Here is a 57,092-nt window from a genome sequence, read left to right on the forward strand (position 1 = left end):
TCGACGACCGTCACGACGTCCGTGCCCCCTGCGACGGCCTCGCCGCCGGCCGGTCCGAGGGGCCACGCGCGCATGCCGAGGTCACCGACTCCGCGGAACTCACCGTCGTGGGTGAAGACGAAGCCCGGTGCCCCGGCGGCGAGCAGCTCGGTCACGGTCGGCGAGGGCATGCGGTGCTCCTGGGGCTCGGGGCGTCAGTGGTGCCGGCGTCAGCGGTAGTTGACGAACTGCACCGCGAAGTCGAGATCGGCACCCTTGACCAGCGCGATGACCTCCTGCAGGTCGTCGCGCTTCTTGCTCGTGACCCGCAGCTCGTCGCCCTGCACCTGCACCTTGATGCCCTTGGGGCCCTCGTCGCGGATGAGCTTGGAGACCTTCTTGGCCTGGTCCTGGCTGATGCCCTCGCCGAAGTCGCAGTTGATCTTGACGTCCTTGCCCGACTGGCGGGGCTCGCCCTCCTCGAGCGACTTCAACGAGATGCCGCGCTTGATGAGCTTGTCCTTGAAGACGTCGAGGACGGCGAGGGCGCGCTCATCGGCGTTGGCCGTGATCTCGATGCCCCACTCGCCGCTCCACTTGATCTCGGCACCCGTGTTCTTGAAGTCGTAGCGGGTCTGGATCTCCTTGATGGCCTGGTTGAGGGCGTTGTCAGCCTCCTGGCGATCGATCTTGCTCACGATGTCGAAGGACGAATCGGCCATGGGTGCTCCTCGGTGCGGCGTACGGCGGGTCTGATTTCACTCAGCCTAATCGGCTGCGATAGGCTTGCTCGTCGTTGCCCCGGCAACGCCCGGCAGGTTGCCCGAGTGGCCAAAGGGATCTGACTGTAAATCAGACGGCTCAGCCTACGCAGGTTCGAACCCTGCACCTGCCACAGCACGACAGCACCGATAACTCAGGCCCTGACCGGCGCGGATGCGCCGGTCAGGGCCTGAGTCGTCCATCGGCCTGCCTAGACTGCGCCCATGACAGCTCCGGTGGTGCTCGTGGTCGCGGCAGGTCCGGGCGTCAGCGGTTCGGTGGCACGGCTGCTGGCCGCCGACGGCTACCGCGTCGGGCTGCTCGGATCGGACGCCGAGGCGGTCGACGAGCTGGCGGCCAGCATCTCGGACGACCCCGATGTCGTCCGCCGGGCCGTCGTCGACGCCACGGACGTCGCGGGGTTGACGGGGGAGCTCACCCAGATGGCCCGGGCGTTCGGACGCGTCGACGTCCTGCACTTCAACCCCAGCGCCTATCGCGGCAAGAACCCGCTCGAGGTGACGGTCGACGAGCTGCTGGCCGACGTCGCGGTGGGCGTCGGGGCGCTGCTGACCTCGGTGCAGGCCGTCCGCCCCTTCATGTCCGCGGGCGGTCGCATCACCGTGACGGGCAGCGTGGCCGCCGACCGGCCGTCCCCCGACGCGGCCACTCTCGGGGTGCAGAAGGCTGGCGTGCGCAATCTCGTCACGAGTCTCGACGCGCACCTGCGGGGCGACGGCATCCGGGCGGTGTCGGTGACCGTCCGCGGTGCCCTTGCGCGCGAGGGCGCGTTCACGCCCGACCGGGTCGCGGCGGCGATCGTCGCCGCGGCGCGGCAGGACGAGGCCGGCTGGCGCACCGAGGTTCCGTACGACGGCTGATGCCGCTGTGTCAGGCTCGCGGAGCGAGGACGTGCCGGCGGACGAAGTCGAGCTGGTCGGCCACGACGATGTCGAACCACGGGTCGAGGTAGATCGCGAAGTGGCCCGTGTCGTAGAGCTTGACCTCGGCGCTCCGCACCCGCGCGAGCTGCCGCCGGGCCGTGCGGGCCGGGGCGACCGAGTCGCGCAGGCAGATCGCGGCGAAGATCGGCATCGTGGCCCGGCGCACGGCCCGTCCGGGCCGGTAGCGCGCGATCAGCAGGCCGATGCGGGCCGCGACGGCGTTGACGAAGCGTCCTTCGGCCTCGGGCGGCACGAGCGCCAGGAAGCCGGGCAGGGCGTCGTCGGCCGTCATGAGGGCACCGGATCGCGAGGGGCCGGCGGTCGGCACCATGACGGGTGCCCGTCCCAGCCGCGAGCCGATGAGGTCGGCGGCCGCCCGCCACCCCACCCGCAGCGCGCTGAGCGGGTGCATCGTGACGGAGGAGGCGATGCCGTCGGTGAAGGGGCACTGGGCGATCGCTGCCACGACGCCGTCGGGTGGCACCGCCGCGAGGCTGAGCGCGTGGCCGCCGCCGAAGGACGTGCCCCAGACGACGACCCGTGCGGGGTCGACGCCCGGCTGCTGGCGGGCGAACCGGATCGCCGCGTGCCAGTCGTCCAGCTGTGCCGCGACGTCGATGACCTGCCGGGGCGTGCCGCCGCTGGCCCCGAACGACCGGTAGTCGAAGGCCAGGGCCGCGAAGCCCTGCGACTGGAACACGCGGGCGTAGCGGTCGAGGCCCATCTCCTTGACCGATCCGAGGCCGATGCCCAGCACGACGACCGGTGCGAGGGCGTCGCCGGTGCCCTCGGCGGGGTAGAACCAGCCCGCGCAGGGCGTGTCCGCCGAGGTGAAGGTGACGTCGACTCTGGTCATGGGAGGGTCCGATCGGGAGTGGGGACGCCGGCGGGCGGTGGGACGGGGCGCGCCGGCTGACGCAAGGGTAGTGCCGGTCCCGGTGCGGCGTCCCGCCCGACTGCCTACCGTGAGGGGATGACCCACGGCCGACGTGCGACCGCCCTCGCGTCGGCCCTCGCCCGCACCAGCCATCCCGGCCCCGCCGTGGCCGTGACGCTGGCCGCGACGCTGCTGGCCGTCACGTGGGGTGCCACCGCCGGCACGGCGCTGCTGGTCGCCGCGGCGGCGCTCGCGGGCCAGCTCACGGTCGGCTGGTCGAACGATCTCGTCGACCGCGATCGTGACCGCCGGGTCGGGCGGCGCGACAAGCCACTGGCGACGGGCGAGGTGTCGGCGTCCACGGTGTGGGTCGCGACGGCCGTGGCGGTCGTCGTCGCGGTGACGGCCTCGCTCGCGCTCGGAGCGCACGCCGGGGTGCTGCACCTGGCACTGGTCGCGACGGGATGGGCGTACAACCTGGGTCTCAAGCGCACCGTGCTGTCGTGGCTGCCCTACGCGGTCTGCTTCGGCGGCCTGCCCGTCGTGGTCTCGCTGGCGGCGCGTGACGAGACGGGTCCGGGCTGGACGATCCTGGCCGGTGCCCTGCTCGGGACGGGCGCCCACCTGGTCAACGCGGTGCCCGACCTCGAGGACGACCGGCTCACCGGCGTCGTCGGCCTGCCGCACCGGCTGGGCGCGCCCCGGTCGGTCGACGTCGCCACTGGCCTGCTGGTCGCCGGCTCCGTCGTGACGGCCGTGGTGCCGGTCGGCGGCGTCGACGTGCTCGCGGTCGTCGTGCTGGCGACCTGCGGGGTGCTGCTGGTGGCGGGTCGGATGTCCCGAGACGCCAGGTCTCCGTTCCGCGCCGCGATGGCCATCGCCCTGGTCGACGTCGTCGCCCTTCTCCTACGCACCTGACCAGCACGATGTCGGCACTTTTCGACCGGATCCGACCGGTTTCGGGTCGAAAGGTGCCGACATCTCGGGGCGCTTCGCTGTTCTGCGGCGGTGGGGCGGGTTGCGCAGCTACCGTTGTCGGCGACATGGCGTCACCGGCCGGGGCACACCTGCTCCATGGACCGAGAGTCGCCGACGAGGGGCACGCATGACCCGCGGCGCAGGACACGCGTTGGGTGAGTCGCTGCCGGACGGCTACGGGGCGTGGCCTGCCACGGGCTATCCGGCCCGGATGGTGTGGGAGTCGAGTGCCGATCTGCTGATCGTCACGGATCGCGACGGCGTGCTCCGTGCGGCCAATCCGGCCTGGCGTCGGGTCATGGGCTGGACCGACGTCCCTTCGCCCCCCGTCCGGTTGGCCGACCTGGTGCACGACGACGACCGATCAGCCGTCCAGGCGCTGTTCGGCAGGGACGGCGACCGCTTCGAGGACCACGGGACGCGGCTGCGCACCGTCGCCGGCGACTACCGCGAGATCGATTGGAGCGGGTCGGGCGACGAGCAGCTCTGGTACGCGTCGGGACGGGACGTCACCGACCTCCGCCGCAGCGAGCAGAACGTGCGGGAGGCCTCCGCGTTCTGGCAGGCCACGATCGACTCGATGCCCGGCACGGTCACGGTGCTCGACGAGCAGGGTGTCGTCCTGGCCGTCAACGCCGCCTGGCGCGACCTCGCAGACCATCACGGCCGTGCCCGGGTGTCCGACATCGGCCGCAGCTACATCGATGCCTGCGACAGCGCCGGCGACGAGCCCGGTGCCCGCCGAGCCGTCGAGGCGATCCGAGACCTGCTGGCCGGCCGCAGCGACCCCGTCACGTTCGACTACGCGCTGGACGACCGCTGGTTCACGTTCACGGCGAGCGCCTTCGCCGGCGACGGCCCGGCCCGCGTCGTCGTCTCGCACGCCGACATCACGGCACGTCGGCGGCGCGAGGACGAGGATCGAGCCCAGTCCGCCGCCCTGGCCGACCTCGGGATCGCGGTCGTGACGGCCGACAGGGACCACCACGTCACGCACTGGAGCGCAGGAGCCGTCGAGCTGCTGGGCTGGTCGAGGGCGGAGGCTCTCGACCGTCCCGTGGCCGACCTGATCCACCCGCAGCACCTCGCGCTCGCGCTGGGGGGTGATCCCGCCATCGTCGAGGGTCGCTACGAGCTCGCTCGCAAGGACGGCAGCACGTTCGCAGGCCATCTGCGCTGGACCGAGGTGCTCGACGGTCACGGCGTGCCGGCCGGCTCGGTCGGCGTCGCGATGGACGTCTCGGCGCAGGACCGAGCCGAGTCCGAGGCCGTCACGGCGCGCAACCACCTCCAGGCGGTCACCGACAGCATGACCGAGGGGCTGTTCGCGCTGGACGGCGACGGCCGGGTCACCCTCATGAACCAGGCGGCCGAGGACATGCTCGGGTGGTCCCTCGACGAGGTACGCGGCCAGCGGCTGCACGACATCACCCGTCATCACCGATCCGACGGGCGCTTCGACGGCGTCGACGACTGCACGATCGGGGGCGCCGGCACCGGTGTCATCCGGATCGCGGACGACGTCTTCAGGCGGCGCGACGGGATGGGCCTTCCGGTTTCGTACACCACGACCCCGCTCGAGACGTCTGGTGCCACGCACGGCTCCGTCGTGGTGTTCATGGATGCCAGCCACGTCCTTCTCGAGCAGGAACGCCTGCAGAAGGAGCGTGCGTCGGCCGCCTGGATCGACCGGGTGCAGGAGACGCTGGACGAGTCGCGCCTGCTCCTGTACGCCCAGCCCATCGTCGAACTGTCGACGATGGACGTCGTGCAGCAGGAGCTGCTGCTCCGCATCGCCGAGAAGGACGGCACCATCTCGGCACCCGCCCGGTATCTCGAGACGGCCGAGAAGCACGGTCTGATCGGCGACATCGACCGCTGGGTCGTGCGCCAGGCCATCGACCTGGCCGCGCAGGGTCAGGCGGTCGAGGTCAACGTCTCGGCGGCCTCCATCGGCGACGAGGCCCTGTTGCGAGACATCGAGCGATGGCTCGCCGGCTCGGGTGCCGACCCGTCCCTGGTGGTCTTCGAGATCACCGAGACGACGGTGATCGCCGACCAGCAGGCGGGACGTTATTTCGTCGACCTCGTGCACCGCCTGGGGTGCAAGGTCGCCCTGGACGACTTCGGCACCGGGTACAGCGGATTCGCCTACCTCAAGCAGCTGCCGGTCGACTACCTGAAGATCGACATGGAGTTCGTGCGCGACATGTCGACGAGCCAGGCCAGCTGGCACGTCGTCGAGGCGGTCGTCAACCTGGCGCGCGGATTCGGGCTCGCGACGATCGCCGAAGGCGTCGAGGACACCGAGACGCTCGAGCTCCTCGCCGGCCTCGGCGTCGATCACGCCCAGGGCTTCCACCTGGGCCGTCCCTCCCCACTCCCATCCCTATCCGACCCGACGGACGCGAAGGCCCGACCATGACCCAGACACCCGAACCCGACCCGACCCAGCGCCTCCAGCAGGACTTCGACCGAGAACAGGCGCTCGTCGACCTCGACGAGACCATCGGCGCACGACAGCAGTCGATCGCGGACCTCGAGCAGGACCGGCTCGACCGTGAGCAGGCCGGCCTCGACGACTTCCGGGCGGCGTCGGACTCGTTCGAGGCACGCGTCGACGGCGAGCACCGGCAGGCCGGCATCGACCGGAGCCAGGCCATGCGCGACACCCGGCAGCGGCAGCTCGACGACGAGCAGACCGGCCGCGACGACGTGCAGGACTTCCTCGACGTGCAGCAGGGCGACATCGACGCCGGCACCATGCCGGGCATCGTCGACCAGCACCTCGCAGCCCGCACGCGCCAGCAGTCCGCCCTCGCCCGGGCCGAGGCCGCTCTGCTTCGTGCTCGCACCGCCGAGCGCCGCGCCGACGCCGCTCGTCTGCGTGCCGAGGCCTCCCTGCGCCGACTGGACTCCGACCCGTCACCAGGACCGGGCGACAGCCAGGGGTGACGGCGTCCACGCCGAGTTGCCCCGGGTGGGGATGCCGGCGATGGTCGACCTGATCTGGGCATCGGCACCACCACGACTGCCGGCGTCGTGCTGCGGGCGGCGAGGTGAGTGGGCATAATCGTGGGGCGAGCGTGAAGAAGTCGCGCGGGCCGGCCGGCCACCACGCGACGTGCAGGCGACGAACGGCGGACGATGCGCAGCACCTGGACCTCCAGCGAGGTGGGCGGCGACCTCGCCGCCGTCGACTGGGCCGAGACCCCGTTGGGCGACCCTGACGCGTGGCCGCTGAGCCTCAAGACCGCGGTCCGCATCCTGCTCACCTCGAAGTTCTCGATGTGGATGGCGTGGGGCCCCGAGCTGACGTTCTTCTGCAACGACTCGTACCGCCGCGACACGCTGGGCAAGAAGTACCCGTGGGCGCTCGGTCGCCCGGCATCCGAGGTCTGGTCGGAGATCTGGGCCGACATCAGCCCCCGGGTCGCGACCGTCATGGAGACTGGCGAGGCCACCTGGGACGACTCCCTGCAGCTGTTGCTCGAGCGCAGCGGCTTCGTCGAGGAGACGTACCACACGTTCTCCTACAGCCCGCTGTCCGGCGACGACGGACGCATCGAGGGGATGCTCTGCGTCGTCAGTGAGGTGACCGAGCAGGTCCTCTCGTCGCGGCGCCTGACGACGCTGCGCGACCTGGGGGCCCGCACGACCGGCCGCCACACCGAGGACGAGGCGGTGGCAGCCGCGGTCGAGCAGATCGAGGCCGACCCGCTCTCGCTGCCGTTCGGACTGGTCTACGTGCTCGACCCCTCGGGTGACCGGCTCGTCCGCGCGGGGTGCGGGGGCATCGACGTCGACGACCCGCTGGCACCCGAGACCATCGTTCTCGCCGACCCGTCGCCGATCTGGCCCTTCGCCACGCCGCTGGCCGGTGAGCAGCTGCTGGTCGACCTCACCCGGCTGCCGCACGCGGCTCCGGTCGGCCCGTGGCAGCATCCGCCGGTCCACGCGCTGCTGGTCCCGCTCGTGGGCGCCGCCTCGACCGACGCCTACGGGTTCCTGGTCGCGGGGCTGAGTGCCGTCCGTCCCCTCGACGAGGCCTACCTGGGCTTCGTTGACCTGTTCGCGGGACAGCTGTCGGCCGCCATCACGGCCGCGCGGACGTTCGCCGGCGAGAAGCGCCGAGCCGAGACCCTGGCGCGGCTCGACCAGGCCAAGACCGACTTCTTCACCAACGTCAGCCACGAGTTCCGGACGCCGCTGACGCTGCTGCTGGGGCCGACGTCCGACGCCCTGAACGACCCGAACCTGCCGGTGGGCGACCCGCAGCGCAACCGGTTCGAGATCGTGCACCGCAACGGTCAGCGGCTCCTGCAGCTCGTCAACAGCCTGCTCGACTTCTCGCGGCTCGAGGCCGGGGGCATCACGTCGTCCTTCGAGGTCGTCGACCTGCCGCGCGTCACCGAGCAGCTCGTCATGATGTTCGAGTCGGCCGCCCAGCAGGCCGGCATCGACCTCGTCCTCGACTGCGACGCGATGTCGACCGACTGCTACGTCGACGTCGAGCACTGGGCCAAGATCGTCCTCAACCTCGTGTCCAACGCCTTCAAGTTCACGTTCGAAGGTGGCATCACGGTCACCCTGCGGGAGCGCGACGGACACGCCGTGCTGACCGTGAGCGACACCGGCGCGGGCATCGCGGCCGACGAGCTTCCGCATCTGTTCGAGCGCTTCCACCGCGGCCGCAACGCCGTCTCCCGCACGCACGAGGGCTCCGGCATCGGCCTCGCCCTCGTCTCCGAGCTGGCCCGCCTGCACGGCGGCGACGTCAGTGCCTCCAGCACCGAGGGTGTCGGCACCGACGTCGTCGTCACGATCCCGCTCGGCCGCGCGCACCTGCCGGCCGCCGAGGTCGCCGACTCGTCCAGCCCTCGCGGCACCGGGGCGTCGGAACCACCGACGGCTCTGGTGTCCGAGGCGTGGCAGTGGCTCGATCCCGCGACGGACGAGGCGAGCGTCCCAGCGAGCCCGGCGTCGGAGGTCGTCGCACGCATCCTGGTCGTCGACGACAACGCCGACATGCGCGCCTACGTGGCCGACCTGCTGCGCGACCGCTACGAGGTCACGACGGCGGCCGACGGTCTCGAGGCGCTCGAGCTCATCGAGCGCGATCGGCCCGATCTCGTCGTCAGCGACGTCATGATGCCGCGGCTCGACGGCTTCGGACTGCTCGAGCGACTGCAGGCCGATCCGCGGATGACCGGCATCCCCGTCATCATGGTCAGCGCCCGCGCGGGGGAGGAGGGCACCGTCGAGGGCCTCGAGGCCGGGGCCGCCGACTACCTCGTCAAGCCGTTCGCGGCGCGCGAGCTGCTGGCCCGCGTGCGCGTCAACCTCGAGCTCGATCGCGTCCGCCGCATCCGGGCGACGCTCGAGCGCAGCGAGGCGCTGCTCGACCAGGCCCAGCGACTGGCCCGCGTCGGCAGCTGGGAGGTCGACCTGGGCAAGGGGACCGTGACGGGATCCGACGAGCTCCTGCGCATCCTGGGCCTCACGCGTCGCGACTTCGAGCAGCTCGGCTACCCCGGGGTGATCGCCGGGGTCACCCACCCGGGCGACGCCGAGCGGGTCACGGCCGAGCTCAGTGCGCTCGACGTCGGCGGCGTCGCCGCGTACGACATGCGGGTCGTCAGCCCCCGTGGCGTCGAGCGCCTCGTGACGGTGCGGGCGGCGATGCTCGGCGACGACGACGGTGCGCCCCGCATGCTGCAGGGGTCGATGCAGGACATCACCGAGCAGCACGCCGCGGAGCAGGCGCTCGCGGAGGTGCGTGCCCGTGAGGAGGCCGTGCAGCGCGAGCACCTGATCGCCGAGCAGCTGCAGCGGAGCATGCTGCCGGCCGAGTCGTTCGACCTCGACCACCTCGACGTCGCGACGTACTACCGTGCCGGTGTCGAGGGAACCTACGTCGGCGGCGACTGGTACGACATCATCGAGCTCGACGGCGGTCGCATCGCGTTCGTGATGGGTGACGTCATGGGCCGGGGGGTGCGCGCGGCCTCGGTCATGGGCCAGATGCGGTCGTCGGTGCGCGCCTTCGCGACCCTCGACCTGCCGCCCGACGAGGTCATGCGCCACCTCGACGTGCTGGTGCAGGATCTCGCGGGCGACCAGATCGTCACGTGCGTCTACGCGGTCCACGACCCCGTCGAGGAGACCGTCCGCTACGCCAACGCGGGTCATCTGCCGCCGCTGTGTGCCGGCCGCGACGGTGTCGTGCACCGCCTGACGGCAGGCGGCCCGCCGCTGGGTGCTGGCTACGGCGATGTGCCGACCGAGCAGGTGTCGCTTCCGCCGGGGGCCACGATCGTGTTCTACACCGACGGGCTGGTCGAGCACCGCGGGCAGGACATCGACGAGGGCATCGACGCCCTCGAGCGGCACATCGACTGGCACGGCACCGAGACGCTCGCCGGCGTGCCCGAGTCGGTCGTCGGCGCACTGCTGCCCGACGGTCCCGACGACGACGTCGCGATCCTGATCGCCCGGGCCCGTGGCTCGGTCCACGAGGCCACGATGTCGATGCAGCGCGACACCGGCCGGGCCACGGTGGCCGAGGCGCGCCAGTTCGTCGTCGGCAGCCTCGAGCACTGGGACGTGCCGCCGGCGGTCGTCGACGACCTCGCGCTGATCACGAGCGAGCTCGTCACCAATGCGCTGGTGCACGGCGGTGCCCCGGTCGACCTGCGGCTGCAGCACAGTGGGGCGAGGGTCGTGCTCGAGGTGCAGGACGATGCCGAGCGGCAGCTGCCGCGCGCCCGCAACCCCGACGACGACGAGGAGCACGGTCGCGGCATCCACATCGTCGAGGCGCTGTCGGACGAGTGGGGCACGCGGGCGACCGATCGAGGCAAGTGCGTGTGGAGTGCCCGGACCTGGCGGTCCGGCGCAGGAGGAGGTTCGCCATGACCGCGTTGACGTTCACCGAGGACGGAGCCGGCGACGGCACGGTGCTGTCGGTCTCCGGGGAGATCGACATGCAGACGGTGCCCGAGCTGCGGTCGAAGGTCGATGACCTCGACGTGGCCCACCGCACGCTCGTCCTCGACCTGCACGGTGTCGAGTTCGTCGACTCGAGCGGGCTGGGTGCCCTGCTCGGCATCAAGAAGCAGCAGGACCGCGGGGGCGGACGGCTCGTGCTGGCCCGCATGTCGGCACCGGTGGCGCGCATCCTGCAGATCACCCGCATGGACGGGGTGTTCACGGTCGCCGACGGCTGACGAGGACCTACGACTCGTCGCTGCCGGCGACCTCGTCGGGACCGAGGTCTGGGCGCACGCGCACGAGCTGGAGGCCGCCCGGCTGTGAAGCCACCTCGACGACGAGCGTGGGGTGCACCGCATGCACATCGGTCGCGTCCGCGGTCGCGAGCGCCACGACGGCCGGATCCACGGGCCCCGGGCGGACGGTCACGAGCTCGCCGACGTCGCGCTGCTGCTTGACGCTGATGGGCGACGTCGTGCCGATCAGGTCGAAGCCATGGGCGGTCGGCACGCCCAGGACGAGGCAGCCGGGTGCGGTCGGGTCGCCGACGACGGCACACACGACAGCCTCCCACGAGTCGTCGAACCGCAGCTTGAGCCAGCCACGCCGCCCCGGCATGTAGACGGAGTCGAGGCCCTTGACGACGAGGCCCTCGATGCCGATGTCGTTGCGGCGGTACTCGACCATCCAGTCGGCGGCCTCCGCCCGGTCGGTCGTCTGGGGCACGACCTGGAACGGCATGAGGTGGTCGACCAGCACCATCTCGAGCATGCGGCGGCGCGCCGACAAGGGCTCGCCGCGCAGGTCGTCGTCGTCCCACATCAACAGGTCGAACGCGACGAACGAGGCCGGGCTGAGGCCGAACGGGCGCTGCGGGCCGGTGATGCGCCGCTGCACCTGGATGAAGTCGTACGCGTTCTCGCCCCACACGACGAGCTCGCCGTCGACGACCACGCCGTCGGGCAGCTCGATCTCGGCCGCCGCGACGATGTCGGGGAACGCCGAGGTGATGTCGTGCCCGTGCCGCGACTGGATGCGGCAGCGGCCGCCCTCCATGTAGAGCATCGCGCGGTACCCGTCGAACTTGGGCTCGTACACGCAGCCGCCCGGCAGGTCGGCCTCGAGCGGGAGCGACGTCACGGGTCGCGCGAGCATGGGCACCAGCCCGAACTCCATCAGCGACACGTCACGCCTCCTTGGTCGGCGGTCTGCTCCACCGACGTAGTCGTACCCCTCCGGCTCGTCGTGACGCGGAACAGTCAGCACGCATCGTTACACACTGTCCGGTGACTGCCGCCGGGTGCGTGCCGCCACGGGCGGGCACCGCGATCAGAAGACCGGTTTGCCGCCGGTCACGCCCATCACCGTGCCCGACACGTAGCTGGCGTCGGCGGTGACCAGGCTCGAGTCGTCCCGCACGAGGGCATTGACGAGACCGCTGCGGCGCTGGGTCGGCGCAGGGCCTTCACCCGCGCGGCCACGTCGACGTCGCCGGCGGCCCTGAGCGAGCGCACCTCGGCATCACGGGCACCCACGAACTCCGACGTCGGCAGGGCGTTCAGCCGCAGGGCCACGGCCTCGAAGGGGTAGTCCGAGGTCATGCGGGCGGCGTCCCGTGAGGGATCACTCGGTGGGGTGCTCGATCGCGAAGGCCTTGCCGGTGCTCACGGAGTCGGCGTAGTCGGCCAGCTGCTCGCCGGTGAGCCGGACGCCGATCGTCGCGAAGGCCCGTTCGGCCTGCTCGGCGATCGTCGCGACGTCCTGACCGGTCAGCTTGGCACGCACCTCGTCATCGACCTCGCGCACGCTGGGGGAGATGGGCGAGGGGCCTGGCGTCGTGTCGTCCATGCCGCGGCGGTACCCCTGGCACCGGGCAGCCAAACCGGCGACGTGTGGACGTCCCGCTCCCGGGTAGGCGCCGTGCCACGAGGTTCGTGCGCGTGCGCGCCGACCTCTGACCCCGTGAGGTGTCCGAGACAGCATGACGCTCGGCTCGGTGGCGATCCCGCACCGTGTCAGAATTGATGAACGCACCGATGTGGAGAGGCAGGACCGGACCCGTGACGCTGGACACGACGACCCTGCGGGTCGCGTTCGGGTTCGTCGCCCTGACCCTGCTCGTCCTGTTCTACTTCGTCTCGTTCCGGACGAGCCGCTCGGCCTACTGCGGCTGGTGGTGCGCGGCGCTGGCGCTGTTCCTGGCCGGATCGGCGGCCTATCTCCTCGACGGAACGTCGCAGCAGGTGTGGGCCAATCCGCTCGGCAGCACCCTCCTGGTCACGGGCGCGTGCAGCGTGTGGGCCGGCACGCGGGTGCTGCGCGGTCTGCGGTTCAGCAGGACGCTGTTCGCCGGGGCGCCCGCGGTCACGGCCCTGGCCGCCGTGCTCGACGACCCGGCCGACAACGCCTGGGCCGGCGGCGGCCCGTTTTTGGCGCTCATGGCGCTGATGGTGGGGCTGGCGTCCCGCGAGCTCTGGCTGGTCCGACCCACGTCCACCGAGCTGTTGCGCCGCGAGCTGACGTTCTCACCGTCCGTGCGGGCGCTGGCGCTGATGTCGGGCGGGTTCTCGGTGTTCTACACCCTGCGCACGGTCGTGTTCTTGTGGGTCGGCCCCGACGGCGAGCTGTTCGACCGCTACTTCGGTTCACAGGTCGCGACGCTCGTCACGACGGTGCTGCTGGCCGCCGTGTCGTTCGGCATGACGTCGCTGAGCTACGAGCGCGAGACCGAGGAGCTCCGCACCCGCGCTACCCGCGACGGGCTGACGGGCCTGCTCAACCGCGCGGAGTTCATGCGCCAGGCAGGGGCGGAGTGGCGCAGCAGGCACCACGGCGGCGCGCACGGGTCGCTGATCCTGGCCGACCTTGACCACTTCAAGGCCGTCAACGACACGTACGGGCACCCGGCCGGCGACAACGCGCTGCAGACCTTCGCGTCGGTGTGCCGCGGCATCGTGCGGTCGTCCGACCTGGTCGGCCGTTACGGCGGCGAGGAGTTCATCATCTTCCTGCCCGACCTCCCCGTCGAGCGGGCCGAGCTGATCGTGGGACGGATCAGCGCCCGGCTGCGCGAGACCGCGACGCCCAACGGGATGCCGTTCCCGACGGTCAGCTACGGCATCGCCCCGGCGTCCGCGGCCAGCGATCTCGACGACGCGATCGAGCGTGCCGATCGTGCCCTGTACGAGGCCAAGGCCAGCGGACGCGATCGGGTGATCCTCAGCGACGGCGAAGGGCCCGTCACGGGCTGAAGGCGGTCACCGGGCCGGCTGGTTCTCCATCGGGTTGGGCGGGGTCACGGGGTTGCCCTCGGTGTCGGGGTCGGTCGGCGGCGCCTCGGGGTCACCGGGTCGCGGATCGTTCGGTCCTGGAGTCGTCTGGGTCATGGCCCGGTCGTTCCCACCCGCACGAGGCGCAAACCCGCGGACGCGTGAGGTCGGTGCGGCTGGGTACGTCCGGCCGAGCATCAACCCGTTCGACGCCGCGCGAGGCAGAAGCCGCGCTAGGCAGAAGGAGAGCCACGATGCCCCAGGACAAGAACCCCAGCCTGAAGAAGCCCGACATGTACGACGACCTCCGCGAGGAGGGCGCATCGAAGGAGAAGGCTGCCCGCATCTCCAACGCCGCGGCCCAGAAGGGACGCTCGAAGTCGTCCGTCGCGGCGAAGGGCGGCCGGTCGGGGTCGTACGACGACTGGACCGTCGCCGATCTGCGTCACCGGGCCAAGGAGCTCGGGCTCACGGGATACTCCGACCAGACCAAGGACGAGCTGATCGAGGCGCTGCGCGATCACTGAGCAGTCCGAGCACCGAGTAGTCCAACCACCGAGCAGTCCCAGCGTCACCCATCCCACCCCTCAGGAGATCCATGACCGACGTCGACTTCGGCGGACTGACGATCGCCTTCGACGACCGCGTGCTGCGTCCCCGGGAGTGGACCCTCGCTCAGTCGACGTGGGCCGCCGAGCTGCTGGTCACGGCCCCCGCGGGGCCGGTGCTCGAGCTGTTCGCGGGCGTCGGCCACATCGGGCTCGCGGCCGTGGCGTCCACCGACCGCGAGCTCGTGATGGTCGACCTCAACCCGGCTGCGGTCGAGCTGGCCCGCCGCAACATCGACGCCGCGGGCCTCGCGTCGCGGGTCACCGTGAGGCACGGTCGCATCGACGAGGTGCTCCGGCCCGACGAGCGGTTCGCGGTGGTCGTGGCCGATCCGCCGTGGGTGCCCTCGGCAGGCATCACCGAGTTCCCGGACGACCCACCGATCGCGATCGACGGTGGCGACGACGGTCTCGCCCTGGCGCGCACGTGCTGCGACGTCATCGACCGGCACCTCGCTCCCGGCGGCTCGGCGATCGTCCAGATCGGCACCAGCGAGCAGGCCGAGGCCCTCGACCAACACCTGCGTGAGTCCGAGTCGGGTCTACGGCTGGTCGAGACGCGCGTGCACGAGCGCGGGGTGCTGGTCGCCCTGGTCAGGGCCGGTGCTGCTTCGGGATGAGCTTGTGGGTGCCGTCGCACCATGGCTGCGATCCCGACTTGCCGCACCGGCACACCGCGCTGATCGGTCGGGTGGTGCGGTGCGGGACGCCGTCGGCGTCCTCGATCACGTGGTCGCCGCGCAGCAGCATCGGGCCGCCGGCGCACAGGATGACATCGGGGTGCGCGACCTCGCTCACGCCGCCCACGTCCCGAGCATGCGCCGTGCGAACCGGTCCTCGAGGTCGACGCATGTGAACGCCCCGAAGAACATGTCGTCGCGCAGCTGCGGCTCCTCGTCGAGCAGGCTCCCGCAGATCGTCCGGACCGCGAGCTGCTCGTGGACCGCATCGGCCTCGACGTGCTCGGTGTAGTAGTCGATCATCGCCTCCGGCAGCCCCAGGCGGGAGAAGCCCTGGGCGATGCGGCGCGACGGGATGCTGCTCGTGACCTCGAAGGCCGCCAGGTGGCCGAGCGCGGCACCGCGCAACCGGCGGTTGAGGCCGAACAGCGACATCGCGTTGTTCTCCTCGAGCACCTCCAGCGGCACGTCGTCGATGTAGGCCCCGTACTCGTGCCGCAGCCCGCACGCATCCATCCCGCGGGCGAACAGCTCCGCGTGCAGACGGTTGGGGTCGCCGCAGCCGTACTCGTCGAACTGCAGCTCCATCAGGGCGGCCTTGGTGCGCGGGGGCAGGCGCGGCACGACCCACGCGGTCGGGTCGGACTCCTTGAGGTGGTAGATCGACCGCATGCGCAACAGCTCGAGCGCCTGCTCGTGGTCGGCGTCCTTGTGCACGAATCCGGCCAGCGACGGACCGTCGTGGTCGGCGACGAACGAGAAGAAGGTCTCGGCGAAGTCGTCGCCGTCGGGGGAGCGCTCGGGCGCGCGCTCGCGCAGGGTCTGCTCGAAGCTCTGCTCGAGCGAGCGCCGCAGCTCGATGAGCTCGGGCTGCCACTCGCGGTCGTCGTCGACGTCCTCGAACCCGCGGTAGTGCAGCTCGTGCAGGGCCCACAGCGTGATGTGCAGGTCCTCGTCGTCGTCGGCCAGCGTGCGCAGCACCGGGGCCCACGACGGGGAGGCCGACCGCATCGTCTCGAAGACGACCTCGCTCAGCGATCCGCGGCCCTTGGGGGTCAGCACGGGGCGTCCTGGGCGGCAGGACGGACCGGGTGGAACAGGCAAGGGATGGGGGAGTGCGACAGCTCGGACATGAGGGCTCTTCTCGTGACTCACGGGAACCCGCCGGGTGCTCGACTGGGTGCTGTACGTGTACCCGGAACCCACCCCGCCAACCCGGCGTGTGTCTCAGGACCCATCGAGTGGGTACGGGCTGTCATGTGGTCGTCGTTGAGACAACAGCGCCGGCCTGGTGGAAAGCGGGCAGGGGCCGCGACAGCTGGCGCAGCGCCCCTGCCCGTGATCATCCGCACGATGTCGCAGACTGGAACACGAAACGGACCACCGAACCAGGAGGGTGATGGCATGAACGGCCCTCGGATGCTCGCCGAGATGGCGCTGGAGCTCGAGCAGGACCCCGACCCGATCTCGGTGCTCGACCGCGTCAGCCACTACGCACGACTGATCCTGGGCGCTGACGACGCCGGGGTCATGCGCACCTTCAGCCGCTCGCAGATCGAGACCCCCGCCGCGACCACGACACGGGTCCACGAGGCGCACCAGCTGCAGGTGAGGTTCGACGAGGGGCCGTGCCTCGACGCGATCACGGGTCGAGCGACCTACGTCACCAACGACGTCGTCGCCGATCCCCGCTGGAAGCAGTGGGGAGCTGCCGTGGACGATCTCGGCATCCGCAGCGCCCTCGGCGTGCGCCTCGCGACACGGCAGCGCGGCTACGGCTCCCTCAACATCTACGCCGATCGTCCGGGTGCCTTCGACCAGGACGACGTCGAGCTGGCCGAGATGCTCGCGGCGCACGCGACGACGGCGTTCGCCTCGGCCGAGAAGGCCGTCGGCCTCCAGACCGCGGTCGAGTCGCGCGGCACGATCGGCCAGGCCCAGGGCATCCTGATGCAGAAGTTCGACATCGACGCCGATGCGGCCTTCGACTTCCTGCGCCGCATCTCGCAGCACGAGAACCAGCGGCTGTTCACGGTCGCCGAGGCGATCGTCGTGCAGCGCAACGCCAACGCGCGCCCCGAGTAGCCGATCCCACGGCGGTGCGGGAATCATGATCCTCGGGGCGGGCAGCGCGCCTCCCGTCCGAGACGGGACGGGTGGGACGGGACGACTAGGAGTTGTCGGTGTCGGTCGCGGGACCCTCGGTCGCCGCACCGCCCTCGGACGACCAGTCGGTCGAGTCGCCGTTGTCGAGCGCCGGGTCGCTCTGGGTGTCGGGCCTGACGTCGGGTGCCGAGTCGTCGGTGCTCTCGGGGACGGTCGTGGTCTCGGGATCGTTCGTCGGTTCGCTCATGGCGCGACCGTACCCCGCGCCCGGTGAACGGAAACGAGCGCCCGATCAGCCGCCGACGTAGGCCGACAGGTGCTGGCCCGTGAGCGTCGACCGGTCGGCGACGAGCTGCTGCGGCGTCCCCTCGAACACGATCCGTCCGCCGTCGTGGCCGGCGCCGGGCCCCACGTCGACGATCCAGTCGGCGTGCGCCATGACGGCCTGGTGGTGCTCGATGACGACGACCGAGGTGCCTGAGTCGACGAGGCCGTCGAGCAGGCCGAGCAGCTGCTGGACGTCCGCGAGGTGCAGTCCGGTCGTGGGCTCGTCGAGCACGTAGACCCCGCCGTCCTCGGCCATGCGCACCGCGAGCTTGAGGCGCTGGCGCTCGCCGCCCGACAGCGTCGTCAGGGGCTGTCCGATCGTCAGGTACCCGAGCCCGACCCGCGCGAGGCGGGCGAGGATCGCGTGGGCCGCCGCGACCTTGCCGTCGCCCTCGGCGAAGAACCGCTCGGCCTCGTCGACCGACATCGTGAGCACGTCGTCGATGTTCTTGCCGCCGAAGGTGTACTCGAGCACCGAGGCCTGGAACCGGCGGCCCTCGCAGGCCTCGCACGGCGTCGCGGTCGCGGCGATGATGCCGAGATCGGCGTAGACGACGCCCGCACCGTTGCACACGGGGCATGCACCCTCGGAGTTGGCGCTGAACAGCGCCGGCTTGACGCCGTTGGCCTTGGCGAAGGCCTTGCGGATGGGCTCGAGCATCCCGGTGTATGTCGCCGGGTTGCTGCGCCGCGACCCCTTGATGGGTGCCTGGTCGATCGTGACGACGCCCTCCCGTCCCGACAGCGAGCCGTGGACCAGCGAGCTCTTGCCCGATCCGGCGACGCCCGTGACGACCGTCAGCACGCCCAGCGGGATGTCGACGTCGACGGACTGCAGGTTGTTGGTGCTCGCCCCGCGCACCTCGATCGCGCCGGTGGGGGTGCGCACCTCGTCCTTGAGGGCGGCGCGGTCGTCGAGGTGGCGGCCCGTGAGGGTGTCGCTCGCGCGCAGGCCCTCGACGGTGCCCTCGAACATGACCTCGCCGCCGGCGCTGCCCGCGCGGGGCCCCAGGTCGACGACGTGGTCGGCGATCGCGATGGCCTCGGGCTTGTGCTCGACGACCAGCACCGTGTTGCCCTTGTCGCGCAGCTGGAGCAGCAGCCGGTTCATGCGCTCGATGTCGTGCGGGTGCAGGCCGATCGTCGGCTCGTCGAAGACGTAGGTGACGTCGGTGAGGGCCGAGCCCAGGTGGCGGATCATCTTGGTGCGCTGCGCCTCGCCGCCCGAGAGGCTGCCCGACGGCCGGTCGAGCGAGAGGTAGCCGAGGCCGATGTCGACGAACGAGTCGAGCGTGTGGCGCAGCGCGTCCAGCAGCGGGGCGGCACCGGGAGCGTCGAGGTCGCCGATCCACGCGGCGAGGTCGCTGATCTGCAGTGCGCACAGGTCGGCGATGCTGCGTCCGGCGATCGTGGACGAGCGCGCCAGCTCGCTGAGCCGGGTGCCGTCGCAGTCGGGGCACGTCGTGAACGTGACGGCCCGCTCGACGAACGCGCGGATGTGCGGCTGCATCGCCTCGACGTCCTTGGACAGGAACGACTTCTTGATCTGCGGGATGACGCCCAGGTAGGTCAGGTTGATGCCCTCGACCTTGATCTTCATGGCCTCGTGGTACAGCAGCCCGTCGAGCTCCTTGGCCGTGAACTGGCCGATGGGCTTGTCGCAGTCGAACAGCCCGACGCCGCGCAGGATGCGTCCCTGCCAGCCGTCCATGCTCCATCCGGGGATCGTCAGCGCGCCCTCGTTGATGCTCTTGGAGTCGTCGTACAGGGCCGTCAGGTCGATGTCGTTGACCGATCCGCGCCCCTCGCAGCGCAGGCACATGCCGCCCGTGACGCTGAACTCGGCGCGTTCCTTGACCTCGCGGCCGCCCTTGGCGCTCGTGACGGCACCCGCGCCGCTGACCGAGGCGACGTTGAAGCTGAACGCCTGCGGTCCGCCGACGTGCGGCTCGCCGAGGCGGCTGTAGAGGATGCGCAGCATCGCGTTGACGTCGGTCGCGGTGCCGACGGTCGACCGCGGGTCGGACCCCATCCGCTCCTGGTCGACGATGATCGCGGTCGTGAGCCCTGTCAGCACGTCGACGTCGGGACGCGCCATCGACGGCATGAACCCCTGCACGAACGCGCTGTAGGTCTCGTTGATCATGCGCTGCGACTCCGCGGCGATCGTCGCGAAGACCAGCGAGCTCTTGCCCGAGCCGGAGACGCCGGTGAACACCGTCAGTCGCCGCTTGGGCAGCTCGACGCTGACGTCCTTGAGATTGTTCTGGCGGGCACCCACGACCCGGATCAGGTCGTGGCCGTCGGCAGGGTGCTGATCGGTGCCGTGGGACGGCGTGGTGCTGGTCTGGCTCACGGCACGATCGTCCCATGCCGATACGCTGCGCTCGTGGTCTATCGCGCCTTCTTCGACACCGTCTTCGCCTCGATGGATCCCGAGAAGGCGCATGAACGCGGCTTCGCGGCCATCCGCGCCGGACGCCCCCTCACCGGTCTCGTCTTCCCGCAGACACGTGCCCCCCGCACCGTCATGGGCATCGAGTTCCCGAACGCCTTCGGGCTGGCGGCGGGCTTCGACAAGAACGCCCGCGGCGTGCCTGCTCTCCTCGCGCTGGGCTTCGGCCACGTCGAGATCGGCACCGTCACGGCCAGGGCGCAGCCCGGCAACCCACGGCCCCGCCTGTTCCGGCTCGTCGACGACCGCGCGGTGATCAACCGCATGGGCTTCAACAACGACGGGGCCGCCGAGGTCGCGTCGCGCCTGCACCGGCTGCGTCGCACCGCGGCCGGACGCGATGCGGTCATCGGCGTCAACATCGGCAAGACCAAGTCCACACCGGCCCACGAGGCCGTCGCCGACTACGTCGAGAGCGCCCGGCTGCTGACGCCGTTCGCGAGCTACCTCGTCGTCAACGTCTCGTCGCCCAACACCCCGGGCCTGCGCGACCTGCAGGCCGTCGACGAGCTGCGTCCGCTGCTGGCGGCGGTCAAGGACGTCGCCGACCGCACGCCGGGCGGACGCGTGCCGCTGCTGGTCAAGATCGCCCCCGACCTGGCCGACGCCGACGTCGACGCGGTCGCCGACCTGGCGCTCGAGCTGGGCCTCGACGGCATCAGCGCGACCAACACCACGATCGCGCGTCCGTCGTCGCTGCTCACAGACCGTGCGGTCGTCGAGGCCGCCGGTGCCGGCGGGCTCTCGGGGCCGGTGCTCGCCGATCGGGCCGCCGAGGTGCTGGTGCGCCTGCGCGACCGGGTCGGCGACCGGCTCGCGATCATCGCGGTGGGCGGCGTCACGACACCCGATGACGTCCGTGCCCGGTTGGCCGCCGGAGCCGACCTCGTGCAGGGCTACACGGGGTTCATCTACGAGGGTCCCGGATGGCCCTCGCGGCTCGCGGCGGCCTCGGTCTGATGGCCGAATCTCCTGCGGTGCCGAGGAGTTCTCGGCCCTGCCCGACGACCACGGACCCCGATTTCGTGTACCGGCCCCGCACCCTGTATGTTTGAGCGTCGGCACGCCCCTTTAGCTCAGTCGGCAGAGCGTTTCCATGGTAAGGAAAAGGTCTACGGTTCGATTCCGTAAAGGGGCTCTGGATTCACCTCACTGCTTCGCGCAGCGTCGGGAGTCCGTGGGTTCGAGGCAGCTCGTTCCCGTGGCTGGGTAGCTCAGTCGGTTAGAGCACACGACTCATAATCGTGGGGTCGCGGGTTCGAGTCCCGCCCCAGCTACCGCAGGACCGCCGGCACTCGACACCGGCAGCTCGACACACCTGAAGACACCGCGACATCGATCAAGAAGAGGCACCCCGTGGCCAGCAAGAGCTCAGACGTTCGTCCCAAGATCACCTTGGCCTGCACCGAGTGCAAGGAACGCAACTACATCACCAAGAAGAACCGTCGCAACGATCCCGATCGCATGGATCTGATGAAGTTCTGCCCGCGCGACAAGCGGCACACGCTGCACCGCGAGACCCGCTGACCCCTCGCTGTCCGCGAAAGCCCCCACTGCTCCGGCAGGCGGGGGCTTTCGTCGTATCCCGGGCCTGTCCTGGGTCGCCGGCGGCGCGGCGCTCGGCATGACGGTCGCTGCTAGCGTCGCCTGCATGGACCTCGCCGACCTGACGACGCTGCGCCTCGGCGGCCCGGCCCGCGCCGTCATCGACGCCACGACCGAGCAGCACCTCGTCGAGGCCGTCCGGGTCGCCGACGAGGCCGGTGACCCCCTGCTCCTGGTCGGTGGCGGCAGCAACCTCGTCGTGGCCGACCGCGGCGTCGACGGCACCGTCGTGCGGGTCCTGACCCGCGGCATCGCGGTCGATGCCGACGCGTGCAGCGGTGCGACCGTCACGGTCGCCGCCGGCGAGCCGTGGGACGGCTTCGTCGCCCACGCCGTCGAGCACGGCTTCGTCGGTGTCGAGGCGCTGTCGGGCATCCCCGGATCGACGGGTGCGACGCCCATCCAGAACGTCGGGGCATACGGGCAGGACGTCGCGCAGACGATCGCCTCGGTCAGGACGTACGACCGCTACGACCGCCGCCTCCGCACGTTCGCGGCAGCCGACTGCGGCTTCGGCTACCGCCACAGCCGGTTCAAGGCCGAGCCGCAGCGGTACGTCGTCCTGTCGGTGACGTTCCTGCTGGCGCTCGGCGACCTGGGTGCCCCGGTCGCCTACGGCGAGCTCGCGCGGACCCTCGGCATCGACGTCGGCGAGCGGGCCCCGGCCGCCTCGGTGCGCGACGCCGTGCTGGCCCTGCGCCGTGGCAAGGGCATGGTGCTCGACCCCGACGACCGCGACACGTGGAGCGCGGGCTCGTTCTTCACCAACCCGCTGCTGACGCCCGAGCAGGCCGAGGCCCTGCCGGCCGACGCGCCCCGGTTCGCCCAGCCCGACGGCTCGGTCAAGACCAGCGCCGCGTGGCTCATCGACCACGCGGGCTTCGCCAAGGGCCACGGTGGCGACGGCGTGTCGCTGTCGACCAAGCACGTGCTGGCGCTGACCAACCGGGGGAGCGGCACGACCGCGGGCCTGCTCGACCTGGCCCGCGAGGTGCGCGCCGGCGTGCAGCAGGCCTACGGCATCACGCTGGTCAACGAGCCCGTGCTGATCGGCTGCACGATCTAGCCGCGTGCGCCGAGCCGTCGGTCAGACGAGTCCGGCGACGGGTGACGGCGCTGACGCCGAGACGACCAGCGGAGCGAGCGTCGACTCGTAGTAGCCCGAGTCGTCGTCCCAGAAGCCGTCGACCGTGAACGACAGCACCACGAGCAGCACGACCACGGCAAGGGCGAGCACCAGGAGCACGGTGCCGATGATGCCGAGCACCTTGCCGGCCATGGCCTCTCCGCGACCGCTCTGCGTGCCGTTGCTGGCATCGATGTCGCGGATCGCCCGCGACCCCGTGATCCACGCGAACGGCGCGACGAACAGCGGCAGCCCACACATCATGCCGCCACCGATCGCCACGATGCCGAGCACCATCGCCGTGGTGGCGCTGTGGTGCTTCGGCGGCAGGCCGCCGTAGGGGTAGTAGCCCGGCTGCTGGTAGCCCTGCGTCGGGTAGCCCGGCGGTGGCGGGTAGCCGCCGGCGGCCGGGGGCGGGTACGCCGAGCCCCAGTTGGGCTGGTGCGCGGTGTCGGACGGGTCGCCCTGCGGCGGAGGAGTGGCATCGCTCATGGGGGTCAGCCTTCCACAGGTGAGGCCGCTCGGGCCCCGTGCAGCCAGGTGTCGACGCCGGCCAGCCCGGCAGCGGCGACGTCGGACGGAGCGTACGAGCGGCGGATCGACATCCGGGCCAGCTCCGCCAGCTCGGCGTCCGAGAAGTCCTGGGCCGCGCGCAGGACGGCGTATTGTCCGGCCAGTCGCGACCCGAACAGCAGCGGGTCGTCGGCCCCCAGGGCGACGTCGATGCCGGCGGCGGTGAGCGTGCGCACCGGGACCTCCTCGAGCGTCGCGTAGACGCCCAGCGAGACGTTCGACGTGGGGCACACCTCGAGGGCGACCCCGCTCTCGGCCAGCCGCCCGAGGACGGCCTCGCTCTCGGCCGCGCGGACCCCGTGGCCCAGGCGGTCGGGGTGCAGGTGGTCGAGGCACTGCGTGACGTGGGCGGGGCCGCGCAGCTCGCCACCATGGGGGACGAGCGCGAGGCCCGCGCGTTCAGCGATCGCGAACGCCGGACCGAACGCCGTCGTGTCGCCGCGCCGTTCGTCGTTGGACAGCCCGAAGCCGATGACGCCGCGTCCGGCGTACTGCGCCGCGAGCCGCGCCAGCGTGCGCGCGTCGAGCGGGTGACGGGTGCGGTTCGCCGCGACGACCAGGCCCATCCCGATGCCGGCCGTCTTGCCGGCTTCGCGGACGGCATCGATCACGAGGTCCGTGAACGCCGTGATGCCGCCGAAGCGCGCGCCGTACCCGGACGGATCGACCTGGATCTCGGTCCACACCGAGCCGTCGGCGGCATCGTCGAGCGCGGCCTCCAGCACGAGCCGCCGCACGTCCTCCTCGGTGCGCAGCACCGAGCGGGCGACGTCGTAGAGCCGCTGGAACCTGAACCAGCCCTTCTCGTCCATCGTGCTGAGCTCGGGGGGCCAGTCGTCGGTCAGCGAGCTCGGCAGCCGGATGCCGTCGCGCTCGGCCAGCTCGATCAGCGTGCCGTGCCGCATCGAGCCCGTGAAGTGCAGGTGCAGGTGCGCCTTGGGCAGGTCCGCGACGGGGGCGGGGGAGGCGACGGCTGTCATCGCACCATCGTGCCAGCCCCGTGCGTCGGTGAGTGCCAGCCCCGTGCGTCGGTGAGTGCCAGCCCCGTGCCTCGGTGAGTGCCAGCCCCGTGCGTCGGTGAGTGCCAGCCCCGTGCCTCGGTTCGACGGGGCCATGCCCCACCGCGTACACTTGACCCACCGGTGAATATTCACTCTTCATCGTCATGCCCGGACACGGGTGTGAGATTGACTGAGGGCACTAGCTCAACTGGTAGAGCATCGGTCTCCAAAACCGAAGGTTGGGGGTTCAAGTCCCTCGTGCCCTGCGACACATGACCGCACGACCACACTGCGCCAAACACGAACTGCGCCGAAACAAGAAGTACGAAGGAGTCCCGTGAGCGACCGTCACGAGCTGGCCGGCACGTCCGGCAAACGCACGTCGCCGATCACGTTCTACCGTCAGGTGATCGCCGAGCTCCGCAAGGTGGTCTGGCCCACCCGGCCGCAGGTCATCAACTACTTCTGGGTCGTCCTGGTGTTCGTGCTCGTCATGATGGCCATCGTGGCCGGCCTCGACTACGGCTTCGGCCAGCTGTCGTTCAAGGTCTTCGCCTAGCGGCCTCATCGCCCTGCACCTGCCTCACGGCACCCACCCGCATCAAAGGATCACAGTGACTCAAGGCTACGAAGAGAACGTCGACGTGGACACGGACGACTCGTCCGACGTCGACGCGCCCGACGCCCCCGTCGAGGAGGCCGACGTCGTCGACTCCACCGAGGACGCCGAGCCGGTCGTCGCCGACGACGACGCGATCGAGGCCTCGGCCGACGACGCCTCCGAGGACGAGGCGGACGACGCCTCCGAGGACGAGGAGCCCGTCGTCGACATCCTCCAGGAGTTCAAGGACCGGCTGCGCAGCCAGATCGGCGACTGGTACGTCGTCCACACCTACTCCGGCATGGAGAAGCGCGTGAAGTCGAACCTCGAGAACCGCGTCACGTCGCTCAACGCCGAGGACTACATCTTCGAGGTCGTCGTCCCGACCGAAGAGGTCGCCGAGATCAAGAACGGCCAGCGCAAGCTGGTCAAGCGCACGGTCCTGCCCGGATACGTCCTGGTGCGGATGGACCTCACCGACGAGTCGTGGGGCGTCGTGCGCCACACCCCGTCGGTCACGGGATTCGTGGGCAACTCCCACCAGCCCGTCCCCCTCAGTCTTGCCGAGGTCGAGAGCATGCTCGCCCCGGCAGTGGAGGCAGAGGTCGCAACCGCGGCCGACGCCCCCGATCAGCAGCAGACGAAGGCCGCCAAGGTCGAGTTCTCCGACTTCGCCGTCGCAGACTCCGTCATGGTCGTCGACGGACCGTTCGCCACGCTGCACGCGACCATCACCGAGATCAACGTCGATGCTCAGAGGGTCAAGGCCCTCGTCGAGATCTTCGGTCGCGAAACGCCGGTCGAGCTCAGCTTCACCCAGATCCAGAAGGTCTGAGCCGCCCGCACCACCAGCACCACTCATCGCTCTACCGCTACAAGTCAAGGACCCGAGAAATGCCTCCCAAGAAGAAAGTCGCAGCCATCGTCAAGGTGCAGCTGCAGGCCGGTATGGCCAACCCGGCACCGCCCGTCGGTACCGCGCTCGGCCCCCACGGCGTCAACATCATGGAGTTCTGCAAGGCCTACAACTCGGCCACAGAAGCCATGCGTGGAAACGTCGTCCCGGTCGAGATCACGATCTACGAAGACCGCACCTTCAGCTTCATCACCAAGACGCCGCCCGCGGCTGAGCTGATCAAGAAGGCCGCCGGTCTGCAGAAGGGTTCGGCCGTCCCGCACACGGACAAGGTCGGCAAGATCTCCAAGGATCAGATCCGCGAGATCGCCACGACCAAGCTGCCCGACCTCAACGCGACCGACATCGACGCCGCCATGAAGATCGTCGAGGGCACTGCGCGCTCGATGGGCGTCACGACGGACTGACAGCACCACCTCATACCTGCACCACTAGTGGCAGGGCCAGCTGGGCCCGTACAGACCACGACTGGTTCACACAACTCAGAAGGAACAACCAGATGGCACAGCACAGCAAGGCGTACCGCGCGGTCGCCGACAAGATCGACAAGGACAGCCTCTACACGCCGCTCCAGGCCACGACGCTGGCCAAGGAGTCGGGCAGCAAGAAGTACGACTCGACCGTCGACGTGTCGATGCGTCTCGGCGTCGATCCCCGCAAGGCCGACCAGATGGTGCGCGGCACCGTCAACCTCCCGCACGGCACGGGCAAGACCGCACGGGTCCTGGTCTTCGCCACCGGCGCCAACGCCGACGCCGCACGTGAGGCCGGAGCCGACTTCGTCGGTGCCGACGAGCTGGTCGACAAGGTCAACGAGGGCTGGCTCGACTTCGACGCCGTCGTCGCGACGCCCGACATGATGGGCAAGGTCGGTCGCCTGGGCCGCGTGCTCGGCCCCCGCAACCTGATGCCCAACCCCAAGACCGGCACCGTCACCCCCGACGTCGCCAAGGCCGTGGGCGACATCAAGGGCGGCAAGATCGAGTTCCGCGTCGACCGTCACGCCAACCTGCACTTCGTGATCGGCAAGGCCTCGTTCTCGGCCGAGCAGCTCGCCGACAACTACGGCGCGGCGCTCGACGAGATCCTGCGCATCAAGCCGGCCAGCTCGAAGGGTCGCTACGTCAAGAAGATCACGGTCTCGACGACCAACGGTCCCGGCGTCCCGGTCGATCCCAACCGCACCAAGAACTACGCGGTCGACGAGGCCTGAGCCTCTCGTCTCCACGAACGTCCCCGCGGCCACGCTGGCCGTGGGGACGTTCTGCGTCCGGGCCCCCCGACGCCGATCCGTGCCGGGATACCACGAGACCGTGGGATTCCCGCACCCACCGAGGGTTGCAACCCGAGGTACGTGCCGGATCTCCGAGGTACGTGCAGAGACGCCCCGGTAGGTGCCAGTTCGCCCTGGTAGGTGCCAGTTCCCCACGGTCTCGTGGTGTTCAGCCACCGGGGCGATTTGGTCGGTACGGCGCGGCGCGGTAGTCTGATGCTTGCCGAAGACCGCTGGCTGGTGACTCCCCGGAGTCGCTCGAAGCGCCCGAAGGGGCGGCCCGCGCAGGAACACGAACCAGATGCAGATATGCGTCCCGTGGCCCTGTGCCCGGGACGTTTCTTCGTGTCGGGCCCGTGTACGCACATGGGATCGCAGTCGAGGTATGGACCCATGTGCTGGAAGGAGACCCATGGTCAACGCGGAAAAGATTGCCGCCGTTGCCGAGCTCGCGGACAATTTCCGTGAGTCGAGCGGCGCAGTTCTCACCGAGTACCGCGGTCTCACCGTGAAGCAGCTGCAGGAACTGCGGCGCTCGCTCGGTGAGGACGTGCACTATGCCGTCGCCAAGAACACGCTCACCAAGATCGCCGCCAAGGACGCAGGTGTGGAGCTCGACAACGAGCTGCTCGTCGGTCCGACCGCGATCGCCTTCATCAAGGGCGATCCCGTGCTGGCAGCGAAGAGTCTGCGTGACTTCGCGAAGGGCAACGCCCCCCTCATCATCAAGGGAGGCTTCCTCGACGGGAAGATACTCTCTGCTGAGGAGATCAACAAGCTGGCCGACCTCGAGTCGCGCGAGGTCCTCCTCGCCAAGCTCGCAGGTGGCATGAAGGCCAGCCTGTCCGGCGCAGCGTCGCTGTTCGCCGCCCCGCTGTCGCAGGCCGCCCGTGTGCTGGGTGCCCTGCAGGCGAAGGCCGCAGACGACCCGTCGATCCTGGCAGCGGGCCCCGAGCCCGTCGCCGCCGCCGAGGAGGCCCCTGTGGCCGACGAGGCAACCGAAACCCCGGCCGAGGCACCCGCCGACGCCGCACCTGTCGAAGCGTCGTCAGACGCTGAGACGTCCGAGGGCTGAACGCCCGATTCACATCGGGACCCCCTCGGGGTCTCACAACGGAAGGACGCCACCATGGCGAAGCTCAGCACCAGCGACCTGCTGGACGCATTCAAGGAAATGACCCTCATCGAGCTCTCCGAGTTCGTCAAGGAGTTCGAGGAGACGTTCGACGTCACCGCGGCCGCTCCTGTCGCTGTCGCCGCGGCCCCCGCCGCCGGTGGCGCTGCTGCCGGCGACGCCGCCGCGGAGCAGGACGAGTTCGACGTCATCCTCGAGGGTGCCGGCGACAAGAAGATCCAGGTCATCAAGGAAGTTCGCACGATCACCGGTCTCGGACTCAAGGAGGCCAAGGACCTCGTCGAGGGTGCGCCGAAGCCCGTCCTCGAGAAGGCCAACAAGGAAGCTGCCGACAAGGCCAAGGAGGCCCTCGAGGCCGCCGGCGCCAGCGTCTCGGTCAAGTGACCTGTAGCTGACTGCACCACAGAGGCGCCCCTTCTTCGGAAGGGGCGCTTTTGTCTGTCCAAACCACACTGCCGCGCCGCGTCGCGTCCCGTACTGTGAGCGTGACCCCGGTCACCATGGTGACACGGAGTTACGTGCGGTATGTTCCCTAAGTCTCGATTGTTACCGGGGAGTCACAATCGAGACCGAGGACCGTAACCGCAGGTTGTGTTCTTCGTTATGTTTGTGTCCGCGGTCACGTCGACGCGTGCATGAAAGTCCTGCCGGCAGCTGCCGGCATCCGCGGGAAGCAAGGAGGGGCCGTCCGTGGGCGTTGAAGTCGTCGTCGAGGGTCTGACGAAGAAGTTCGGTAGCTCGTTGATCTGGAAGGACGTCACGCTGACGTTGCCTGCCGGTGAGATCTCCGTGATGCTCGGCCCGTCGGGCACGGGCAAGTCCGTGTTCCTGAAGACCCTGATCGGGCTGCTCAAGCCCAACGAGGGCCACGTCTTCATCGAGGGCGTCGACATCGCGAACTGCAAGGAGAAAGAGCTCTACGAGATCCGCAAGCTGTTCGGTGTGCTGTTCCAGGACGGCGCGATGTTCGGCTCGATGGACCTGTACGACAACGTCGCCTTCCCGCTGCGCGAGCACACCCGCAAGTCCGAGTCCGAGATCCGCTCGATCGTGATGGACAAGATGGAGCTGACCGGCCTGGTCGGTGCCGAGCGCAAGCTGCCCGGCGAGATCTCCGGCGGCATGCGCAAGCGCGCCGGCCTCGCCCGCGCCCTGGTGCTCGATCCCGAGATCCTGCTGATCGACGAGCCCGACTCCGGTCTCGACCCCGTGCGCACGTCCTACATCAACCAGCTCTTCATCGACCTGAACGCGCAGATCGACGCGACGTTCCTGATCGTGACCCACGACATCAACACGGCCCGCCGCGTGCCCGACAACATCGGCCTGCTCTACCACAAGCACCTGGCGATGTTCGGTCCGCGCGAGATGCTCCTGACGTCCGAGGAGCCCGTCGTCGCGCAGTTCCTCAACGCCCAGACCGTCGGCCCGATCGGCATGTCCGAGGAGAAGGACGCCGACGAGCTCGCGTCCGAGGCCGGCATCGCGATGCCGGCGCTGCCGCCCGTCCCGCTGCAGCTCGAGACCTCCGACGGCCGCCCGCGCCGCGGTCAGCGCGAGCCCGGGGGATGGTGCCGCGACAACGGCGTCACCCCGCCGCCCGGATCGTTCGCCCGCGACGCCGACCAGGCTGTCACGGCGTGAGCGCCCGGCACCGAGCCAGTCACCGCACGGAGGTGACGGCATGAGCTTCACCGTCATCACGGGTCCCGCCAGGGTCTCCGGCAACCTGTTCGCCTTCGCGCTCGACGTCATGGTCGCGCTGTTCAGGCGTCCGTTCCAGCTCAAGGAGTTCCTGCTCCAGGCCTGGTTCATCGTCAAGGTCACGATCGTCCCCACGGCATTCGTCGCCATCCCGTTCGGCGCCGTCATCGCGCTGCAGACCGGCGGACTGATCAAGCAGTTCGGTGCCCAGTCGTTCACCGGCTCCGCAGCGGTGCTCGCGGTCGTGCAGCAGGCCGGACCCATCGCCACGGCGCTGCTGATCGCCGGTGCCGCCGGCTCGGCCATCGCCGCCGACTTCGGTGCCCGCCGCATCCGTGAAGAGCTCGACGCCATGATGGTGCTCGGCATCGACCCGATCCAGCGACTCGTGGTGCCCCGCGTGCTCGCCACGATGCTGGTCGCGGTGTTCCTCAACGGCATCGTGACCGTCGTCGGCGTCGCGGGCGGCTACGTGTTCAACGTCGTGCTGCAGGACGGCACCCCGGGCGCGTATCTGGCCTCCTTCACGGCGCTGGCCCAGCTCCCCGACCTGTACCAGGGCATGATCAAGGCCCTGATCTTCGGCTTCCTCGCGGCGATCGTCGCGTCCTACAAGGGCATGAACGCCAAGGGCGGCCCCAAGGGCGTCGGCGACGCGGTCAACGAGGCCGTCGTCATCACCTTCACGCTGCTGTTCGTCGTCAACTTCTTCATCACCGCGGTCTACATCCAGCTCATTCCGCCGAAGGGGATGTGATCGCCATGGCCAGCTTCGCCTCCATCTACACCAAGCCCGCCGGTGCGCTCGACAACCTCGGGCGGCAGATGCTGTTCTACATCCGGGTCGTCAAGTCGGTCCCTCGCACGGTCAAGAACTACAAGAAGGAGGTCCTCCGCCTGCTCGCGGAGGTCACCCTCGGCTCCGGATCGCTCGCGGTCATCGGTGGCACGATCGGCGTCATCGCCGCGATGTGCTTCTTCACCGGCACGTCCGTCGGCATCCAGGGCTACGCGGCGCTCGACCAGCTCGGCACCGCAGCGCTGACCGGCTTCATCTCGGCCTACTTCAACACCCGCGAGATCGCCCCGCTCGTCGCCGGCATCGCGCTCGCCGCGACGGTCGGCTGCGGCTTCACGGCCCAGCTCGGCGCGATGCGCATCAGCGAGGAGGTCGACGCCCTCGAGACGATGGCCATCCCGTCGATGCCCTTCCTCGTCACGACGCGGGTCATCGCCGGGCTCATCGCCGTCGTCCCGCTGTACATCGTCGGGCTGCTGGCGTCGTACTTCGCGACCCGCCTGGTGGTGACCCAGATCAATGGGCAGAGCGCCGGCACGTACGACCACTACTTCAACACGTTCCTGCCACCCAGTGACGTGCTGTGGTCGTTCGCGAAGGTCCTGATCTTCGCGATCGTCGTGATCCTCATCCACTGCTACTACGGCTACTACGCCAGCGGCGGACCCGCTGGCGTGGGCGTTGCCGTGGGTCTGGCAGTGCGCACATCCATCGTGGCCATCAACGTGGTCGACCTGCTCGCCTCCATGGCGATCTGGGGCACCAACGTGACCGTCAGATTGGCGGGCTGACCATGGCGCGTACTCCTGTCCTCGAGCGCGGCTCGTCGCTCAAGATCCTTGGCGCCGCCTTCGTGGCGATGGTGATCTTCTTCCTGTGGATCACCTACGCCTTCTTCACCAAGGCGTTCGTCGACTACGACAACGTGACCCTCACGACCGACACCACGGGCGTCAACCTGCCCCGCAACGCCGACGTCAAGCTGCGCGGCATGATCGTCGGCGAGGTGCGCAAGGTCTCGCTCGACAGCGACGGCCAGGGCGTCAAGCTGATCCTCGGCATGAACCCCAAGCTGATCGGCGACGTCCCGAAGAACGTCACGGCGCAGCTCGTCCCCAAGACGCTGTTCGGCGAGAAGTACGTCGCCCTCATCCCGCCCGCGGCGGGCACCGGCGGCGGACAGTCGCTGCAGGCCGGCGACACCATCACCAAGGCCGACGTCCCGATCGAGGTCGAGACGCTGCTCAACGACCTCTACCCGCTGCTGCAGGCGGTCGACCCCGCGAGCCTGTCGTACACGCTCAGCGCCGTGTCGACGGCGCTCGAGGGTCGCGGCACGCAGGTCGGCGAGACCCTCGTGACGCTCAACAGCTACCTCAAGAAGGTCAACCCCGACGTGCCCCAGCTGGTGACCGACCTGACCAAGCTCGGCACGGTCTCCGACGCCTACGCCGCCGCGCTGCCCGACCTCGGGCGGCTGCTGCGCAACACCGTCGTGACCGGCAACACCGTGGTGGCCAAGAAGGCCCAGCTCGCCGCCTTCTTCGACGAGGGCACCCAGCTCGCCGACACGCTCACGACCTTCACCAAGGCCAACGGCGACAACCTCACGCAGCTGGCCAAGGACAGCAGGCCGGTGCTCGAGATGGTGGGCGACTACTCCGTGACCTTCCCGTGCTTCCTGAAGTCGATGGCGACGCTGATCCCGCGCCTCGACAGCGCCTTCCGCGACGGCATGCTGCACATCGACGTCGAGCTCATCCCGCAGCCCAACGCCTACAGCCCCAACGAGAACACCGACGTCTCCAAGGCCGACTTCGACAAGGCGAGCACGGGCCCCGCGGCACGCAACGGCAAGGACATCAACGCGCAGAACGCTGCCACGCCGTCGTGCCTCGACCTCAACGAGATCAACAAGGGTCGCGCGCAGCAGGAGAAGCTGTCCTCGCAGGCCAACCCCTTCACGGTGCCCGCCGACGTCTACAAGCTGGTCGGCGTCAAGCGTGCGCACTCCAAGTTCGGATCGGTCGGGCCCGACGGCGACTTCGCGCAGAACCGCCCCGCGGCATCCAGCCTCGAGCTCGAGGACCTCGTGCAGCCGAGCGCTGCCGGCATCGACTCCGCGAGCGAGCGGTCCGAGCTCAACGTGTTCCTCGGTGCGGCTCTCGGCATGTCGCCGGGCGACGTCCCCGACATCGGGTCGCTGATGATCAGCCCCGTCATGCGTGGAGCGGCGGTGAGTGCACGATGAAGCAGATCGACCGCGAATCGATGGGCGCAGCCGTCAAGCTGGGCTTCTTCCTCGCCTTCACCGGCATCTCGACGCTGGTTCTCGCCCTCACGCTGAGCAACGGCTCGTTCGGCGACCGTAACCAGTACAAGGCGGTGTTCAGCGACGTCACGGGCATGGCCAAGGGTGACGACGTCCGCATCGCCGGCGTCGCGGTGGGCTCGGTCTCCAAGATCGAGATCATCGACCGCGACAAGGCGCGGGTGACCTTCGGCGTCGACACCGACGTGCCGCTGACGGCCAACACCAACGCCACGATCAAGTTCCGCAACCTCGTGGGCCAGCGCTACATCGCCCTCACCCAGGGCTCCGAGGGGGCCAAGACCGCGCTCAAGCCCGGCAGCACGATCCCCGAGGAGCGCACCAAGGAGGCCCTCGACCTCAACGTGCTCCTCAACGGCTTCAAGCCCGTGTTCCAGGCGCTGTCTCCCGAGGACACCAACAAGTTCGCCTACGAGATCGTCCAGACCCTGCAGGGCGAGGGCGGCAACGTCGAGAACCTGCTGGCCCGCACGGCCTCGCTGACCAGCACCCTCGCGGGTCGCGACCAGCTGATCGGCGACGTCATCACCAACCTGAGCACCGTGCTCGACACGGTCGGCAGCCGCGACAAGGAGCTCACCGACACGATCGACACGCTCCAGCAGTTCGTCACGGGCCTCAAGGACGACCGCAACGCGATCCTCGACTCGGTCGACTCGATCTCCGACCTGACCGACGAGACGTCCGACCTGCTGGTGCAGGGACGCCCCGCGCTGACCGAGGACATCAAGCAGCTCAACGCGTTGACCAAGAACCTGTCGTCGGAGCGCAACCTCTCGACGATCTCCAACGCGATCCAGATCCTGCCGATCAAGGTCTCGAAGCTGGGCACGCTGGCCTCGTCGGGCAGCGAGTTCAACTTCTACCTGTGCCAGCTGAAGGGACAGATCACGATCCCGGCGATCACGCTGGGTGGCACCCAGATCGTCCCGGAGACCCCCCTCGACCTGACCGGTGGAGAGCAGGGTCTCAAGATCGGCGGCCAACGATGCGACCAGCCGGGGTATGACAAGTGAAACCATTCCGCGAGCGCAATCCCGTCATCATCGGCCTGATCGGGCTCGGTGTCATCGTCGCGATGATGCTGGGTGCCTTCCGTGCCGATCGTCTGCCGATCATCGGCAGCGGCGACGTCTACCACGCCGAGTTCGCCGAGATCGGCGCGCTCAAGGCCGGCAACGAGGTCCGCGTGGCCGGCGTGTCGGTCGGCAAGGTGCAGGACATCGCCCTGGACGGCAACAAGGTCAAGGTGACGTTCAAGATCGACAAGGGCACCGACTTCGGCACCGAGACAGGTGCTGACATCCGTATCCGGACGTTGTTGGGTGCGGAGTTCCTGGCGCTGACTCCCAAGGGGCCGGGCCAGCTGCCCAAGGGCGCCACGATCCCATTGGAGCGCACGATCGCGCCGTACGACGTGGTGCAGGCGTTCTCCGACCTCAGCCGCACGACCGACCAGCTCGACATCCCGCAGCTGTCGGCGGCGCTCAACACCCTCGGTGACATCTCGGCTCAGACGCCCGAGGAGTTCCGTGGGGCGATCAAGGGCGTGTCCGACCTGTCAGCCAACCTGGCGGCGCGTGACGAGCAGATCAACACGCTGCTGGTCAGTCTCAAGAAGGTCTCGGGCGTGCTCAACAGCCGCAACGACCAGCTGACGACGCTGTTCAAGGACGCCGACACGTTGTTCCGTGCGATCAGCGCCCGCCGTGACTCGATCCACCGGTTGCTGGTGTCGACGCAGACCATCTCGGCGCAGCTGCGCGGCCTGGTCAAGGACACCCAGTCCGATCTGCTGCCGGCGCTGCAGCAGCTCGACACCGTCACCGACATGCTCCGCAAGAACGAAGCCAGCCTCGACGAGGCGCTGCGGGTCTACCCGGGCTTCACGACGGTGTTCTCCAACGCCCTCGGCACCGGCCCCTGGTTCGACACCTACCTCGGTGGCCTGACGTCGCTGTCCGGTCTCGGCGAGAATCTCGCCGACCAGCTCAGGAAGGTACTCAACCCATGAGCAGCTCCGGATTCGCCCAGCGCTTCGCCGGTTTCTCCAAGGTCCTCGCGGCCGTCGTCGTGGTGCTGCTGATCGCCGCGACCCTGCTGTTCCTGAGCAATGGCGACGGCAAGCGCTACCTCACGGTCGACTTCGACCAGACCAACTCGGTCTACAAGGGCTCAGACGTCAAGATCCTCGGTGTCCCGGTCGGCAAGGTCGAGAGCCTGACCCCGCGCGGCAAGGTCGTGCGGGTCAAGATCGCCTACGACGGCAAGCAGAAGCTGCCCGCCGACGTCAAGGCCGTCGTGGTCTCGCCGTCGATCGTGGGCGACCGCTTCATCCAGCTGGCTCCCGCCTACAACGGTGGCGCGGTGCTCAAGGACGACGCCTACCTGCCGGTCGAGCGCACCGCCGTCCCGGTCGAGCTCGACGCGGTCTACCAATCGCTCGACGACCTCTCGGTGGCCCTCGGACCCGAGGGCGCCAACCAGCAGGGCCCGCTCAGCAAGCTGGTCGACGGCACCGCCGCGCAGCTCGACGGCCAGGGAGCCCAGGTCAACGAGACGCTCAAGAACTTCGGCAAGCTCAGCACGACGCTGTCCAACAACAAGGACGAGCTGTTCGGCAGCCTGCGCGAGGTCAACGAGTTCGTGAGCCTGCTCAAGACCAACGACTCCTCGGTGCGGGCCTTCAACGACAGCACGGCACAGGTCTCGACGGTGCTCGAGGGCGAGCGCGACGACCTCGCGGCCACCCTCGAGGCGCTCAGCAAGGCGCTCGTCGACGTCAACGGCCTGGTCAAGGAGAACCGCTCGGCGCTGCGGGGCAACGTCGACAACATCGCCTCGCTGGCCAATGTCCTGGCCAAGCGCAAGGACGAGCTCGAGAAGATCACGATCGCGGCACCGACGGCGCTGTCCAACGTCGCCCTGGCGTACAACGGCAAGACCGGCACGCTCGACACCCGCGCCGACATCCCGGAGGTGCTGAGCGGCATTCTGGGCAGTCCCACCGACCTGTTGTGCAACCTGCTGGGCGAGACGCCGCAGCAGGGCGGTCTGTGCTCCACGCTGACAGGCCTGCTCGACGGCCTCGGTGGCCTGGTGCCGGGCATCCCGGGCGTGCCCGGGCTCAACCGCACCGGTGCCGCCAGCGCGGCACCGGCCCCACCGGTCGAGAAGGTCAACTCCTCGATCGCCGAGATGCTGGCGGTGCAGTGATGAGAGCACGGACCATGCGACGAGGACTCCGCGCGGCAGCCCTGACGGCGGCAGCCGCCGTCGCGCTCAGCGGCTGCGGGTTCTCCCCCTACCAGCTGCCGCTGCCCGGCGGTGCCGATGTCGGCGACGACCCCTACTCGGTCAAGATCGCCTTCCGCGACGTGCTCGACCTCGTGCCGCAGAGCGCGGTCCGGGTCAACGACATCGCTGTCGGCAAGGTCACCGACATCAAGCTCGACGGCTGGACGGCCATGGTCACGGTCAAGATCAACCGCAACGCCAAGCTGCCCGACAACGCCGTCGCCACGATCCGTCAGACCAGCCTGCTCGGCGAGAAGTTCGTCTCGCTGGCACCTCCGACGACGGGCGCAGTTGGGGTGCTCGGCAACGGTGACGAGATCCCGCTCGACCGGTCGGGCCGCAACCCGGAGATCGAGGAGGTGCTCGGTGCCGCGTCGCTGCTGTTCAACGGCGGTGGCCTCGAGAAGACCAACACGATCGTCCGCGAGCTCAACAACGCACTCGGCGGCAACGAGCCCGAGATCAGGGAGCTGCTGTCGACGACGTCCGAGTTCATCGGCCAGCTCGACCAGAACAAGGAAGCGCTGCTGACGTCCCTCGAGAAGGTCAACCGGCTCGCGATCGCGGCCAACGACCAGACCGACTCGATCACCGGTGCCCTCGACGAGCTGCCCGAGGCGCTGCGCGTGGTCAACGGCCAGCGCGACGAGCTCGTGGGCCTGCTGCAGTCGCTCGACCGTCTCGGTGACGTCGCGACCGGGGTCATCCGCACCTCCAAGGCCGACACCGTCGCGGATCTCAAGGCGCTCGTCCCGACCCTGACCAACCTGTCTCGCGCGGGCGACGACCTCGCGACGTCGACGCAGGCGCTGCTGTCCTTCCCGTTCACCGACGGCTTCGTCGGCGGCAGCGTGGCCAGCGCGACGGGACGCTGCCAGGACGAGGGCAACGGTCAGAAGGAGATCAAGGAGGGCGCGTGCTTCGGCGACTTCGCCAACCTCTCGGTCAAGCTCAACATCGGTGTCGAGCAGCTCACCAACATCCTGGGCAACTTCGACCTCGGCGGACTGCTGGGCACGCCCACGGGCTCGACCCCGAGCACCGCCGACATCCCCGACGTCCAGCCGACGACCCCCCAGGGAGAGCCGACCACCGATCCCGCCGCCGACCCCACGGCCGGACTGCGTGACCTCGTGTCCAACCTGGTGCCCGGCGGATCGGGCCTGCCCGACCTGGGCCTGAACGGTGGACAGCCGTCGTCGGGAGCCACGCCGGCCCCTGCCGCGACGACGCCGACCAAGGCGCCCGCCGGCTTCCTGTGCTCGCTGCTCGGCAGCTGCCGGGCACCCGTGGCCAACAGTCCGTCGCCGGCTCTGTCGACGCTGCTGATCGATCCGGTGGTGGCGCCGTGATCACCAGGATGACCAAGATCCAGCTCGTGATCTTCGCGATCGTGACGATCATCGGTGGAGCGTTCGTCGGCGGACGCTACGCGCAGGTCGACCGGCTGGTCGTCGACCGCAGCTATCCGATCACGGCGCAGTTCAGCGACTCCGGCGGCATCTTCGCGGGGGCCCAGGTGACGTATCGCGGCATCCCGGTGGGCGAGGTCGCCAAGCTGCAGTTCGACAACGGCGGCGTCAAGGCGACGCTCGACATCGAGAACAGCGCTCCCGACATCCCCAGCGACGTCACGGCGATCGTGGCCAACAAGTCGGCGATCGGCGAGCAGTTCATCGACCTGCAGCCGCAGTCGGACGCCAAGCCGTACCTGGCGTCCGGATCGGTGATCCCGCTGGGACGCACGCGCATCCCGATCGACACCACGACACTGCTGGTCGACGTCAACAACCTCGTGACGTCCGTCGACACCGACAACCTGCGCACCGTCGTCGACGAGCTCGGACAGGCCTTCGAGGGCACCGGACCCGACCTCGCACGCATCCTCGACACCTCGTCGGACTTCATCCAGACGGCCGACGCCAACATCGACGTGACGCGCTCGCTCATCCGCGACTCCGACAGCGTGCTGCAGACGCAGATCGACAAGCGGGGCCAGCTCGCGACGTTCTCCAAGAACCTCGCGCTGCTCTCCGACACCCTCGTCGACGCCGATCCCGATCTGCGCCGTCTGCTCGACAAGGGCGGCGACAGCGCGGCGACGTTGCGCAAGGTCGTCGACGAGAACTCCGAAGACCTCGGCAACGCGATCCGCGACCTCGTCATCGCCAACAAGCCGCTGGCCGACAACGTGCTGGGCCTGCAGGCGGTCTTCATCCTCTACCCGTACCTGCTCGAGGGATCGTTCACGGCACTGGTCCCCAACGTGACGGGCGGCAAGGAGACCGGCGACTACAACGCCAAGTTCGGCCTCGTCCTCACGGACACCACGCCGACCTGCACGTACGCCCAGAACGGCGGCGACGCCTCGGGCTATCGCAAGCGTCTCGGCGAGGGCCGCATCTCTGACGTCCAGTTCGACGTGAACACGGACTGTAAGGTCAAGGACAACAAGATCGCCCGTCAGCCGTCCAAGACGGTGCTGCGTCGATCGGCCGCCGGTACGCCCTCCTACCAGGGCTCGACGGCAACTGGAAAGGACTCCTGGAAGTGGCTGTTGAGCGATCCGGTGAACCAGTAGCCTGGTCCGCCCGTACTCGGTCCATCCGCCTCCTCGCCGGGCTCTTCGGCCTGGGCGTCGTGCTCGCGCTGGTCGGTGTCGTGGTGCTGCCGGCCGTCGGTGACGACGGAGGCGACTCGGGCGAGCGCAACAAGGTCGTGGCGAGGGCCAACGACTTCGCGGTCGCCTACAACACCTACGACGTGGCCGATCTGGCCGATTACCAGAAGCGGCTCAAGGGCCTGCTGACGACGAGCTACGACAAGCAGTTCGTCGAGATCACCAACGCGGTCTTCGGCGCGCTCGAGAGCAAGCAGCAGAAGAGCGGCGACGCCAAGGTGCTCGGTGTCGCGATCGAGAGCATCGACGACGACTCGGCCACCGCGATCGTCGCGGTCGACGCCTCGATCACCAACACCGACAACGCGGCCGCGGTCGACCGACGCTTCCGCTGGAAGGTCACCTTCAGGAAGGTCAAGGGGGAGTGGCTGGTGTCGAACTTCGAGAGCGTCGCGTCGGTCGACGCCCAGGCGACCGCGGTGCCGTCCGATCCGTCGGCCACGGACCCGGCCCCGAGCGACGGCGCGACGACGCCCGCCCCGACAGGTGCCGCTCCGACCGAGCCCGCCGCCAGCGCACCTGCGCCGACCGAGGGAGCAGACCAGTGAGCGACTCCAACGGCCCCGTGCGCCGACGCCGCATCGCCGGCGAGGCCGCCCCCGCTGCTCCGGTGCAGAAGCCCGTCGTCAAGAAGGCCGCCAAGAAGCCGGCAGTCAAGAAGTCGTCGGCCGCGAAGGCCGCCGAGGGCAAGGCCTCGCCCGCTGCTGCGCCGTCGCCCGCGACCAAGAAGGCACCCGCTACCAAGAAGGCGCCCGCCACCAAGCCCGTGGGCACGGCCAAGGCCAAGGCCGCTGGTCCGTCGGTCGCGACCCCGGCACGCAAGCCGACCGTCACCAAGCCGGTCGTCGCGCCGAAGGTGCCCGGCCGGACGTCCGCGACGGCACCTGCCGACGACACGTCGCGCAACGACCGTCCGGCGGGCTCGCGCCCGTCCCGGCGTGACCTGCTGTGGCTCGTGCCGGCCACGCTGGTGACGATCGCGGCGCTCGTCGCGGGCGTGTGGTGCGTCGTTGCGCAGCCCGGTTCCGGCACGAGCGACAGCGACCTCGACACGTCGCGCCGGCAGGCCTCGTCGGCCGCGGCGAGCGCGTCCGAGGCGATCTTCTCGTTCCGCTACGACCAGCTCGATCAGCACCTCACGGCATCCAAGGCGCTCATGACGCCGGCGTTCGCCAAGGACTTCGACAAGATCGCGCCAGCCCTGACCGAGCTGGCTCCGCAGCGCAAGATCGTGGTGCAGGCGGTGGCGCGCGAATCGGGTGCCCTGCCGTGCGGAGACGACTGCTCGGCCACCCGGGCCGACGTGCTGGTGTTCGTCGACCAGGCGCGTCTGGTCGGCGACGACGCACAGCCCACGGTGTTCGCCAACCGCATCAAGGTGTCGATGGTCAAGGCCAAGGACGGCTGGCTCGTGTCCAACATCCGCGCCCTCTAGGTCGGGACCTTGGGCCCGTTGCCGGGCTTGCCCCGCGCAACCGAAACCTCTGCGGTTGCAGCGCGAAACCGCTGCAGCGTTGACGAAAAGCCAAATAGCGTCACCTATAAACCGGCTCTTGTCAAGACCCGCCCTTGCTTCGGCGTGGCTCCCGCGTTACACTGAACTTTCGCGCTCGCCTTGTCCTGCCCATCTCCTCACCGAGATGTCACGGCGCCCCTTGACCGGGGTCGATTGGCGTGCGCGGAGCACGACCTCACGAGCCACCCGCCTGCGAGCCCTTGGAAGGACCCCTCTTGGCCGCCTCGCGCACCTCCGCATCTGTTCAGCCCCGCCGTATCTCGTTCGCCAAAATTGCAGAACCCCTCGAGGTCCCAGAGCTTCTCGCTCTGCAGACCGACAGCTTCGCTTGGCTGATCGGCGACGAGAAGTGGCAGGAAGGTGTCGAAGCCGCTCTTGCAGCTGGCCGCACCGACGTGTCCACCAAGTCCGGTCTGGAGGAGATCTTCGAGGAGATCTCCCCGATCGAGGACTTCTCCGAGACGATGAGCCTGTCGTTCCGCGATCACCGCTTCGAGCCTCCGAAGTACTCGGTCGACGACTGCAAGGACCGCGACGTCACATACGCCGCGCCGCTGTTCGTCACCGCCGAGTTCATGAACAACGAGACCGGCGAGATCAAGAGCCAGACCGTCTTCATGGGCGACTTCCCGCTCATGACCGACAAGGGCACCTTCATCATCAACGGCACCGAGCGTGTCGTGGTGTCGCAGCTGGTCCGCTCGCCCGGTGTCTACTTCGAGCGCACGCCCGACAAGACGTCCGACAAGGACATCTACACGGCCAAGGTCATCCCCTCGCGCGGTGCCTGGCTCGAGTTCGAGATCGACAAGCGCGACATGGTCGGCGTCCGCCTCGACCGCAAGCGCAAGCAGAGCGTCACGGTGCTGCTCAAGGCCCTCGGCTGGACCGAGGCCCAGATCCTCGAGGAGTTCGGCCAGTACGAGTCGATCCGCCTGACCCTCGAGAAGGACAACACGGTCGGCCAGGACGACGCGCTGCTCGACATCTACCGCAAGCTGCGTCCGGGCGAACCGCCGAGCCGCGAAGCTGCCCAGACCCTTCTGGACAACTACTACTTCAACGCCAAGCGCTACGACACGGCCAAGGTCGGTCGCTACAAGATCAACAAGAAGCTCGGCGTCGACGAGGCCTTCGACCAGCAGACGCTGACGATCGACGACATCGTCTCGACGATCAAGTACATCGTCGCGCTGCACGCCGGTGAGACCGAGCTCGAGACGGCTGCCGGCTCGACGATCGTCGAGGCCGACGACATCGACCACTTCGGCAACCGCCGCATGCGGTCGGTCGGCGAGCTGATCCAGAACCAGCTCCGCACGGGCCTGGCCCGCATGGAGCGGGTCGTCCGCGAGCGCATGACGACCCAGGACGTCGAGGCCATCACGCCGCAGACCCTGATCAACATCCGCCCGGTCGTCGCGGCGCTGAAGGAGTTCTTCGGAACGTCGCAGCTGTCGCAGTTCATGGACCAGAACAACCCGCTCGCGGGCCTGACGCACAAGCGTCGTCTGTCGGCCCTCGGACCGGGTGGTCTGTCGCGTGAGCGCGCCGGCTACGAGGTCCGCGACGTCCACCCGTCGCACTACGGCCGCATGTGCCCCATCGAGACCCCCGAGGGCCCGAACATCGGCCTGATCGGCTCGCTGGCGTCGTACGGTCGCATCAACTCGTTCGGCTTCGTCGAGACCCCGTACCGCAAGGTCGTCGACGGCACCGTCACCGAGCAGATCGACTACCTGACCGCGACCGACGAGGACCGCTACATCGTCGCGCAGGCCAACTCGATCCTGACCGAGCAGTCGACCTTCGCCGAGGACATGGTCCTCGTGCGCCAGAAGGGTGGCGAGGCCGAGCTGCGTCCCGCCGCCGACGTCGACTACATGGACGTCTCGCCGCGTCAGATGGTGTCGGTGGCCACGGCCCTGATCCCGTTCCTCGAGCACGATGACGCCAACCGCGCCCTCATGGGCTCGAACATGCAGCGTCAGGCTGTCCCGCTGATCCGCAACGACGCGCCGCTCGTCGGCACCGGCATGGAGTTCCGTGCCGCCGTCGACGCCGGTGACGTCACGGTCGCCAAGGTCGCCGGCGTGGTCAACGAGGTGTCCGCGGACGCCATCGAGATCATGCAGGACGACGGTTCGTACTTCACGTACCGCCTGGCCAAGTTCAAGCGCTCCAACCAGGGCACCTGCACCAACCAGCGTCCGCTGGTGGCACACGGGCAGCGCGTCGAGGTCGGCACGCCGCTGGCCGACGGTCCCTGCACCGACGAGGGCGAGATGGCGCTGGGCACCAACCTGCTCGTCGCCTTCATGCCCTGGCAGGGTCACAACTACGAGGACGCGATCATCCTGTCCCAGCGTGTCGTCCAGGACGACCTGCTGACCTCGATCCACATCGAGGAGCACGAGGTCGACGCTCGCGACACCAAGCTCGGACCCGAGGAGATCACGCGGGACATCCCCAACGTCTCCGAGGAGATGCTGGCCGATCTCGACGAGCGCGGCATCATCCGCATCGGTGCCGAGGTCGGCAACGGTGACGTCCTGGTCGGCAAGGTCACGCCCAAGGGCGAGACCGAGCTGACGCCTGAGGAGCGACTGCTCCGGGCGATCTTCGGCGAGAAGGCGCGCGAGGTGCGCGACACCTCGCTCAAGGTCCCGCACGGCGAGTCCGGCACCGTCATCGGTGTGCGCGTGTTCGACTCCGCGGAGGGCGACGAGCTCTCCCCGGGCGTCAACCAGCTGGTTCGCGTCTACGTGGCCCAGAAGCGCAAGATCTCCAACGGTGACAAGCTCGCCGGTCGTCACGGCAACAAGGGCGTCATCTCCAAGATCAACCCGGTCGAGGACATGCCGTTCCTGGAGGACGGCACGCCCGTCGACATCGTCCTGAACCCCCTCGGCATCCCCGGACGCATGAACGTGGGACAGGTCCTGGAGACGCACCTCGGCTGGGTCGCCAAGACCGGCTGGGACATCACCGACATGAAGGACGAGTGGGCCGACCGCCTGCGCGCGATCGGTGCCGACCGTGCACCGCGCGACAGCAACGTCGCCACGCCGGTCTTCGACGGTGCCCGCGAGGACGAGATCCAGGGACTCCTGGCCTCGACCCTGCCCAACCGCGACGGTGAGCGCATGGTCAAGCGCGACGGCAAGGCCCGTCTGTTCGACGGCCGCACCGGCGAGCCCTTCCCCGACCCCGTGTCGGTGGGCTACATGTACCTGCTCAAGCTGCACCACCTGGTCGACGACAAGATCCATGCACGTTCCACGGGTCCGTACTCGATGATCACGCAGCAGCCCCTGGGCGGTAAGGCGCAGTTCGGCGGACAGCGTTTCGGTGAGATGGAGGTGTGGGCCCTCGAGGCCTACGGAGCGGCGTACGCGCTGCAGGAGCTCCTGACCATCAAGTCCGACGACATCCTCGGACGCGTCAAGGTCTACGAAGCCATCGTCAAGGGCGAGAACGTGCCGGAGCCGGGTATCCCGGAGTCCTTCAAGGTTCTCGTCAAGGAGATGCAGTCGCTGTGTCTCAACGTCGAGGTGCTCTCGAGCGACGGAACCGCTGTCGAGATGCGCGACGCCGAAGAGGATCTCTTCCGCGCCGCCGAAGAGCTCGGCATCGACCTGTCCCGGCGCGAGCCCTCCAGCGTGGAAGAAGTCTGAGCCTCGTCGAGGGGCCGTCGTCGCTGACGGCCCCTCGCACTCAGACCCTCCCGCCACTTAGCAAGAACCTCTGAAAGGGAAAGAAGACCAACGTGCTCGACGTGAACTTCTTCGATCAAATCCGGATCGGTCTCGCGACCGCCGACGACATCCGCGGATGGTCGTTCGGCGAGGTCAAGAAGCCTGAGACGATCAACTACCGCACGCTCAAGCCCGAGCGCGACGGACTCTTCTGCGAGAAGATCTTCGGCCCCACTCGCGACTGGGAGTGCTACTGCGGCAAGTACAAGCGCGTGCGCTTCAAGGGCATCATCTGCGAGCGCTGCGGCGTCGAGGTCACGCGGTCCAAGGTGCGCCGTGAGCGCATGGGCCACATCGAGCTCGCTGCTCCGGTCACGCACATCTGGTACTTCAAGGGTGTCCCCAGCCGTCTGGGCTACCTGCTCGACCTGGCACCGAAGGACCTCGAGAAGGTCATCTACTTCGCCGCCTACATGATCACGAAGGTCGACGAGGAGGCTCGTCACGCCGACCTGCCGAGCCTCGAGGCCAAGATCGACCTCGAGCGCCAGCAGCTCGAGAGCCGTCGTGACAACGAGGTCAACGAGCGCATGCAGAAGCTCGAGGAAGACCTCAAGGCCCTCGAGGACGAGGGTGCCAAGGCCGACGCCAAGCGCAAGGTCAAGGACTCCGCCGAGCGCGAGGCCAAGCAGCGTCGCGACCGCGCCCAGCGCGAGATCGACCGCCTCAACGAGGTCTGGGACCGCTTCACCAAGCTCAAGGTCCAGGACCTCGAGGGCGACGAGCTGCTCTACCGCGAGATGACGTACCGCTTCGGCAAGTACTTCGAGGGCTTCATGGGCGCCAAGGCGATCCAGCGTCGCCTGCAGGACTTCGACCTCGACGCCGAGCAGGAGTCGCTCAAGGAGATCATCGCGACGGGCAAGGGTCAGAAGAAGACCCGTGCGCTCAAGCGCCTCAAGGTCGTCGAGGCCTTCCGTGGCAGCAACAACGCCCCGGCCGGCATGGTCCTCGACGCGGTCCCGGTCATCCCGCCGGAGCTGCGTCCCATGGTCCAGCTCGACGGCGGTCGTTTCGCGACATCCGACCTCAACGACCTGTACCGCCGCGTGATCAACCGCAACAACCGGCTCAAGCGTCTGCTCGACCTCGGTGCGCCCGAGATCATCGTCAACAACGAGAAGCGGATGCTGCAGGAGGCCGTCGACTCGCTGTTCGACAACGGTCGCCGTGGTCGTCCCGTCACCGGGCCGGGCAACCGTCCGCTGAAGTCGATCTCCGACATGCTCAAGGGCAAGCAGGGTCGCTTCCGCCAGAACCTGCTCGGCAAGCGCGTCGACTACTCGGGCCGTTCGGTCATCATCGTCGGCCCGCAGCTCAAGCTGCACCAGTGCGGTCTGCCCAAGCAGATGGCGCTCGAGCTGTTCAAGCCGTTCGTCATGAAGCGGCTCGTCGACCTCAACCACGCGCAGAACATCAAGAGTGCCAAGCGCATGGTCGAGCGTGCTCGCCCGGTCGTGTGGGACGTCCTCGAAGAGGTCATCACCGAGCACCCCGTGCTGCTCAACCGTGCGCCCACGCTGCACCGTCTGGGCATCCAGGCGTTCGAGCCGCAGCTCATCGAGGGCAAGGCCATCCAGATCCACCCGCTCGTCTGCTCGGCGTTCAACGCCGACTTCGACGGTGACCAGATGGCCGTGCACCTGCCGCTGAGCGCCGAGGCCCAGGCCGAGGCACGCGTCCTGATGCTGTCGACCAACAACATCCTCAAGCCGTCCGACGGTCGTCCGGTCACCATGCCCACCCAGGACATGATCATCGGCCTGTACTTCCTGACGCTCGAGCGTTCGGGACACATCGGCGAGGGCCGTGCGTTCAGCACCGTGCCCGAGGCGATGATGGCCTTCGAGCGCCACGAGATCTCGCTGCAGAGCCACGTCAAGATCCGTATCGACGGCGAGATCCTCGAGACGACGCTCGGACGGGCGATCTTCAACGAGGCTCTGCCGGACGACTACCCGTACGTCAACATCCAGGTGGGCAAGAACCAGCTGGGTGTCATCGTCAACGACCTGGCCGAGCGCTACTCCAAGGTCGACGTCGCCAACGCCCTCGACAACCTCAAGGACACCGGCTTCCACTGGGGCACGCGCTCCGGCGTGACGGTCTCGATCGAGGACGTCGTGGTTCCCCCGCGCAAGCAGGAGATCCTGGGTGGCTACGAGACGCAGGCCGCCAAGGTGCAGACGCAGTTCGACCGCGGTCTGATCACCGAGGACGAGCGTCGTCAGGAGCTCATCGAGATCTGGACCCAGGCCACGGCCGAGGTGTCCGCCGAGATGGAGAAGGGCTTCGAGGAGGACAACCCGATCTGGATGATGGTCCACTCGGGTGCTCGCGGCAACATGATGCAGGTCCGTCAGATCGCCGGCATGCGTGGCCTCGTGGCCAACCCGAAGGGCGAGATCATCCCTCGTCCCATCAAGGCCAACTTCCGAGAGGGCCTGTCGGTCGTCGAGTACTTCATCGCGACCCACGGTGCCCGCAAGGGACTGGCCGATACGGCTCTGCGCACCGCCGACTCGGGCTACCTGACGCGTCGACTCGTCGACGTCAGCCAGGACGTCATCATCCGTGAGGAGGACTGCGGCACCGAGCGCGGCCTCAAGCAGGTCATCGCGACCAAGCTCGACGACGGTCGACTGACCGCCGCCGAGAACGTCGAGACGGCTGCCTACTCGCGCACCGCGGCGACCGATGTCACCAACGCGGCCGGCGACGTGCTGATCACGGCAGGCGGTGAGCTCGGCGACGTCGAGATCGCCCGCCTGATCGCCGAGGGCGTCGAGGAGATCAAGGTCCGCACGGTCCTGACGTGCGAGGCCAAGGCCGGCACGTGCGCCAAGTGCTACGGACGGTCGCTCGCGACCGGCAAGCTCGTCGACATCGGCGAGGCCGTCGGCACCATCGCGGCCCAGTCGATCGGTGAGCCCGGCACGCAGCTCACGATGCGTACCTTCCACACCGGTGGTGTGGCCGGTGACGACATCACGCACGGTCTGCCGCGCGTCGTCGAGCTGTTCGAGGCACGTCAGCCCAAGGGCAAGGCTCCCATCACGGAGTCCGCAGGTCGGGTCGTCATCGACGACTCCGACAAGACGCGCAAGCTCGTCGTCACCCCCGACGACGGCTCGGAGCCCCTCGAGTACCCCGTCACCAAGCGTGCTCGCCTCCTGATCCAGGACGGCGACCACGTCGAGGTCGGTCAGATGCTCACGCACGGCACGCCCGATCCGCAGGAGGTCCTGCGCATCCTCGGTGTCCGCCGCGCTCAGGAGCACCTCGTCGACCAGGTGCAGGAGGTCTACCGCTCGCAGGGTGTGGCCATCCACGACAAGCACATCGAGATCATCGTTCGCCAGATGCTCCGTCGGGTCACGGTCATCGAGCAGGGCGACGCCCAGCTCATCCCCGGTGACCTCGTCGATCGTGCGAAGTTCGAGGAGGAGAACCGGCGCGTCGTGGCCGAGGGCGGAACCCCCGCCTCCGGTCGTCCGGTGCTCATGGGCATCACGAAGGCCTCGCTGGCCGTCGAGTCGTGGCTGTCGGCCGCCTCCTTCCAGGAGACGACCCGCGTCCTGACCGACGCCGCCATCCACGGCAAGTCGGACTCGCTGCGCGGTCTGAAGGAGAACATCATCATCGGCAAGCTCATCCCGGCGGGTACCGGTCTCGACCGCTACCGCAACATCCGGGTCGAGCCCACCGAGGCCGCACGTCAGGCCGCCTACGCCGTCACCGGCTACGGCGACTACGACTACGGCTTCGGCGATGCAGCTGCCGCTCCCGTCCAGCTCGAGGACTTCGACTTCACGTCGTACGAGAAGAGCTAGTCACCCACCGCATGACAGGACCCCCGGCCACGCGGCCGGGGGTCCTGTCGTTGGTCGAGCCGATCCGCCACCGGTGATGAGGGTTGGTGGTTGCCGGACCTACCCGAAACCCTCGTCGCCCGTCGCGTGGCTAGACGCCGTTGCGCCGGAGCACCCGGTCGAGCTGCTCAGCGGTGATCGCGGCGTTCGCAGGCCGCTCGTAGAAGTGCTTGTGGGTCGGCGACTGGCCGCTGCCCGGCGCGCCCCGGTCGTTGCAGATCGCGTCGCCGGCGACGCAGAAGCTGATTGCCGCATGGCGAAGCGGGGTCGGGATTTGGGGGCCGGCTCCGAGGCGTCCGTGGCCGCCCGTCGGCTGGGCCGCGTAGGACCAGCGGGCGATGGGGTCGCCCGGGTTGTCCGTGGGATCGGCGATCATCGCGATGAGCGCCACGCGAGACCTCACGGACGGCGGCACCGACATCGCGGCGGTGTGCACGACGTGGGCGCCCTGGCTGAAGCCGACGAGGGCGAACCGGCTCGACGGGCACTCCGCGGCCAGTGACGCCAGGCGGTCGAGGGCCAGCCGGCCACCGGCCGCGGTGTTGCGCAGGAAACCGGCGGCCGTCGGCGTCGGCGACGAGTCGTACAGGACCGGCTCCATGTGCACCGTGACGTCGGCGCGCTGACGGAGCCGCCTAGCCAGCTGCTCGACCGTGACACGCACCTCCGTGCCGACGCCGAGGTTGCGATCGGCGCTCTGCATCGAGCCGCGGGCCCCGATCACGACGAGATCGGCGCACGTGCGAGCCGTCAGCAGGGGACCCGTGGGCGTGCGGACCGGATCGTCCGCGCGCGGCGAGCATCCGCTGAGGAGCAGGAGCGCTACGAGGGTGGCGGCTGCACGGGTCAGCCGATGGTTCACGGCGCCGTGACCGGAGCCTGCGTCGCGGCGGCAGTTGGCGTCGCGGCGGCCGCCTCGACGGATGAGGCAGGCACCCGCACGGAGGGCGGCTCCGCCTCGCGGAACAGCCACGTCAGCTTGGGCTCGAACAGCGGCCGGAAGGCCGTTGACACCGGCTTGGTCATCAGCAGGTTGGCCACCACGACAGCCACGACCATGCAGCCCACGACCGACGCCGCACCGTACTGCTCGAGCCGCGCCCACAGGTCGAACTGACGGTCGAGCAGGATGATGATGAAGCCGTGCAGCAGGTAGCAGTAGAACGTCCGGCCGCCCAGCACCGTCGTGATGGAGCGTGCCCGCGGGATCAGCGACAGCGTCGCGAACGTCAGCAGAGCTCCGACCAGCAGCAGCGAGCCTCGCGTCGCGATGCCACCCCACGGGCTGGCGTCGAGGGGGTCCTCGGAGTAGCGGTCCTTCCAGAGCAGCCACTGCGTCGTCCAGTCGCTCGCGTACAGCTGGCAGATGACGAACGACGTCACCAGCACGACGACCGAGGCGATGCGGATGCGCACGTCGCCGAGCCGCATGAACAGCTCGCGGTTCATGTGCAGCCCGATGACCCAGAACGGCAACAACGCCAGCACCTTGGGCAGGGCGAGGACGTTGGGGATCTCGATCAGGCCGGCGAGCAGGGAGATCACGATCGAGGTCGTGATGGGGTACTTCAGGGCCCGCCAGATGGGGGTCGTGATGCGCCAGATGAACAGGGCCGCGAGGAACCAGCCGAGCCACTGCGGCGACAGGATCATGAGGTTCTCGGGCTTGCCGTCGTAGTGGCGCGTGATGAGCTGCAGGCTCAGCTCGACCAGCAGGTACGGGACGATCAGCGTGCTGACGATGCGGCGGATCTGCCGGAAGTCGCCGATGTAGTGGCGTGCGGTGTAGCCCGAGATCAGGATGAAGAACGGCATGTGGAACAGGTAGATCCAGGTGTAGACGCCCTTGGCGGAGTCCATCACGACGAGCTCGGTCAGCGAGTGGCCGATGACGACCAGCAGCATGACCCAGTAGCGGGCGTTGTCGAGATAGGCCACGCGCTCCTTGGGGGGAGACGTGGCCACCGGAAGCGGGTCGAGAGCACTCATCGCAGATGACTCTAATAGCCTGACCTGAATCCGTCCTGAATCCGCCCCGTCCAGCCCGACCAGGGAGCCAGCCGTGCCCGAGGCCATCCGCACGCAGAGGCTCGGTGCGTATGCCGTGGCCTTCGACGGTGACCGCATCCTGCTGACCCGCATCTCGCACGTCGGCTACCCCGCGGGCACGTGGACGCTGCCCGGCGGCGGAGTCGACCACGGGGAGTCGCCGCACGACGCCGTGGTGCGCGAGCTGTACGAGGAGACGGGCCTGCAGGCGCTGTCGTCACGCCTGGTCGACGTCCACGACGTCCATGTGGTGGCGGCCGGCCGTGGTGATCGCTACGAGGACTACCACGGCGTGCACCTGCTCTACGCCGTCACCGTCGACCCCGCCATCACGCCGCGGGTCGTCGACGTCGGCGGCACGACGGATGTCGCGGTCTGGGTGCCGATCGGCGACGTGGGGTCAGTCGTGGCACCCGTGCTGCCGATGGTCGAGCACGTGCTGGCCCACGCCGACGAGTTCGGTGCCGGTCAGGCCCGCACCGATCAGGCCCGCGGCGGCGAGTAGAACAGCGCGGTGTAGTTGCCGCGCGCCGACAGGATGTAGACCGCGCGGGCGATCGACCCGTCCTTGGTCTTGACCGCGTACATCGTGCTGACCGAGTTGAGGTCCTCGACGACGTCCTTGGTCAGCGTGCCCTTGGGGCTGTTGGCCAGGACGTACTGCTCGGCGGTCTGGTCGGCGTCGACCGCGCGCTCGGTGGTCATCGCCGCGAACTGCGGCGTGTAGCCGCTCAGCAGCAGGGTCGCATCGGCGGGGGCGGTCCAGCCGTTGACCAGGGGCGTCGAGTTGGGGGCGTCGAGGTCCATCTTGGGCCAGATCAGGCCCGACGTCTCCGGGATCGTGTCGATGTCGGCGACGTCCTTCAGCTTGCCGGTGTCGCGCCCGAGCTGCGCGGCGCGCGGGTCTCCGACGTTCTCGGCGGTCAGCTGCATGACGGGCCGCGTCAGCGAACCGGGAGGCGCGGTGCGGGTGGCCAGGTTGCCGGTGTCGACGGTCATCGTCAGGCGGATCTCGCGCTCGCCCTCGGTCAGTCCGCGGGCGACGAGCTGGCAGCTCGTGATGCGTCGCTCCTCGGCGGTGCAGTACTTCGACAGATCGTCGAGCTCGATGCCGGCGTCGGGGATCGCGGCGGCGATCTGCGCCATCATGCGGCGGACCACGTCGGACGGGTCGCCGTCGATGCGCATCAACGAGATCGAGGTGTCGGGGCGCGGGGCGTCGTCGCCGATGAGCTTGAACGAGTCGGGGCTGGGACGCGTCGTGGGCGTGGGGGTGGGGCTGGGCGACGGTGTGCCGTCGGCCTCGTCCTCGGCGACCTTCTCTGCGGCCTCGGCGGCGCGCTGTGCCTCGATCGCCTGCAGCTCGGGACGGTAGGCCGCGATGAGGCGTGAGCTGCGGTAGCGGAACAGGGGGCCGAGCTGGGTCGCGCCCTGGGGCACGTAGAGGCCGTAGGCGATGGGGCTCTCGGGCCCCGACTCGTGGTCGGACAGGTCGGGGGCCTCCGTCGCCGTGGGCGTCGCGGTTGGCCTCGTGCCGTCGCTGGAGGTGCTGGAGTCGCAGCCTGCGAGCGCGACGAGTGCCACGGCGCACAGCAGCACGCGAGAGGTCCGAGCCATCATGAGTTCCCCTTGTCGTCTCCACCGCCGGTCGTGCCGCACGTCAGGGACATGATCGGTCGGTCGTCGGTCCGTCGCGACGGCGTCCCGCGCTCCGACACCACACGATATCGTTCCGTCGCAAGGCCTCCACGGCAGACAGGTCTTCCGGGAGCGCGACCGGGAAGGGACGGCGAGCACCGTGACGCGCACCTCGACGACCGACCGGGTCTTCGCCTCGCTGCGCGAGTCGATCGTGACGGGCGAGTTCCCGGCCGGCTCGCTGCACTCGATCTACCGGTTGGCCGATCTGCTGGGGGTGTCCCGCACGCCGGTGCGCGAGGCCGTCCTGCGCCTCGCCGACATCGGACTGGTCGCGATCGAGCGCAACCGGGGCGTGCGCATCCGCGGCGTCACGGTCGCCGACGTGCGGGCGGCGTTCGAGCTGCGGCTCATGGTCGAGGTGCCGGCAGCGGCGCTCGCGGCGGCCCACGCCGACGCCGCCACGGTCGCGACGATCCGGGCCGAGCTCGACCACATGCGCCGGCACGCGGCGGCCGACGACGAGCCGTCCTTCACGGCCCACGACCGCCGGTTGCACGAGGCGATCGCGGGGGCCATGGGCAATGCCCGGCTGAGGACGGAGGTCGCGACGCTGCGCGACTCGATCCAGTCCCGTGGAGCGTCCACGATCCGCCGGTCGCGGGGGATGGTCGAGCTGGCCCAGGAGCACGCGCCCGTCGTCGAGGCGATCGAGACCCGTGACCCGCAGGGCGCGGCGGCCCACATGGAGGCGCACCTCGTCCGCACCGCGACGCTCCTGATGGAGCAGGTGGCCGTCGACGGCGACGAGGTCGTCGACCCCGACTGGTCACGACCCCTGCGGGACCACCTCTACGTGCCGGGTCGCTCGGCGACGATCCAACCGCTCTCGCAGTAGCATGCTAGTCTCGCGACAGTCCTGACGTCGAAGGAGCGCACATGTCGGTCTTCCATCCCCAGCACCCCGAGTCGGTGTTCACCTACGGTGCTCCCGGCCTGAAGTTCGGCGTCGGCGCGCGGCACGAGCTCGGCCACGACCTGGCCCAGCTGGGTGCCCGCCGCGTGCTGCTCGTGACCGACCCCGGCGTGTTCGCGACGGGCGCGCCCACCGAGATCGCCGAGTCGCTGCGCGCTGCCTCGGTCGAAGCGGTCGTGTTCGACCGCTCGCGGGTCGAGCCCACCGACGCGAGCCTCGAGGAGGCGATCGCGTTCGCGCGGTCGGAGGGTCCGTTCGACGCCATCGTGGCCGTCGGCGGCGGCAGCAGCATCGACACCGCCAAGGCCGTCAACCTGCTCGTCACCAACGAGGGCGAGCTGATGGACTACGTCAACGCGCCCGTGGGCCGTGCCCGACCGCCCGAGAACGCTCTGCTGCCGCTCGTGGCCGTCCCCACCACGACCGGCACCGGCAGCGAGAGCACCACGATCTGCGTGCTCGACGTCGTGAGCCAGCACGTCAAGACCGGCATCTCGCACGCGCGGCTGCGTCCGACCCTCGCGGTCGTCGATCCCGAGCTGACGCTGACCCAGCCGGCGGGGGTCACGGCCGCCTCGGGTCTCGACATCCTGTGCCACGCGCTCGAGAGCTACACCGCGCGTCCGTTCACGTCCTACGAGCACAAGCAGGCCGACCAGCGGGTGCCCTACTGCGGAGCCAACCCCATCGCCGACATGTGGTCGGAGAAGGCGCTGAGCCTCATGGCCGGCTCGTTCCGCACGGCCGTCCGCGATGGTGACGACCTGGATGCCCGCACCGAGGTGGCCATGGCCGCGACGTTCGCGGGCCTCGGCTTCGGCAATGCCGGCGTGCACATCCCGCACGCCAACGCCTACCCGATCGCCGGTCAGGTGCGCGACTTCCGCCCTGAGGGCTACGGGGCGGACCACGCGATGGTGCCGCACGGCATGGCCGTCTCGCTGACCGCTCCCGCGGCCTTCCGGTTCACGTTCGAGGCCTCGCCCGAGCGGCACGTGCGCGCGGCCGAGCTGCTCGCACCTGATGCGGTGCGTCCCGACGACCCGGCCGAGTTCCTGCCGCAGGTGCTCGCGCAGATCATGCGCGACGTCGGCATCCCATCGGGCATCGGTGCCGTCGGCTTCGACGAGGGCGACGTCGACTCGCTGGTCGAGGGCACCATGAAGCAGCAGCGGCTGCTGGCCACTGCGCCGCTCGAGGTCCACGAGGACGACGTCGCGACGATCCTCGGCCAGTCGATCGAGATCTGGACGTGACGATCCTCGAGATCGCCACGGACGTCGTCGGCGAGCTTCGTCGCCTCGGCGTCGCCGATGTCGACGACTCCAGCCTGACGCGTGCCCTCTACAGCACCGATGCCTCGCTCTACCGGGTCGTGCCGCAGGTCGTCGTGCGACCGCGCAGCACCGAGGAGGTGCTCGCGACGATCGAGGCCTGCCGTTCCACGGGCACCCCGCTGACGTCCCGTGGCGCCGGCACGTCGATCGCCGGCAACGCCGTCGGCACCGGCGTCGTCATGGACCTCACGCGGCACCTCAACCGCGTCCACGACATCGACGTCGAGGCCCGCACCGCCCGTGTCGACCCCGGGGTCGTGCACGCCGTGCTGCAGAAGGCCGCCACGCCGCTGGGCCTGCGGTTCGGCCCCGATCCGTCGACGCACACGCGCTGCACCGTCGGCGGGATGATCGGCAACAACGCCTGCGGCTCGCGGGCTCTCGCGTACGGCCGCACCGCCGACAACGTCGTCGGGCTCGACCTCGTGACGATGGCGGGGGAGCAGCTGACGGTCGGCCGGGGCGAGGCCCCCACGTCGGCGACGCTCGACGACCTGCGCGCCCTGGTCGGTGCGAACCTCGCGACGATCCGCACCGAGTTCGGCCGGTTCGGCCGGCAGGTGTCGGGCTACAGCCTCGAGCACCTGCTGCCTGAGAACGGCTTCGACGTCGCGACGTTCATGGCCGGTACCGAGGGCACGCTCGCGACCATGACATCGGCCACCGTCCGGCTCGTCGAGGACCCGCCGGTGCGCCAGATCCTCGTGCTCGGGTACGCCTCGATGGCCGAGGCCGCCGACGACGTCCCGGCGCTGCTGCCGTTCGGGCCCACGGCGTGCGAGGGGCTCGACTCGCGCATCGTCGACGTCTACCGCGCCCACCGCGGTGCCGTGCCCGACCTGCCGCGTGGACAGGGCTGGCTGTTCGTCGAGATCTCCGGCGAGCACGTCGGCGAGGTCGCCGACACCGTGGCACGTGCCTCGCGCGCCGCGTCGGCGGTCGACCACCGCGTCGTCACCGACGGCGGCGAGCAGGCCGTGCTGTGGCGCATCCGCGAGGAGGGCGCCGGTCTCGCGACGCGCACCTTGCCCGGCAAGGCCCTCTCGGGCTGGGAGGACGCCGCGGTGCCGCCCGAGAAGCTCGGCACCTACCTGCGCGAGCTCGACGCCCTGCTCAAGGACCGCGGCCTCGACGGCGTCCCCTACGGCCACTTCGGCGACGGCTGCGTGCACATCCGCATCGACTTCCCGCTCGACGCCGAGGGTGGCCACCAGGTCTTCCGGCAGTTCCTCGTCGACGCCGCGACGCAGGTCGCGGCGCTCGGCGGTTCGCTGTCGGGCGAGCACGGCGACGGACGGGCCCGCTCCGAGCTGCTGCCCCTGATGTACTCGGGCGAGGCCATCTCGCTGTTCGAGCAGGTCAAGGCGATCCTCGATCCCGGCGACCTGCTCAACCCCGGGGTGCTCGTGCGTCCCGCCGCGGTCGACGCCGACCTGCGCGGCCCCGAGTCGATCCACTCGCCGGGTCGCGAGCAGCTGTCGCGGCGGCTCGGCCTGCGCCTGCTGCACGACGAGGGAGACCTCGGCAAGGCCGTGCACCGCTGCACCGGCGTCGGCAAGTGCATCGCCGACAACCGGGGTTCCAACGGCGTCATGTGCCCGTCGTTCCAGGCCACGCGCGACGAGAAGGACAGCACCCGCGGTCGCGCCCGCGTGCTGCAGGAGATGATCGACGGCCGACTCGTGACGGGCGGCTTCCGCGCGCCGGAGGTGCACGAGGCGCTCGACCTGTGCCTGTCGTGCAAGGGCTGCCTCAACGACTGCCCCACGGGCATCGACATGGCCAGCTACAAGTCCGAGGTGCTGCACCAGTCGTACAAGGGACGCCTGCGCCCGCGCAGTCACTACGTGCTGGGCCGGCTGCCGTTCTGGGCGCGCGTGACGTCGCCGATCGCCTGGCTCGCCAACCTGGGGCTGCGCACGCCCGGGGTCCGCTCGATCGCGCGATGGGTCGCCGGCGTCGACCAGCGCCGCAGCCTCCCGATGTTCGCGACCAGGCGGTTCACCCGCACCGCGCGACCCGTGCTCGAGCAGGGTCGCCCGAAGGTCGTCATCTGGGCCGACTCGTTCACGGAGTTCTTCTCGACGGCCGGGGGAGAGGCCGCTCTGCGCGTGCTCGACGGCGCGGGCTACGACGTCGAGGTGCTCGGCCGTCCCCAGTGCTGCGGCCTCACGTGGATCACGACGGGTCAGCTCGACACCGCGCGCGAGATGATCGGGCGAGCGGTCGACCAGCTGCACCCGTACGTCGCGGCGGGCGTCCCCGTCGTCGGCCTCGAGCCGTCGTGCCTGTCGGTCCTGCGGTCGGACGCCGTCGAGCTCGTCGACGACCCGCGTGCCGTCGACGTCGCGGCGGGGGTCTTCACCCTCGCCGAGCTGCTGCAGCGCACCGAGGGATGGACGCCGCCCGACCTCACCGGATCGACCCTGGTGGTGCAGCCGCACTGCCACCAGGCCTCGGTGCTGGGATTCGACGCCGACATGGCGATCATGACCGCGACCGGCGCGACGATCGACCGGGTGTCCGGCTGCTGCGGGCTGGCCGGCAACTTCGGCGTCGAGAAGGGCCACTATGAGGTCTCGGTCGCGGTGGCCGAGCAGCAGCTCATGCCGGCGATCCGCAACGCGCCGGCGGGCACGGTCGTCGTCGCCGACGGGTTCTCGTGCCGTACGCAGCTCGACGACCTCGCGTCGGTCGAGGCCGTCCACCTCGCGCAGCTGCTCGACCCGCGTCCGACATGATGGGCGCATGACCGGCGTGCCGCAGATCGACCACCTGACACTGCTGGAGGAGGCGACACGCCGCTTCGCGTCCCTCGTCCGGGAGGCGTCGGGCGACGAGCCCGTCCCGGCCTGCGACCCATGGGTCGTGCGTGACCTCGTCGAGCACCTCGGCACGGTGCACCGGTGGGCGGCGTCGATCGTCC

The 57,092-nt window shown here is 69.4% G+C and carries 53 protein-coding genes and 4 tRNA genes (2 of these 57 cut by a window edge); 41 read left to right on the forward strand and 16 right to left on the reverse strand.

The annotated features are described in order from the left end of the window. A protein-coding gene (locus JOF40_RS08910) for a hypothetical protein (protein ID WP_129185540.1) crosses the window boundary here: on the reverse strand, positions 1–170 show its 5' portion. 40 nt of this gene lie to the left of the window's left edge; the window shows 170 of its 210 coding nt (coding positions 1–170); the start codon lies at positions 168–170; its stop codon lies off the left edge, out of view. A gap of 39 nt (positions 171–209) precedes the next feature. Next, positions 210–701 carry a YajQ family cyclic di-GMP-binding protein gene (locus JOF40_RS08915; protein WP_129185541.1) on the reverse strand — a complete coding sequence of 164 codons (492 nt, stop codon included), beginning with the start codon at positions 699–701 and terminating at the stop codon, positions 210–212. A gap of 91 nt (positions 702–792) precedes the next feature. Here JOF40_RS08915 and JOF40_RS08920 point away from each other — a divergent pair. Both JOF40_RS08920 and JOF40_RS08925 read left to right on the forward strand, forming a co-directional pair. Further along, positions 793–874, forward strand: a tRNA-Tyr gene (locus tag JOF40_RS08920). A 91-nt stretch (positions 875–965) separates the two neighbouring features. Further along, positions 966–1,622 (forward strand): SDR family oxidoreductase, encoded by a 657-nt coding sequence (locus JOF40_RS08925; protein WP_129185542.1) that lies wholly within the window; start codon positions 966–968, stop codon positions 1,620–1,622. 10 nt (positions 1,623–1,632) lie between these two features. On the opposite strand, the gene JOF40_RS08930 is transcribed toward JOF40_RS08925, so the two are convergent. Continuing rightward, positions 1,633–2,541, reverse strand: a complete 909-nt coding sequence (locus tag JOF40_RS08930) for an alpha/beta hydrolase (protein ID WP_129185543.1) — start codon at positions 2,539–2,541, stop codon at positions 1,633–1,635. Positions 2,542–2,658: 117 nt separating this feature from the next. On the opposite strand from JOF40_RS08930, the gene JOF40_RS08935 reads away from it, so the two are divergent. The 5 genes from JOF40_RS08935 (at position 2,659) to JOF40_RS08955 (ending at position 10,769) form a co-directional block, all read left to right on the forward strand. Continuing rightward, positions 2,659–3,480 carry a UbiA family prenyltransferase gene (locus JOF40_RS08935; protein WP_129185544.1) on the forward strand — a complete coding sequence of 274 codons (822 nt, stop codon included), beginning with the start codon at positions 2,659–2,661 and terminating at the stop codon, positions 3,478–3,480. Positions 3,481–3,667: 187 nt separating this feature from the next. Further along, the gene (locus JOF40_RS08940) at positions 3,668–5,965 is read left to right on the forward strand and encodes an EAL domain-containing protein (RefSeq protein ID WP_129185545.1); all 2,298 of its coding nucleotides are present in this window, start codon (positions 3,668–3,670) and stop codon (positions 5,963–5,965) included. After that, positions 5,962–6,495: a hypothetical protein gene (locus JOF40_RS08945; RefSeq protein ID WP_129185546.1), complete on the forward strand. Its 534-nt coding sequence runs from the start codon at positions 5,962–5,964 to the stop codon at positions 6,493–6,495. Before JOF40_RS08940 ends, JOF40_RS08945 begins: the two co-directional genes overlap by 4 nt. Positions 6,496–6,687: 192 nt before the next feature. After that, positions 6,688–10,458 carry a SpoIIE family protein phosphatase gene (locus JOF40_RS08950; protein ID WP_129185547.1) on the forward strand — a complete coding sequence of 1,257 codons (3,771 nt, stop codon included), beginning with the start codon at positions 6,688–6,690 and terminating at the stop codon, positions 10,456–10,458. Continuing rightward, entirely contained in the window at positions 10,455–10,769 is a 315-nt protein-coding gene (locus JOF40_RS08955) for an STAS domain-containing protein (RefSeq protein ID WP_129185548.1), read from the forward strand. Before JOF40_RS08950 ends, JOF40_RS08955 begins: the two co-directional genes overlap by 4 nt. A 7-nt stretch (positions 10,770–10,776) precedes the next feature. Here the strand turns inward: JOF40_RS08955 and JOF40_RS08960 are convergent, their stop codons facing one another. From JOF40_RS08960 to JOF40_RS08970, 3 genes are all read right to left on the reverse strand, one after another. After that, positions 10,777–11,709: an ATP-dependent DNA ligase gene (locus tag JOF40_RS08960; RefSeq protein WP_245343506.1), complete on the reverse strand. Its 933-nt coding sequence runs from the start codon at positions 11,707–11,709 to the stop codon at positions 10,777–10,779. A 185-nt stretch (positions 11,710–11,894) separates the two neighbouring features. Then, positions 11,895–12,134 carry a hypothetical protein gene (locus JOF40_RS08965; protein WP_129185550.1) on the reverse strand — a complete coding sequence of 80 codons (240 nt, stop codon included), beginning with the start codon at positions 12,132–12,134 and terminating at the stop codon, positions 11,895–11,897. Positions 12,135–12,156: 22 nt separating this feature from the next. Continuing rightward, complete coding sequence (locus tag JOF40_RS08970) at positions 12,157–12,381, reverse strand: hypothetical protein (RefSeq protein WP_129185551.1); 225 nt, start codon at positions 12,379–12,381, stop codon at positions 12,157–12,159. A 212-nt stretch (positions 12,382–12,593) separates the two neighbouring features. Here JOF40_RS08970 and JOF40_RS08975 point away from each other — a divergent pair, with 212 nt between their 5' ends. Further along, positions 12,594–13,784 carry a GGDEF domain-containing protein gene (locus tag JOF40_RS08975; RefSeq protein WP_129185552.1) on the forward strand — a complete coding sequence of 397 codons (1,191 nt, stop codon included), beginning with the start codon at positions 12,594–12,596 and terminating at the stop codon, positions 13,782–13,784. Positions 13,785–13,790: 6 nt separating this feature from the next. Here JOF40_RS08975 and JOF40_RS19985 read toward each other — a convergent pair whose 3' ends face one another. After that, positions 13,791–13,919: a hypothetical protein gene (locus tag JOF40_RS19985; RefSeq protein ID WP_281064701.1), complete on the reverse strand. Its 129-nt coding sequence runs from the start codon at positions 13,917–13,919 to the stop codon at positions 13,791–13,793. A 137-nt stretch (positions 13,920–14,056) separates the two neighbouring features. On the opposite strand from JOF40_RS19985, the gene JOF40_RS08980 reads away from it, so the two are divergent. Both JOF40_RS08980 and JOF40_RS08985 read left to right on the forward strand, forming a co-directional pair. Next, entirely contained in the window at positions 14,057–14,329 is a 273-nt protein-coding gene (locus tag JOF40_RS08980; RefSeq protein ID WP_129185553.1) for a DUF7218 family protein, read from the forward strand. A gap of 71 nt (positions 14,330–14,400) precedes the next feature. Further along, on the forward strand, positions 14,401–15,030 hold the full coding sequence (locus JOF40_RS08985) for a methyltransferase (protein ID WP_129185554.1): 630 nt from the start codon (positions 14,401–14,403) through the stop codon (positions 15,028–15,030). Here the strand turns inward: JOF40_RS08985 and JOF40_RS19685 are convergent. Together JOF40_RS19685 and JOF40_RS08995 are read right to left on the reverse strand one after the other, a co-directional pair. Then, positions 15,005–15,208 carry a CDGSH iron-sulfur domain-containing protein gene (locus JOF40_RS19685; RefSeq protein WP_307800765.1) on the reverse strand — a complete coding sequence of 68 codons (204 nt, stop codon included), beginning with the start codon at positions 15,206–15,208 and terminating at the stop codon, positions 15,005–15,007. The genes JOF40_RS08985 and JOF40_RS19685 overlap by 26 nt on opposite strands. After that, positions 15,205–16,152, reverse strand: a complete 948-nt coding sequence (locus tag JOF40_RS08995; RefSeq protein ID WP_129185558.1) for an iron-containing redox enzyme family protein — start codon at positions 16,150–16,152, stop codon at positions 15,205–15,207. Before JOF40_RS08995 ends, JOF40_RS19685 begins: the two co-directional genes overlap by 4 nt. A gap of 342 nt (positions 16,153–16,494) precedes the next feature. Between JOF40_RS08995 and JOF40_RS09000 the strand changes: the two genes are divergently transcribed. Then, positions 16,495–17,175: a GAF and ANTAR domain-containing protein gene (locus tag JOF40_RS09000; protein ID WP_188111884.1), complete on the forward strand. Its 681-nt coding sequence runs from the start codon at positions 16,495–16,497 to the stop codon at positions 17,173–17,175. Positions 17,176–17,260: 85 nt separating this feature from the next. On the opposite strand, the gene JOF40_RS09005 is transcribed toward JOF40_RS09000, so the two are convergent. Continuing rightward, on the reverse strand, positions 17,261–17,443 hold the full coding sequence (locus JOF40_RS09005; protein WP_129185562.1) for a hypothetical protein: 183 nt from the start codon (positions 17,441–17,443) through the stop codon (positions 17,261–17,263). A gap of 45 nt (positions 17,444–17,488) precedes the next feature. Beyond that, positions 17,489–19,879, reverse strand: coding sequence for an ATP-binding cassette domain-containing protein (locus JOF40_RS09010; RefSeq protein WP_246152893.1), 2,391 nt, complete (start codon positions 19,877–19,879; stop codon positions 17,489–17,491). A 33-nt stretch (positions 19,880–19,912) separates the two neighbouring features. Between JOF40_RS09010 and JOF40_RS09015 the strand changes: the two genes are divergently transcribed. From JOF40_RS09015 to JOF40_RS09035, 5 genes are all read left to right on the forward strand, one after another. Further along, positions 19,913–20,938: a quinone-dependent dihydroorotate dehydrogenase gene (locus tag JOF40_RS09015; RefSeq protein ID WP_129185565.1), complete on the forward strand. Its 1,026-nt coding sequence runs from the start codon at positions 19,913–19,915 to the stop codon at positions 20,936–20,938. 105 nt (positions 20,939–21,043) lie between these two features. After that, positions 21,044–21,116: transfer RNA gene (locus JOF40_RS09020), tRNA-Thr, on the forward strand. Positions 21,117–21,181: 65 nt separating this feature from the next. Next, positions 21,182–21,255 (forward strand) — tRNA-Met (locus JOF40_RS09025). A 79-nt stretch (positions 21,256–21,334) separates the two neighbouring features. Then, the gene (rpmG, locus tag JOF40_RS09030; RefSeq protein WP_056606042.1) at positions 21,335–21,505 is read left to right on the forward strand and encodes a 50S ribosomal protein L33; all 171 of its coding nucleotides are present in this window, start codon (positions 21,335–21,337) and stop codon (positions 21,503–21,505) included. A 97-nt stretch (positions 21,506–21,602) separates the two neighbouring features. Then, a complete protein-coding gene (locus tag JOF40_RS09035; protein WP_281064702.1) occupies positions 21,603–22,649 on the forward strand; it encodes a UDP-N-acetylmuramate dehydrogenase in 1,047 nt (348 codons plus the stop codon). Positions 22,650–22,670: 21 nt separating this feature from the next. Here JOF40_RS09035 and JOF40_RS09040 read toward each other — a convergent pair whose 3' ends face one another. Both JOF40_RS09040 and JOF40_RS09045 read right to left on the reverse strand, forming a co-directional pair. After that, positions 22,671–23,201, reverse strand: coding sequence for a DUF4190 domain-containing protein (locus JOF40_RS09040; protein WP_129185568.1), 531 nt, complete (start codon positions 23,199–23,201; stop codon positions 22,671–22,673). A gap of 5 nt (positions 23,202–23,206) precedes the next feature. After that, a complete protein-coding gene (locus JOF40_RS09045; RefSeq protein ID WP_129185569.1) occupies positions 23,207–24,262 on the reverse strand; it encodes an adenosine deaminase in 1,056 nt (351 codons plus the stop codon). A gap of 214 nt (positions 24,263–24,476) precedes the next feature. On the opposite strand from JOF40_RS09045, the gene JOF40_RS09050 reads away from it, so the two are divergent. The 20 genes from JOF40_RS09050 to JOF40_RS09145 all read left to right on the forward strand — a co-directional run bounded on the left by JOF40_RS09050 (position 24,477) and on the right by JOF40_RS09145 (position 48,127). Continuing rightward, positions 24,477–24,549: transfer RNA gene (locus JOF40_RS09050), tRNA-Trp, on the forward strand. Between the two features lie 71 nt (positions 24,550–24,620). Then, entirely contained in the window at positions 24,621–24,842 is a 222-nt protein-coding gene (secE, locus tag JOF40_RS09055) for a preprotein translocase subunit SecE (RefSeq protein ID WP_188111883.1), read from the forward strand. An 85-nt stretch (positions 24,843–24,927) separates the two neighbouring features. Further along, a complete protein-coding gene (gene nusG / locus JOF40_RS09060; RefSeq protein ID WP_246152891.1) occupies positions 24,928–25,719 on the forward strand; it encodes a transcription termination/antitermination protein NusG in 792 nt (263 codons plus the stop codon). Positions 25,720–25,778: 59 nt separating this feature from the next. Next, positions 25,779–26,207 carry a 50S ribosomal protein L11 gene (gene rplK, locus JOF40_RS09065; protein ID WP_129185571.1) on the forward strand — a complete coding sequence of 143 codons (429 nt, stop codon included), beginning with the start codon at positions 25,779–25,781 and terminating at the stop codon, positions 26,205–26,207. A 92-nt stretch (positions 26,208–26,299) separates the two neighbouring features. Continuing rightward, positions 26,300–27,013 (forward strand): 50S ribosomal protein L1, encoded by a 714-nt coding sequence (gene rplA / locus JOF40_RS09070; RefSeq protein ID WP_129185572.1) that lies wholly within the window; start codon positions 26,300–26,302, stop codon positions 27,011–27,013. Positions 27,014–27,485: 472 nt separating this feature from the next. Next, entirely contained in the window at positions 27,486–28,148 is a 663-nt protein-coding gene (gene rplJ, locus JOF40_RS09075; RefSeq protein WP_129185573.1) for a 50S ribosomal protein L10, read from the forward strand. Between the two features lie 54 nt (positions 28,149–28,202). Then, a complete protein-coding gene (gene rplL, locus JOF40_RS09080; RefSeq protein WP_129185575.1) occupies positions 28,203–28,592 on the forward strand; it encodes a 50S ribosomal protein L7/L12 in 390 nt (129 codons plus the stop codon). A gap of 306 nt (positions 28,593–28,898) precedes the next feature. Then, a complete protein-coding gene (locus tag JOF40_RS09085; protein WP_129185576.1) occupies positions 28,899–29,852 on the forward strand; it encodes an ABC transporter ATP-binding protein in 954 nt (317 codons plus the stop codon). A 40-nt stretch (positions 29,853–29,892) separates the two neighbouring features. Then, on the forward strand, positions 29,893–30,669 hold the full coding sequence (locus tag JOF40_RS09090; protein ID WP_129185577.1) for an MlaE family ABC transporter permease: 777 nt from the start codon (positions 29,893–29,895) through the stop codon (positions 30,667–30,669). 5 nt (positions 30,670–30,674) lie between these two features. After that, positions 30,675–31,502 carry an MlaE family ABC transporter permease gene (locus JOF40_RS09095; RefSeq protein ID WP_129185578.1) on the forward strand — a complete coding sequence of 276 codons (828 nt, stop codon included), beginning with the start codon at positions 30,675–30,677 and terminating at the stop codon, positions 31,500–31,502. A 2-nt stretch (positions 31,503–31,504) separates the two neighbouring features. Next, positions 31,505–32,962 carry an MCE family protein gene (locus JOF40_RS09100; protein ID WP_129185579.1) on the forward strand — a complete coding sequence of 486 codons (1,458 nt, stop codon included), beginning with the start codon at positions 31,505–31,507 and terminating at the stop codon, positions 32,960–32,962. Then, a complete protein-coding gene (locus JOF40_RS09105) occupies positions 32,959–34,059 on the forward strand; it encodes an MCE family protein (RefSeq protein WP_129185581.1) in 1,101 nt (366 codons plus the stop codon). The genes JOF40_RS09100 and JOF40_RS09105 overlap by 4 nt, the downstream gene beginning before the upstream one ends. Beyond that, positions 34,056–35,057 carry an MCE family protein gene (locus JOF40_RS09110; RefSeq protein ID WP_129185582.1) on the forward strand — a complete coding sequence of 334 codons (1,002 nt, stop codon included), beginning with the start codon at positions 34,056–34,058 and terminating at the stop codon, positions 35,055–35,057. Before JOF40_RS09105 ends, JOF40_RS09110 begins: the two co-directional genes overlap by 4 nt. After that, on the forward strand, positions 35,054–36,259 hold the full coding sequence (locus tag JOF40_RS09115; RefSeq protein ID WP_129185583.1) for an MCE family protein: 1,206 nt from the start codon (positions 35,054–35,056) through the stop codon (positions 36,257–36,259). Before JOF40_RS09110 ends, JOF40_RS09115 begins: the two co-directional genes overlap by 4 nt. Before the next feature lie 14 nt (positions 36,260–36,273). Further along, a complete protein-coding gene (locus JOF40_RS09120; RefSeq protein WP_188111882.1) occupies positions 36,274–37,692 on the forward strand; it encodes an MCE family protein in 1,419 nt (472 codons plus the stop codon). An 8-nt stretch (positions 37,693–37,700) separates the two neighbouring features. Then, a complete protein-coding gene (locus JOF40_RS09125; RefSeq protein ID WP_129185587.1) occupies positions 37,701–38,921 on the forward strand; it encodes an MCE family protein in 1,221 nt (406 codons plus the stop codon). A 59-nt stretch (positions 38,922–38,980) separates the two neighbouring features. Beyond that, positions 38,981–39,568, forward strand: a complete 588-nt coding sequence (locus JOF40_RS09130) for a hypothetical protein (RefSeq protein ID WP_129185589.1) — start codon at positions 38,981–38,983, stop codon at positions 39,566–39,568. Beyond that, entirely contained in the window at positions 39,565–40,455 is an 891-nt protein-coding gene (locus JOF40_RS09135; RefSeq protein ID WP_188111881.1) for a hypothetical protein, read from the forward strand. The genes JOF40_RS09130 and JOF40_RS09135 overlap by 4 nt, the downstream gene beginning before the upstream one ends. 296 nt (positions 40,456–40,751) lie before the next feature. Beyond that, the gene (gene rpoB, locus JOF40_RS09140; RefSeq protein ID WP_129185590.1) at positions 40,752–44,213 is read left to right on the forward strand and encodes a DNA-directed RNA polymerase subunit beta; all 3,462 of its coding nucleotides are present in this window, start codon (positions 40,752–40,754) and stop codon (positions 44,211–44,213) included. A gap of 92 nt (positions 44,214–44,305) precedes the next feature. Next, positions 44,306–48,127 (forward strand): DNA-directed RNA polymerase subunit beta', encoded by a 3,822-nt coding sequence (locus tag JOF40_RS09145; RefSeq protein WP_129185591.1) that lies wholly within the window; start codon positions 44,306–44,308, stop codon positions 48,125–48,127. Positions 48,128–48,257: 130 nt separating this feature from the next. On the opposite strand, the gene JOF40_RS09150 is transcribed toward JOF40_RS09145, so the two are convergent. Both JOF40_RS09150 and JOF40_RS09155 read right to left on the reverse strand, forming a co-directional pair. Further along, a complete protein-coding gene (locus tag JOF40_RS09150) occupies positions 48,258–49,028 on the reverse strand; it encodes a cutinase family protein (protein ID WP_129185593.1) in 771 nt (256 codons plus the stop codon). After that, positions 49,025–50,155, reverse strand: a complete 1,131-nt coding sequence (locus JOF40_RS09155; RefSeq protein WP_188111880.1) for an acyltransferase family protein — start codon at positions 50,153–50,155, stop codon at positions 49,025–49,027. The genes JOF40_RS09150 and JOF40_RS09155 overlap by 4 nt, the downstream gene beginning before the upstream one ends. A 73-nt stretch (positions 50,156–50,228) precedes the next feature. On the opposite strand from JOF40_RS09155, the gene JOF40_RS09160 reads away from it, so the two are divergent. Continuing rightward, positions 50,229–50,720, forward strand: a complete 492-nt coding sequence (locus JOF40_RS09160; RefSeq protein ID WP_188111879.1) for an NUDIX hydrolase — start codon at positions 50,229–50,231, stop codon at positions 50,718–50,720. On the opposite strand, the gene JOF40_RS09165 is transcribed toward JOF40_RS09160, so the two are convergent. Then, entirely contained in the window at positions 50,699–51,832 is a 1,134-nt protein-coding gene (locus tag JOF40_RS09165) for a hypothetical protein (RefSeq protein WP_209674478.1), read from the reverse strand. The two genes, JOF40_RS09160 and JOF40_RS09165, sit on opposite strands and share 22 nt — an antisense overlap. Before the next feature lie 181 nt (positions 51,833–52,013). Between JOF40_RS09165 and JOF40_RS09170 the strand changes: the two genes are divergently transcribed. The 4 genes in view from JOF40_RS09170 to JOF40_RS09185 are tightly spaced (at most 41 nt apart) and all read left to right on the forward strand, a layout consistent with a single transcriptional unit that may run on beyond the window. Next, positions 52,014–52,751: a GntR family transcriptional regulator gene (locus JOF40_RS09170; protein ID WP_129185601.1), complete on the forward strand. Its 738-nt coding sequence runs from the start codon at positions 52,014–52,016 to the stop codon at positions 52,749–52,751. Positions 52,752–52,792: 41 nt separating this feature from the next. Further along, entirely contained in the window at positions 52,793–54,085 is a 1,293-nt protein-coding gene (locus tag JOF40_RS09175) for a hydroxyacid-oxoacid transhydrogenase (RefSeq protein WP_129185603.1), read from the forward strand. Then, on the forward strand, positions 54,082–56,907 hold the full coding sequence (locus JOF40_RS09180) for an FAD-binding and (Fe-S)-binding domain-containing protein (RefSeq protein ID WP_129185604.1): 2,826 nt from the start codon (positions 54,082–54,084) through the stop codon (positions 56,905–56,907). The genes JOF40_RS09175 and JOF40_RS09180 overlap by 4 nt, the downstream gene beginning before the upstream one ends. A 7-nt stretch (positions 56,908–56,914) precedes the next feature. Further along, positions 56,915–57,092, forward strand: partial view of a maleylpyruvate isomerase family mycothiol-dependent enzyme gene (locus tag JOF40_RS09185; protein ID WP_129185606.1) — the 5' end (the start) only. The gene runs 566 nt beyond the window's last position; only the first 178 of its 744 coding nucleotides appear in the window; it begins with the start codon at positions 56,915–56,917; the stop codon falls past the right edge of the window.

The sequence above is a fragment of the Aeromicrobium fastidiosum genome (assembly GCF_017876595.1).
GTDB classification, from domain to species: domain Bacteria; phylum Actinomycetota; class Actinomycetes; order Propionibacteriales; family Nocardioidaceae; genus Aeromicrobium; species Aeromicrobium fastidiosum.

Coding starts and splice junctions, on each gene's coding strand:
- JOF40_RS08980 (WP_129185553.1), top strand. CDS start 14,057: ATGCCCCAGGACAAGAACCCCAGCCTGAAGAAGCCCGACATGTACGAC.
- JOF40_RS08965 (WP_129185550.1), bottom strand. CDS start 12,134: ATGACCTCGGACTACCCCTTCGAGGCCGTGGCCCTGCGGCTGAACGCC.
- JOF40_RS09045 (WP_129185569.1), bottom strand. CDS start 24,262: ATGACAGCCGTCGCCTCCCCCGCCCCCGTCGCGGACCTGCCCAAGGCG.
- JOF40_RS09005 (WP_129185562.1), bottom strand. CDS start 17,443: ATGAGCGAACCGACGAACGATCCCGAGACCACGACCGTCCCCGAGAGC.
- rplL (WP_129185575.1), top strand. CDS start 28,203: ATGGCGAAGCTCAGCACCAGCGACCTGCTGGACGCATTCAAGGAAATG.
- JOF40_RS09105 (WP_129185581.1), top strand. CDS start 32,959: ATGAAGCAGATCGACCGCGAATCGATGGGCGCAGCCGTCAAGCTGGGC.
- JOF40_RS08940 (WP_129185545.1), top strand. CDS start 3,668: ATGACCCGCGGCGCAGGACACGCGTTGGGTGAGTCGCTGCCGGACGGC.
- JOF40_RS08935 (WP_129185544.1), top strand. CDS start 2,659: ATGACCCACGGCCGACGTGCGACCGCCCTCGCGTCGGCCCTCGCCCGC.
- JOF40_RS09175 (WP_129185603.1), top strand. CDS start 52,793: ATGTCGGTCTTCCATCCCCAGCACCCCGAGTCGGTGTTCACCTACGGT.
- JOF40_RS09000 (WP_188111884.1), top strand. CDS start 16,495: ATGAACGGCCCTCGGATGCTCGCCGAGATGGCGCTGGAGCTCGAGCAG.
- rplJ (WP_129185573.1), top strand. CDS start 27,486: ATGGTCAACGCGGAAAAGATTGCCGCCGTTGCCGAGCTCGCGGACAAT.
- JOF40_RS09165 (WP_209674478.1), bottom strand. CDS start 51,832: ATGGCTCGGACCTCTCGCGTGCTGCTGTGCGCCGTGGCACTCGTCGCG.
- JOF40_RS08960 (WP_245343506.1), bottom strand. CDS start 11,709: ATGGAGTTCGGGCTGGTGCCCATGCTCGCGCGACCCGTGACGTCGCTC.
- JOF40_RS08950 (WP_129185547.1), top strand. CDS start 6,688: ATGCGCAGCACCTGGACCTCCAGCGAGGTGGGCGGCGACCTCGCCGCC.
- JOF40_RS09125 (WP_129185587.1), top strand. CDS start 37,701: ATGACCAAGATCCAGCTCGTGATCTTCGCGATCGTGACGATCATCGGT.
- JOF40_RS09155 (WP_188111880.1), bottom strand. CDS start 50,155: ATGAGTGCTCTCGACCCGCTTCCGGTGGCCACGTCTCCCCCCAAGGAG.
- JOF40_RS08970 (WP_129185551.1), bottom strand. CDS start 12,381: ATGGACGACACGACGCCAGGCCCCTCGCCCATCTCCCCCAGCGTGCGC.
- JOF40_RS09090 (WP_129185577.1), top strand. CDS start 29,893: ATGAGCTTCACCGTCATCACGGGTCCCGCCAGGGTCTCCGGCAACCTG.
- JOF40_RS08925 (WP_129185542.1), top strand. CDS start 966: ATGACAGCTCCGGTGGTGCTCGTGGTCGCGGCAGGTCCGGGCGTCAGC.
- JOF40_RS09040 (WP_129185568.1), bottom strand. CDS start 23,201: ATGAGCGATGCCACTCCTCCGCCGCAGGGCGACCCGTCCGACACCGCG.
- rplA (WP_129185572.1), top strand. CDS start 26,300: ATGGCACAGCACAGCAAGGCGTACCGCGCGGTCGCCGACAAGATCGAC.
- JOF40_RS09120 (WP_188111882.1), top strand. CDS start 36,274: ATGCGACGAGGACTCCGCGCGGCAGCCCTGACGGCGGCAGCCGCCGTC.
- JOF40_RS19985 (WP_281064701.1), bottom strand. CDS start 13,919: ATGACCCAGACGACTCCAGGACCGAACGATCCGCGACCCGGTGACCCC.
- JOF40_RS09095 (WP_129185578.1), top strand. CDS start 30,675: ATGGCCAGCTTCGCCTCCATCTACACCAAGCCCGCCGGTGCGCTCGAC.
- rplK (WP_129185571.1), top strand. CDS start 25,779: ATGCCTCCCAAGAAGAAAGTCGCAGCCATCGTCAAGGTGCAGCTGCAG.
- JOF40_RS09115 (WP_129185583.1), top strand. CDS start 35,054: ATGAGCAGCTCCGGATTCGCCCAGCGCTTCGCCGGTTTCTCCAAGGTC.
- JOF40_RS09100 (WP_129185579.1), top strand. CDS start 31,505: ATGGCGCGTACTCCTGTCCTCGAGCGCGGCTCGTCGCTCAAGATCCTT.
- JOF40_RS08985 (WP_129185554.1), top strand. CDS start 14,401: ATGACCGACGTCGACTTCGGCGGACTGACGATCGCCTTCGACGACCGC.
- JOF40_RS08945 (WP_129185546.1), top strand. CDS start 5,962: ATGACCCAGACACCCGAACCCGACCCGACCCAGCGCCTCCAGCAGGAC.
- JOF40_RS08955 (WP_129185548.1), top strand. CDS start 10,455: ATGACCGCGTTGACGTTCACCGAGGACGGAGCCGGCGACGGCACGGTG.
- JOF40_RS09035 (WP_281064702.1), top strand. CDS start 21,603: ATGACGGTCGCTGCTAGCGTCGCCTGCATGGACCTCGCCGACCTGACG.
- JOF40_RS08930 (WP_129185543.1), bottom strand. CDS start 2,541: ATGACCAGAGTCGACGTCACCTTCACCTCGGCGGACACGCCCTGCGCG.
- JOF40_RS08915 (WP_129185541.1), bottom strand. CDS start 701: ATGGCCGATTCGTCCTTCGACATCGTGAGCAAGATCGATCGCCAGGAG.